Source organism: Lampropedia cohaerens (assembly GCF_001005215.1).
Taxonomy (GTDB): Bacteria; Pseudomonadota; Gammaproteobacteria; order Burkholderiales; family Burkholderiaceae_C; genus Lampropedia; species Lampropedia cohaerens.
The window spans coordinates 1-55,883 of sequence record NZ_LBNQ01000035.1 but is presented as its reverse complement, the minus strand read 5'-3'; the positions used below and the strand labels follow the sequence as shown (position 1 = coordinate 55,883).

Here is a 55,883-nt window from a genome sequence, read left to right as displayed (position 1 = left end):
ATCAGGCGATGATCTTGGCCACCACACCGGCGCCCACCGTGCGGCCGCCTTCGCGGATCGCAAAGCGCAGGCCTTCTTCCATGGCGATCGGCGCAATCAGCTTGACCGTGATGGCCACGTTGTCGCCAGGCATCACCATCTCCTTGCCTTCAGGCAAGGTGATCGAGCCGGTCACGTCGGTCGTGCGGAAGTAGAACTGCGGGCGGTAGTTGCTGAAGAACGGCGTGTGACGGCCCCCTTCGTCCTTGCTCAGCACGTACACCTCGGCGGTGAACTCGGTGTGCGGCTTGATCGAGCCGGGCTTGCACAGCACCTGGCCGCGCTCGACGTCTTCACGCTTGGTGCCGCGCAGCAGCAGACCGACGTTGTCACCAGCCTGGCCCTGGTCGAGCAGCTTGCGGAACATTTCCACGCCTGTGACCGTGGTCTTTTGCGTGTCGCGGATACCGACGATTTCGATTTCCTCGCCCACCTTGATGACACCACGCTCGACGCGGCCAGTCACCACCGTGCCACGCCCGGAGATGGAGAACACGTCTTCCACCGGCATCAGGAAGGCACCGTCCACAGCGCGCTCGGGCGTGGGGATGTAGGTGTCCAGCGCCTCAGCCAGCTTGAGGATGGCAGGCTCGCCAATGTCGCTCTGGTCGCCTTCGAGCGCCAGCTTGGCCGAGCCGCGGATGATGGGGGTGTCGTCGCCGGGGAAGTCGTACTTGGAGAGCAGCTCGCGCACTTCCATTTCGACCAGTTCCAGCAGTTCCTCATCATCGACCATGTCGGCCTTGTTGAGGAAGACGATGATGTAGGGCACGCCCACCTGGCGCGAGAGCAGGATGTGCTCGCGCGTTTGCGGCATGGGGCCGTCGGCAGCGGAGACCACCAGGATGGCGCCGTCCATCTGCGCAGCACCGGTGATCATGTTCTTGACGTAGTCGGCGTGGCCCGGGCAGTCCACGTGGGCGTAGTGGCGGTTGGCGGTCTCGTATTCAACGTGCGAGGTGTTGATGGTGATGCCGCGCGCCTTTTCTTCCGGCGCGTTGTCGATCTGGTCGTAGCCTTTGGCTTCGCCGCCAAACTTCTTGGACAGCACGGTGGCAATGGCCGCCGTCAGCGTCGTCTTGCCATGGTCCACGTGCCCGATCGTGCCCACGTTCACGTGGGGCTTGGTGCGCTCAAACTTACCTTTTGCCATTTCTCAAACCTCAATGGGAAAGACGTACAAGGGATGAATTATAAAAAACCAGCCGACCCACAAGAGGTACGACTGGTGCCCATGGCGGGAATCGGACCCGCGACCTCTCCCTTACCAAGGGAGTGCTCTACCACTGAGCCACATGGGCACTTTTTATCGACCATACAACGCCCAAGCAGAAGCCGGAGCGACTGGAGCGGGAGACGGGAATCGAACCCGCATCATCAGCTTGGAAGGCTGGGGTTCTACCATTGAACTACTCCCGCAAGTCCGCGTTCTCGAAGACACCAAACCAAGCAAAACCCAGTTGGTGGAGGGAGCTGGATTCGAACCAGCGTACTCGTAAGAGGGCAGATTTACAGTCTGCTGCCTTTAACCACTCGGCCATCCCTCCGAAACGTTAGACTGTAGCATAACTTTTTGAGTCTGGATGCGAAAATCGACTGTCCCGGCGGCAAAATCGCACTGCCTTACGTCGCCTCTATAGCAGCCGCGCCTCGCGCCGCCGTATTGCAGCCGGCCGAATCGCCGCCGTCCCGTCATTCGCCCCTTCTTCGCGCCCGCATGCCTTCCATACCCGTGGCAACACCTCACTCCCAGCTGTCGGCCCGTGCGGCCAGACGCCTGGGCGCGCTGCGCACGGCGATGGTCATGAGCATGGCTGGCGCTGTGGCCGCTGGCGGCATGGCATGGCACAGCCATTGGCAAGCGCAGCAAAGCGCGCAGGCGATGGCGGAGCGCCAGCACGCCGTGCTGCAGGTCTGGACAGAGGTCAACGCGGAACTGGAGCGTGCGGTGTTCCTGCCCGAGCCGTCTGCGCAGGCCCTTCAGCATCGGCTCGACGATTTGCGACAGCGCCTGTCTGCGCTGCCCGCAACGAGGCCACCGGTGCTACGCACCGCCCAGCTGCTACAGGCGCTGACTGAAGGTGAGGGTGAGCGCGACGCTGCCGCGAGGCAGCCAGCTGCGCTGTGGCTGCAGCTGGAGCAGGCCTTGCACCAGGACACGCTGGTGCTGGCCAACGCATCGGTGCTCGCCGCCGCACACACCCGCAGGGTTCTGGCTGGATGGTTATCGGGCGCGGCACTGCTGGGCCTGCTTGGCACGCTGCTGCTTGCGCTGCAGCTGTGGGCGCTGCCGCTGGCGCGACTGCGCAGGCAGCTGCACGCGCTGGCGTCACGGCAGCTGCCGATCAGCAGCCACTGGGCGCCCCAGGTGGGAGGCGGCTCCCCACCCTCGGATGCGCCCTCCCCTGAGGCGGACCTGCAGCATATCGCACGCCAGCTGGAGGAAAGCGAGCGCCTGATTGCCGACTTCGCACGGCGGTTTGCCAGCCGATCTGCGTCGACGCAATGGCTGGAGCTGACGCGTGCCATTCCCGGCGTGGTGTTCCAGTACGAGTATCTGCCCGACGGCACATCGGTGTGCCACTTCGTCAGTCCGCAGGTCGATGTGTTCTTTGATCGCCCGCGCCCTGCCAACGCGTGCGCATATGCATCTCAGGCGCCGGACGAAACCGCGACGCTTGCGCACGCCCACGTACCGGTTGCGCTGACACGCAGCCTCAGCAGCCGCATGGCACACATCGCACACACGCAGACCTCGCTGGCGTTCGACACCCAGATCCGCAACGCGCATGACGCGCGCTGGATCCGCACGCTGGCCAACGTCCAGCCCGATGCGAACGGCTCCCTGCTTGTCAGCGGCGTCTGGCTGGATGTAACCGACACCATCGCCCGGGATGAGGCGCTGGCGCAGGCCCGGCTTCTGGCCGAACAGCAGGCCAGTGAGAAATCACGCCTTCTGGCCGTCATGAGCCATGAAATCCGCACGCCACTCAATGGCGTGCTGGGCATGACGCAACTGGCGCTCAAGGGGGAGCTTGATGACCAGACCCGGCAGCGGCTGGAAAAAGCGCAGCAGGCGGGCCTGCAGCTCATGGATATCGTCAACGATGTGCTCGATTACTCCAAGATGGAGAGCGGTCAGGTCCAGCCCGAACAGCTGCCGTTCGATCTGCACGCGCTACTGGCGCAGTCCGCTGAGCTGCTTGCGCCACGCGCAGCGGAAAAAGGCCTGGAACTGTGGCTGGATGTAGCACCGGACGTGCCTGACCAACTTCTGGGCGATGCTTACCGAACCCGCCAGATCCTCACGAACTACCTCTCCAACTCGGTGAAGTTCACGCCCGCAGGCGATGTTTGCCTGCGCGTGTGCCTGGCGCCACCGGACGATCCGGGGGCGACGGCGCACGCCATCCGGTTTGAAGTCCATGACACGGGCATTGGACTTTCGACGCAGCAACAGCGCAACCTGTTTCGCCCGTTCCACCAGGCCGACGATTCCATTACCCGCCGCTATGGCGGCACCGGCCTGGGGCTGTCCATCTCGGCCGAGCTGGCTCGGCTAATGGGTGGCAGGACCGGTGTGCAGAGCACCCTGGGCAAGGGCAGCGTGTTCTGGTTCGAGATGCCGCTGCGGCCCGCACCGCCATCTCCGGCGCCGCCAACCACCTGGTTACAACAAAAGGAGGTGGCCATCATCGAGAGCCATGCTGGCGTTCGCGCCAGCCTCAAGCAGCTGTTGCGCAGCCGTTTTCAATGTACGGTTCTGGAATTTCCCGACGGCGGCAGTTGCATTGCCGCATTGCAGGCGCGAGCCTGGCCGCACCTTCTGATTGCCGCCCAGCGCATGGCCGACATGGACGCCAGGCAGCTGCTCGTGGCGTTGCAACGCCAGGCGCCTTCCCGATACATGGTGCGCTGGATCAGCGCATGGCCGCTGGACTTCGATACTGCCAAGGCACTGACCGACGTGGGCGCTGACCGCCTGCTGGAAAAGCCTCTGGGCCTGATTGCCCTGCAACGCGCTTCGCAACAGCAGGGCGCACTGTCAGCCGACCCCCCACCGCCGCCGCGCGGCGAAGCCGGCGGGCCGATCCGACCTCGCAAACGTCTGCTGATCGTCGACGACAACGCACTCAACCGGGCCGTGGCGGCCGAGCTCATCGACGCCCAGCCGGCACTGCAGGCGGATACGGACCTTGCCGAAAACGGCCATCAGGCACTTGCGGCCATCGCCGCTGCGCCACGGCCCTATGACGCGATCTTCATGGACCTGCAAATGCCGGCCATGGACGGCTACAGCGCCAGCCGCGCTATCCGCAAGATCGCGGGCTACGAGACCGTGCCGATATTCGCGCTGTCCGCCCACCGCGGCGAGGCCGAGCGCGCGGCGGCACTGGATGCCGGCATGACCGACTTCGTCCATAAACCCATCGTCGAGCAGGCGCTGCGCGAAGTGCTCGTGCGGCATCGACTCATCACCGTCGATCAGCAACCCGCAGAAGACTCCCCGGCGACTGCACGTGAAGGCACCCGCGAGGTGCCTGCCGCCGCGACCATGGACATCCACGCATGGCACGAGCTGTGCACCGCCCTGCCAAAGGAGCGCGCACAGGCATTGGCGCACGCGTTCATCCGGCAAAGCCGTGGGCTGCTGACAGACTGCCTGCACGCACTGGAAGCAGGGCAGCGCGATGCGGCCATCGCGGCCCTGCACAAGCTCGCGGGCACCGCCGGAACCTTTGGGCTCGGCACGCTTGGCCATCAGGTGGAGGCGCTGGAGAACGCCCTCAAGGCCGATATTTCATTGGCGGCGCTGCAGCCCGATATGGGCCAACTGCAGTCCGACATGGAAGCAGGCCTACAGGCACTCTCGCGCTTGCTGGAAACCGATGCGCAGTCAGCACCGTCGCAGTGACGCCCGCAGCACCTGTTGTTATCGCGCAACAATGCGTCACCGCGTTTTACGTAGGCGGTCCATCACACGCTGATTCCGAAAAATCGACGCAATGGCGGCGGCCACTGTTTATGCCGCCGCCGCGACGGATTTTTCCTGGGATTTCCAATCTGTCGCGGCCGGAGATGCGACACACGCGTGCTGCGCACCGCCGTGTGTCGGCGAATCCGTGTTAATCGCGACAGTGCAATTTTTCGTCGCCTTGCGGCAAATGAAACAAAAAGTTACAACAAATCAGTTGCGCAGAGTAGACGCCCCAGAACATGCCAATCAGAATGCGCGTTTATGCGGGTTTGCAACATGCCCGGTGCGATTGGGTGACGAAATGGGAACGTGGTCGCGGTCCCGTGCAGTACTCTCGTTCAGCTATTTGCTGCGTCTTGAACTGCTGCGCTGAATGCCCGTTTGGGCTCTGACAGTCGTCATTTCCACGCACCAGGTTCAGGTGTGGCGGCCGTGACCTACACGCAGCCATCGTCGGCGCTGTCTTTGCAGAGACAGCCGGTGCGGCAGTATCGGGTCAGGGAATCGGCTTTCATGCGCATGGTGAGAATGTCCCGCCACTGCAAAATGTTTTCTAGAGGAGTAATAAATGGCTACTGCTAAAAAAACCGCCAAGCCTGCCGCAAAACAATCTACGGCGAAAACCACCGCCAAGGCAGCCCCCGCCAAGAAAGCCGCTGCCACCAAATCGGCTGCAGCCAAATCCGCTCCTGCTGTCAAATCCGTCAAGACGGCCGCCAAGAAGACCGCAGCGGTCAAATCCGCTGGCGCAGCCAAGTCTGCAAAGGCCGTAGCACCTGCTCTTGCAGCGAAAAAGGCTTCTTCGGCTAAAACCGCGGCAACTGCAAAGACTACGGCAGCGGCTACCAAGAAGACTCCTGCAGCTAAGAAGTCCACTGCCGCAACCAGCAAGATTCCGGTAAAAGCGCCTGCCAAGAAGGCGGCGCCTGCTGCCAAAAAAGTAGCGACGCCGGCAAAGAAATCAGCAACTGCAGCGAAAGCACCGGCAACTGCTGCGAAGAAGACGGCAGCTGCGAAGAAGACTTCTGCATCCACCACCAAAACGGCGACCAAGAAGACGGCCGCATCAGGCACCAGCAAGGCCGCCGCACCCGTGAAGGCAGCCGCCAAGAAGTCGGCGGCACCCGCCAAGAAAACCGCCAAGACCAAACTTGCGCCACAGGCTGCCTGGCCGTTTCCGACCAGCAGCAAGCCCTGAGCAGGGCCTTTTGCCACTGCGTCGCAGAACGAAAAAGCCACCTCAGGGTGGCTTTTTCGTTGCAGGGGCTGCCCGATGGCCTGTCAGTTACTGGCCGTCATTTACGCTGCCGCCTTGAATCGCAGGCGCCAGGCGTGCAACAAGGGCTCGGTGTAGCCTGCCGGCTGGGACACGCCTTTGAACACCAGATCCGTGGCGGCGCGATAGGCATAGGATGTTTCGAAATTACCGGCCATCTTGCGATAGTTCGGGTCGCCCGCGTTCTGTGCATCAACCACCGCGGCCATGCGCTCGAACGTCTCGCGCACCTGCTGCTCGGTCACCACGCCGTGCAGCAACCAGTTGGCAATGTGCTGACTGGAAATGCGCAGCGTGGCACGGTCTTCCATCAACCCGATATTGTTGATGTCGGGCACTTTCGAGCAGCCCACGCCTTGGTCGATCCAGCGCACCACATAACCCAGGATACCCTGGATGTTGTTGTCCAGTTCCTGCTGCTTCTCGGCCTCGCTCCACTTGGCTTCGGGCACAACAGGAATCGTCAGCAGATCGGCCACCAGGCTGTCGCGCACGCTCTCGTAATTTGTCTTGGCCAGTTCTTCCTGGACAGCCTTGACGTCCACCTGGTGGTAATGCAGGGCATGCAATGTCGCGGCAGTCGGCGAAGGCACCCACGCGGTGTTGGCACCGGCCTGCGGGTGGGCAATCTTCTGCTTGAGCATTTCTGCCATCAGATCGGGCATGGCCCACATGCCCTTGCCGATCTGCGCACGCCCGCGCAGCCCGCAGGACAGGCCCACCAACACATTGTTCTTCTCGTAGGCAGCAATCCAGGCACTGGTTTTCATGTCGCCCTTGCGGAACACCGGGCCCGCCTGCATGACGGAGTGGATTTCATCGCCGGTGCGATCGAGAAAACCGGTATTGATGAATGCCACGCGCGCCGGTGCCTGGGCAATGCACGCCTTGAGGTTGAGGGAGGTGCGACGCTCCTCGTCCATGATGCCCAACTTGACGGTGTTGAGCGGCAACCCCAGCATCTGCTCGACAGCGCCAAACAGCGCGTTGGCAAATGCCACCTCCGCCGGACCGTGCATTTTCGGCTTGACGATGTAGACCGAACCCTTGCGGGAGTTGCGGATGCCGTTGGCACCATGGCCCTTGAGGTCATGGATAGCAATGGCGGTGGTGATGACCGCATCGAGAATGCCCTCGGGAATTTCCTGGCCGTCGCCCCACAGAATGGCCGGATTGGTCATCAGATGGCCGACATTGCGCAGGAACATCAGCGAGCGCCCGTGCAGCCTCAGCGGCTGGCCGTCTGCACCGATGTATTCGCGATCCGGATTAAGCCGGCGCGTGAAGGTCTTGTCACCCTTGGTCACCTCCTCGGTCAGCGTGCCCTTGAGGATGCCCAGCCAGTTGGCGTATCCGGCCACCTTGTCCTCGGCATCGACGGCCGCGACCGAATCCTCCAGGTCGAGAATGGTCGACAGCGCCGCTTCCAATACCACGTCGCTGATGCCAGCCGCGTCGCTCTGACCGATCGGCGTGCTGCGGTCGATGCGGATGTCGATATGCAGGCCGTTGTTGTCCAGCAGAACCGAAGAAGGCGCAGCCGCATCGCCCTGGTAGCCGGCGAACTGCGCGGCGTTCTTCAGGCCGGTCTTGCTGCCGTTGGCCAGGCTCACCACCAGCTTGCCGCCTTCGATGGCAAAGCCCGTTGCATCCCTGTAGGAGCCTTCGGCCAGCGGTGCGGAGTCATCCAGCACCTGGCGCGCATACGCGATCACCTTGGCGCCCCGCTTGGGGTTGTAGCCTTTGCCGGGCTCAGCGCCATCGTCGCTGGGAATGGCGTCCGTACCATACAGCGCGTCGTACAGCGAGCCCCAGCGGGCATTGGCCGCATTGAGCGCATAACGCGCATTCAGAATCGGCACCACCAGCTGCGGACCAGCCAGCTGCGCCAGCTCATCATCAACGTTGGCCGTGGTTGCCTGCACATCGGCCGGATTGGGAACGATGTAGCCGATGTCCTCCAGAAACTTGCGATAGGCGGCAATGTCCTGCACCGGCCCGGGATGGGCCTTGTGCCAGGTGTCGAGCTCCGCCTGCAGGCGCTCACGCTCGCGCAGCAGCGCGGCGTTCTTCGGTGCATATTCGGCCACCAGGGCGTCAAACCCCTTCCAGAAGGCAGCGCTGTCAACGCCGGTGCCGGGCAGCACCTGCTCGTCCACGAACGTCTTGAGCGCAGCATCCACCTGTAAACCATGAACCTGGATACGTTGGGTCGGCATGAATATCTCCTTGTGGTAATTGGAAAAACGGGGCGCGGGCCGATGCAGGCGCAGTGCACCTGGGGCCACGGGCAAGTCACCGATGATGCCCACTTTATTACATCAATGGATGACAATAAATACCATGATCGTCTTTTGACTATTTACCAAAACGCAAAAGTAACCGATCCGGGCATCGGTTGCGTTGCCACACCCCATGGATCGCTTCAAGGCCATTGAAACCTTCGTACGCGTTGCCACGCAGGGCAGCCTGACTGCGGCCGCGCAGGGCGAAGGCGTGGTACCGGCCATCGTCAGCCGGCGCCTGGACGCACTGGAGAACCACCTCGGCGTCAAGCTGCTGGTGCGCACCACGCGGCGCGTGTCCCTGACCCATGAAGGCGCCGCCTTTCTCGAAAACTGCCAGCGGCTGCTGGCTGACTGGGCCGACGCCGAGGCCAGCGTGGCCGCAGGCAGCGTGCGCGCGACCGGCCATCTGCGGCTGACCGCTCCAGCGGGCTTCGGGCGCCGCCACGTCGCGCCACTGGTGCCGCTGTTCCAGCGCCAGCATCCCGATGTGCGCGTCTCGCTGAATCTGAGCGACCGGTTGGTCGATCTCGGCGGCGAAGGCTTTGACTGCGCCGTGCGCGTGGGCGATCTGCCTGACTCCAGCCTGGTCAGCACCCGCCTGGCCGACAATCGCCGCCTCTGCGTGGCCGCGCCCGCCTACCTGGCCATGCACGGCTGCCCCCAGCATCCCAGCGACCTGCTGCAGCACAACTGCCTGGGCCTGTCCAGCGAAGCCTCGCAAAGCCGTGGCTGGGCCTTCGCCGTGCCGGGCGAGACGCCCGATGGCCCCAGCCGTATCATCCATATCAAGCCACGGGGCCGGCTGGACTGCACCGACGGGCAGGTACTGCACGACTGGTGTCTGGCAGGCCATGGCATTGCCTGGCGCAGCACCTGGGAAGTCGAGGCCGACATCGCCGCAGGCCGCCTGGTGCAGCTGCTGCAGAACTACGCCGCACCGCCCAACGGCATCTATGCGGTCGTGCCGGAACGCCGCCATCTGCCGCTACGTGTGCGCCTGTGGATCGACTTTCTGCGCGAACAGTATGAAAGCCCCTCCTTCTGGCAGCGCCCCGTGCAAGCATGAGAATGTCGCCTGCTCAGCACCTTTTTTCCCTCTCATGGCCCTGAACGCCACCATCCACAAGGTCGAACTGCACATCGCAGACAGCGACCGCCATCGTTACGCCAGCCACGCCCTCACCGTGGCCAAACATCCATCGGAAACCGACGAGCGCATGATGCTGCGTTTGCTCGCCTATGCCCTGGAGGTGGATGCCGATGCGCGCCTGGCCTTCACCAAGGGACTGAGCGACACCGAGCAGCCCGACCTCTGGCGCCACGACCTGACCGGACGCATTGAGGCCTGGATCGAACTGGGCCTGCCCGACGAGCGCCGCATCCTCAAGGCCTGCGGCAAGGCCGATGATGTGCTTGTGCTGGCCTATGGACGCACCGTGCCGATCTGGTGGAAGGGCATTGAAAGCAAGATCGCGCGCGCCCGCAACCTGCGCGTGCAGGCCATCGCCGCCGATGCAGCCGAGGCACTGGCCCGCCTGGCCGCACGCCAGATGACGCTGCACATCCACATCCAGGACGGCACCGCCTACATACAGAGCGATCAGGGCGAGGCCACGGTCACGCCGCAGGCACTGCGCTGACCGATCCGCAGCGCAGGTGAGAACGCTCAGGCGCTACGCAGCCTGCGATCCCAGAGGGTCGCCAGCAGCGAACCAATGGCAAGCGCCGCGCCCAGCATGCACACGCCCATCCAGCCGCCGGCGCGCCATGCCAGCACACCGGCTGCCGAGCCACCCGCGGCGCCCAGGAAATAGGCCGTCATGTACACGGCATTGGCACGCGAGCGCACCTGGCTGGGCAGCCCGAAGATCACGCTCTGATTGCTGATGTGAATGGCGGCAATCGCCACGCTCAGCACCAGCAAGCCCAACGCAAAGGCGGTCACGCTGTATACGCTCAGCCACACCACCGGCCATATCGCCACCAGCGTCAACGCCGCCACCAGTGAAGTGACTGCCTCCCTGCCCTGGTCGGCAAGGCGACCTACGGGCTTGGCCACCAGCGCGCTGACCACCCCCACCAGGCTCAGCAAGCCAATCTGCAGATCGCTCAGGGAATGGGGCGCGGCACCCAGCAGCAGTGCCATCGTCGAGAACAGCACGCTCAGGCTGGCAAAGCTCAGCGCACCCATCCAGGCACGGCTGCGCAGGCGGGGCGTGGCAACAAACAGCTGCAGCATCGACAGCAGCCCCGCCGCATAGCGCGCCACGCCGCCCTGCGCGCCCGCCGTTGCGGCCTGCGCAGGCAACGCAAACCACAGCGCAGCCGCCACCAGCAACATCAGCGCGGCAGTAAAGCCATACACCGATGACCACCCCGCGGTGGCCGAGAACAGCCCGGCCACGCTGCGGGCGGACTGGATGCCGATCAACAGCCCGGTCATCAGCACCCCCACCGCACGGCCTGCGTGCTCGCGCGCCACCAGCAGCGTCACCAGCGGCACCAGCACCTGCGCCGCGACGGAAAACACGCCTGCCACGGCCGAACCCACCCAGAACCAGACGATGTTGTCCGTCAGCGCGCACAACAGCAATCCGGCCGCAGCCAGTCCCATCAGCGTCACGATCAGCCTGCGCCGCTCCAGCAGATCGCCCAACGGCACCAGCAGCAGCAGGCCTGCCGCATAGCTCAGTTGCGAGATGGTCACACTCAGCGCCGCCTGCTCCTCACTCACCCGCAGGCCATGCGCGATGGAGTGCACCAGCGGCTGATTGATGTAGTTGCAACCCGCACACAGACCGCAGGCCACGGCCATGAGAAACAGGAGCTGCGGTGAGGCCGTGCTCTTGGAAGAGGAATGCATTGCAATGGATAGGCAAAGGCCGGCGCCGGTGTACTCCACAAGCACCGCACATGAATGGCAGAACGCGCAAGTGTAGGCGGCGCGCGCAAACGCTGCATGGCGGCGCTGGCACGCGCTTGCAGCACCTGACACCGGCTGACAAAGCAGGTAAGCTGGCCGCATTGCGCCACCAAGAACCTGTTTACACTTTTTACCATGCACGTCACTGCCCTGCACCGCTATCCCGTCAAGTCCATGCGCGGCCTGGCCGTGGACCATGCAGCAGTACGGCTGGAAGGCTTTGCCCACGACCGGCAGTGGCTGATCACCGATACCGAGGGTCACTTCATCACCGCCCGGACAGCGCCGCAGCTGCTGCGCTGGCAGGCCAATGCCGACAACGGTCGACTGCATTTGAAGGCGCCGGATGGCGCCTCTCGCCAGGTGCACGTGGCCGACTACACCACCGCGATGACGGTGACAGTCTGGCGCGATACCTTTCAGGCCTGCGCCGGACCTGCGGCCACCGACGCATGGCTCAGCAACCAACTGGGCATGGCATGCAGGCTGGTCTACCTCGGCACGGCGCCAACGCGAAGGCTGGCAGTCAATGGACAGGCACTGTCCTTTGCAGATGGCGCGCCCTATCTGCTGACCACGCAGGCATCGCTGCACGCGCTGAACCAGCAGTTGCAGCAGCAAGGCCTGCCTCCCGTTGGCATGGCGCGTTTCCGACCCAACATCGTCATCGACGGCTTGCAGGCCTACGCCGAGGACGATTGGCAGACGCTGCGCATAGGCAACCTGATCTTCACCAACTTCAAGCCCTGCGCGCGCTGCAAGATCGTCAACCTGGATCCGGATACGGCCATGCTGTCTCCCGACAAGGAGCCGCTCAGGACGCTCGCGCGCACGCATGCGTTGCCGCTGGGCGCATGCTTTGGCGTCAACCTCTACGCGCACGCGGCAGGCGAGATCCGCGTGGGCGATCCGGTGCAACTGCTGGACTGATCCGCCGCAGTGCGCTCAGACCCTGTTCACAGCACCGGCGGCACCAGCGGCGGCTCGCTCACCGGCGCATCGGCGCCGCGGTCCTGCTGCTCGGCCGTGCCGCGCACTACCAGCACCGGCACCTGCACCGAGCCCAGCACCCTGTCCGTGGTACTGCCCAGCAGGAATTTTTCCAGCCCCGAGCGGCCATGCGAAGCCATGACGATCAGTGACACATGGCGCTCCTGCACGACCTGCGCGATGGTGTTCTGCACGATCGAGCCTTCCAGCGACAACGTCTCGACCGCAATGCCTTCTGCTTCCAGCGCATTGCGCGCCTGCTGCAGTGCCGCCTTGGCCTGCTCGCTCGACTCTGCGACGAACTGGGCCTGGCCATAGGCCAGATCCGTGCCGATGCCGGTAAAGGGATAGGGGTCGACCACGTAGAGCACCAGTACCTGGCTGCCAAACGCCTTGGCCAGCGCCTTGACGTGCTCAATGGCGCACAGCGAGATGTCCGAGCCGTCAATGGGCACCATGATGTGGGAGTAGTCGGGCATGTTCAACCTCCTTTGCAGATGGATGGTGGGGCAGCATGCTTGGCAGGGCAACCGTGCGGACCCTTCACCGTCAATTTTGCACGACGCGACGTGCTCGCCTGGCTACGCGGGCGCGCACCGTGCGCTTTACCAAGCTTTTACGCTGCGCCTACAGGCCCGCACCAGTGTGCAGCGCACAATTGCGCATGCAATCACCGTGCCGAGTTCACGCAATCTGAAAAACCATGCGCAAGAAATTACGAATTGGGTGGAAAACCTTTGCCATCGTGCTGGTACTCGCCGTATTGGCCTATTGGGGCTACCGGCAGTTTTTCGCGACCGCTCCCGCCCCGGCCTACGCCACCGCCCCCGTGGTGCGTGGCAGCATCGAGAAGTCCGTACTGGCTTCGGGCAAGCTGGAAGCCTTTCAGCAGGTCAACGTGGGCGCACAGGTCTCCGGGCAGATCACACGCCTGGCCGTGGAGCTGGGGCAGAACGTCAAGCAGGGCGACCTGATTGCGGAAATCGACTCGCTGCCGCAGCAAAACGCCCTGCGCAATGCCGAGGCGGCGCTGGTGACGGCCCGCGCTGAACTGGCTGCGCAGCAGGCCACGCTGGCCAAGGCCCGCGCCGAGTATGAGCGCCAGCGCCAACTGCGCGCGGCCGACGCCAGCTCGCGCGCCGACTTCGAGGCCGCCGAGCTGGCCTACAAGGTCGCGCAGGCCAACATCGAATCACAGAAGGCACGCATCGCGCAGGCGGAAATCGCCGCCGACACCGCGCGCGTGAATGTGGGCTACACACGCATCGTGGCGCCCATGGACGGGCAGGTCGTGGCCATCGTGACCAAGGAAGGGCAGACCGTCAACGCCAACCAGCAGGCGCCCACCATCGTCATCCTGGCGCAGCTGGACACCATGACCATCAAGGCGGAGATTTCCGAAGCCGACGTGGTGCAGGTCGCACCCGGCCAGCGCGTGTACTTCACGATTCTGGGCGAGCCCGATCGCCGCTACGAGGCCACGCTGCGCAGCATTGAACCTGCCCCCGAATCGATCAGCAGCAGCAGCACCTCGGCCGCTTCCAGCAGCAGTTCATCAACCGCCACCGCCATCTACTACAACGGCCTGTTCGACGTTCCCAATCCGGAGCACCGACTGCGCATTTCCATGACAGCGCAGGTGCACATCGTGCAGGACGCCATCGACGATGCGCTCGTCGTGCCAGCCAGCGCGCTGCGGCGCCAGCCTGACGGCAGCTATCAGGTGCGCGTGCTGGATGCGGACGGCCAGGCCCGGCCGCGTACCGTGCAGGTTGGCCTGAACAACAACCTGCAGGCGCAGATTCTCGATGGCCTGCAGGAGGGCGAGCGCGTGGTGGTGGCCGAAGGCGGCGCAGCCGGCGGCCTGCCCGGCGGTGCGGGGCGCGCGCCTCGCGGCATGCGGCTGTAGGAAGGGATCGCGCCGTGAGCAATCAGCCACTGCTGCAGCTGCGCCAGCTGCGCCGCGAATTTCCCGCCGGCGAGGGCACCATCGCCGTGCTCAAGGACGTCGACCTGGACATCCACGCCGGCGAGATGGTCGCCATCGTCGGCCAGTCTGGCTCGGGCAAGTCGACGCTGATGAACATCCTCGGCTGCCTGGACAAACCCACTGCCGGCTCGTACCGCGTCCAGGGGCGCGAGACAGGCCAACTCGATGCCGATGAGCTAGCGGCGCTGCGCCGTGAGTACTTCGGCTTCATCTTCCAGCGCTACCACCTGCTGTCGGACCTGACCGCACAAGGCAACGTGGAAGTCCCGGCAATCTACGCCGGCATGCCCGGCGAGGCACGTGCGCAGCGCGCCAAGGCACTGCTCGAACGCCTGGGTCTGGCCGGGCGCACCGAGCACACACCGGGCAAGCTCTCGGGCGGCCAGCAGCAGCGCGTCTCGATCGCCCGCGCGCTGATGAACGGCGGCCTGGTCATCCTGGCCGACGAGCCCACCGGCGCGCTGGACTCCGCATCCGGGCGTGAGGTCATGCAAATCCTGGGCGAACTGCACGCCGAGGGCCACACCATCATCCTCGTCACGCACGACATGCAGGTGGCCGAGCATGCCCAGCGCATCATCGAGATCCGCGACGGGCAGATCATCAGCGATCGCCCCAATACCCCGCGCAACCCGCTGGCCACATCCGCCGCCGCGCCCAAGACGCAGGTGGTCAAGCCGAGCCGGCTGGCGTTTTCGGCGGCGCTGGACCGCTTCATGGAAGCGTTCCGAATGGCCTTGCTGGCGATGAATGCGCACCGCCTGCGCACATTCCTGACCATGCTGGGCATCATCATCGGGATTGCCTCGGTGGTATCGGTCGTCGCGCTCGGCACCGGCACCCAACAGGCCGTGCTGCAAAACATTGCCTCCATCGGCACCAACACCATCGAGGTGCGCCCGGGCACCGGATTCGGCGACCGGGGGGCCAATCGCATCCGTACCTTGGTGGCTAGCGATGCCGACGCACTGGCGCAGCAAAGCTACGCCGACAGCGTCACGCCCAGCGTCAACAGCAATGCCACTATCCGCTACGGCAACGTGGAAGCCAGCGGCCAGATCCAGGGCGTAGGCGAGCAGTTCTTCCAGGTGCGCGGGATGAAGCTGGCGATGGGCAGCTTGTTTGGTCGCGAGGCCGTGCATGCGCGCAGCCAGGTTGCGGTCATCGACGACAACGCCCGTACCACGTTCTTTCCCGATGGCAGCGATCCGATTGGCCAGGTGCTGTTTCTCGGCAAGGTGCCGGTGCGCGTGATTGGCGTACTGCAGGCGCAGTCGGCGGCATTTGGCCCCAACTTCGGCACGGTGACGGTGTACCTGCCCTATACCACGGTGATGAGCCGCATCTCCGGCCAGAGCCACCTCAACTCCATTGTCGTGCGCGTGGCCGACAGCGTCTCCACGCAGGCAGCCGAGGCGGGCATCACGCAGTTGCTGGTACAGCGCCATGGCGTGCAGGATTTCTTCCTGATGAACTCCGACACGATCCGCGAAACCATCGAGAACACCACGCAGACCATGACCCTGCTGATCTCCTCGATTGCCGTGATCTCGCTGGTGGTCGGCGGCATCGGCGTCATGAACATCATGCTGGTGTCAGTGACCGAGCGCACCAGCGAGATTGGCGTGCGCATGGCTGTGGGTGCGCGCCAAAGCGACATCCAGCAGCAGTTTCTCATCGAGGCCGTACTGGTGTGCGTGCTGGGCGGCGTCCTCGGAATTGCGCTCGCCCTGCTGTTCGGACAGGTGTTCGCACAGTTCAACAGCGATTTCCAGCTCATCTATTCGATGCAGTCCATGGTGGTGGCGTTTCTCTGCGCATCCGGCATCGGCATCGTGTTCGGCTACTTGCCGGCGCGCAACGCCGCCCAGCTCAACCCCATTGATGCGCTCTCGCGCGACTGAGGCGCACTGCCATGATCACTATGCCAACGCTTTCGCATTTCTCCGCACTGGCCGCTGCCGTGCTGCTGGCGGGCTGCAGCAGCCTGCACACCCCCTTCGAGGCGCCGGCTTCGGCCATCCCCGCGGCCTGGAACGCACCCGTGGCCGAGACCGCCCAGCCCCTGCGCGCAGCCAGCACGCTCGCTGACGCGTGGTGGACGCGCTTTGGTGACGCACAGCTCAACGCACTGATCGAACAGGCCCTGGCTGCCAACCGTGACCTCACCGTCGCAGCGTGGAACATCCGCCAGGCCGAGGCCACACTGGGACTTGCGCAGGACCGGCGCACGCCCACCTTGGGCGCCAGTGCCTCCGCCGGCGCCAACCGCAGCCTGGATGGCGGCCCCACCAGCCGCAGCCACGCCCTCAATCTCAGCCTCAGCTACGAACTGGACTGGTGGGGGCGCCTGTCCGCCCAGCAGGATGCGGCGCAGTGGCGTCTGCAGGCCACCGAGCAGGACCTGCAGACTGCCGCGCTGGCGCTGGTGACCAACGTCGCCACGCTGTACTGGCAGCTGGCCTACCAGAATGAGCAGATCGGCGCTGGCGAACAAAGCCTGGCCTACGTACGCCGCACCCAAGAACTGGTACAGGCGCAGTACGAAGCAGGCAGCGCCTCCGGCCTGGAAGTGCAGGAAGCGCGACGCAGCGTCGCCACCCAGGAAGCCGCCCTGGCGCAGCTGCGCCAGCAGCGCGCCACCACGCGCCACGCGCTGGCGGTGCTGCTTGGAATGCCGCCCACGGATGCCGCGCTGGCAACCGTACTGCCCAATGAGCCCGCGTCGCTGCCGACTTCCGAAGTGCCGGATGTACCGGCCGGGGTGCCCGCGCAGGTACTGGCGCGCCGCCCCGACGTGCAGGCCGCCGAGGCGCGCCTGCGCGCGACGCTCGCCGATGCGGATGCCACGCGGGCGAGCTTTTACCCCACCCTCAGTCTGACGGGTGGGCTGGGCGCATCCAGCAGTGCGCTGGGCAATCTGCTGTCGAATCCAATCGGTTCGCTGAGTGCCAATCTAGCACTGCCATTTCTTCGCCAGACGGAAATGCGCCTGTCCAACGCCGCCAGCCGTGCTACCTACGAGGCGGCGGCGGCAGGTTTTCAACAGACGCTGCTGACTGCGCTGCAGGAAGTCGAGGACACCCTACAAAGCCGCGTGCAGCTGGCCGAACAGCGCCGCTGGCTGGCCGAGCAGCTGCACGCTGCGCAGCAGGTTGAATCCCTCAATGAGGTGCGCTATCGCTCAGGCGCGACGCCACTGCGCAACTGGCTCGACGCCCAGCAATCGCGCCGCAACGCGCAGCTGGCGCTGTCAGGCAACCGCATGGAGCAGCTGCGCACCCAGCTGACGCTCTACCGCGCGCTGGGCGGCGACGCCATGCTGCCCGTACAACCGCTGCCCTCGCTGCAGGAACTGGCCAGCCCGCGCGACTGAACCCCGGCCGCCCGGCCGAGGTTCACAACCCTGTGGGCAAGTGACACAACAACTGCGCAGTTACCCACAGCACGCGCAGCCGGCCCAAGTTGTCCCCAAACGCGCCGCGACCAACGGCCGGTTGCTCCACCGCATCCGCGGCACGTAAAGCATTGATGTGGAATGGGAAAAATGCCTATCCACAGGTTCGAGCGCCACTTACTACTACGATTATTCTTTTCTTTCAAAAAAGAAAACATCGCAGTCGTATAGGAAAACAGACAGACAAGGGGATTTTGCATAAAATAGCACGACCGTTCTATTTTTTTACGCATCCCCACCATGGCTACAAAAAGAACAAACCGCAGCACGGATGCGGACAGAACCACATCGGCCAAGGGCCTACAGACACGCCAGGCCATTTTGGATGCCGCCTTGCGTCTGGTGGCCCAGGTCGGTCTGGAAGGCCTGTCCATCGGCGCACTCGCGGAAGTGGCTGGCATGAGCAAGTCCGGCGTGTTTGCCCACTTTGGCTCGCGCGAGGACCTACAGATCGCGGTGATTGGGCATTACCACCAGAGTTTTGAGCGTGATGTATTCCTGCCTGCGCTGCGGCTGCCACGCGGACTGCCACGGCTGCAGCACATGGTCACGCGCTGGATGCAGCGGATCCTTTCCGATCTCGACTCCGGCATTTTCATCAGCGGCGCAGTGGACTTTGATGACCGTCCAGGGCCCGTGCGCGAAGCCCTGCAACACTCGGTACGCACCTGGATGGCGGCATTGCAACGCGCTGCCGAGATGGCCCAGCAGGAAGGACATCTCTCGCCGCAGGTGTCCGCCCGCCAGCTGGTGTTCGAGATTCATGCGCTGGTACTCGCACTGCACTACGACGCCCGCTTTCTGCAAAACGACGATTCCCTGCGCTGCGCCATAGAAGGCTTGCAGCGGCTGCTGCGTGACCATGCAACGGATGCCACCGTACTGGCCGACCTGGAAGCGCGCGCGCTGTTGGCCGCATCCAATGGCCCCCGCGGCAAAGCTAACGTGCATGCACACTGAAGGCCACGGCAACAGGTGCTGAACCGCGCCATGGTGCACGCGACGGCGGTCTGCCCGCGCGATGCATCGGCAATGAGAGTGACAACCATCACAAGGAGACAAGACCATGCCATTGACCTATAACCCCCCGCTGCGCGACATGCACTTTGCCCTGCACGAGGTGCTCGGTGCGGTGGAAACGCTGCAGAAGCTGCCGCGCTTTGCCGATTTCGACCGCGATACCTGCAACGCCATACTGGAGGAGGCCGGCAAGTTTGCCGCCGAGGTGGTTGCGCCCACCAACAGCATCGGCGATCTGCAGGGCTGCACGCTGGACAAGCAAAGCCACAGCGTCAAGACCCCCGACGGTTTCAGACAGGCCTACCAGCAGTATGTCGAGGCCGGCTGGCCGGCACTGTCCTGCGATCCGGCCTATGGTGGCCAGGGCCTGCCGTTTGTCGTCAACCAATGCCTGTACGAGATGCTCAACAGCGCCAACCAGGCTTGGACGATGTATCCCGGCCTCTCCCATGGCGCCTATGAGGCCCTGCATGCCCACGGCAGTGACGCACTCAAGCAACGCTACCTGCCCAGGCTGACCAGTGGCGAGTGGACTGGCACGATGTGCCTGACCGAGCCGCACTGCGGCACCGATCTCGGCCTGCTGCGCACCAAGGCCGAGCCGCAGGCCGATGGCAGCTATCTGCTCACCGGCAGCAAGATCTTTATCAGCGCGGGCGAGCATGACATGGCCGAGAACATCGTGCACCTGGTGCTGGCGCGCCTGCCCGATGCTCCGGCAGGCAGCAAGGGCATCAGCCTGTTTGTGGTACCCAAGTATCTCGTCAACGACGACGGTTCGCTGGGCGCGCGCAACCCGATCTTCTGCACCGGGCTGGAGCACAAGATGGGCATCCACGGCAACGCCACGGCGCAGCTGAGTCTTGAGGGCGCTGTCGGTCACCTTGTGGGTCAGCCGCATAAAGGGCTGGCGGCGATGTTCGTGATGATGAATGCGGCACGCCTGGGCGTGGGCAACCAGTCGCTGGGGCTGACCGAGATCGCCTACCAGAATGCACTGGCCTACGCCAAGGAGCGCCTGCAGATGCGCGCGCTCTCCGGGCCCAAGGCCCCCGAGCAACCCGCCGACCCGATCATCGTGCATCCGGACGTGCGCCATCAGCTACTGACTGCCAAGGCCTATGCCGAAGGCGGTCGCCTGCTCAGCGCCTATTGCGGTGTGCTGCTGGACAAGGCGCACGCGGCCGAGGACGAGACCGAGCGCGCCGGCGCGCAGGCCGAGCTGGCACTGCTGACGCCCATCGTCAAGGCGTTCTTGACCGACAACGGACTGGCCGCCACGATCGGCTGCCAGCAGGTATTTGGCGGCCATGGCTACATCCGTGAAACCGGCATGGAGCAGCTGGTGCGCGATGCCCGCATCAACTTGATTTACGAAGGCACCAACGCCGTGCAGGCACTGGACTTGCTGGGCCGCAAGGTGCTGGGCGATGGCGGCAAGGCCCTGACGCAGTTCGGCAGGAAGATTGCCGCATGGGGCGCCGAGCACGCAGACAATCCGAAGATGGCCGAGTTTCTGCTGCCGTTGCAGGATCTGGGCGAGCGCCTGACCGAGGTCACGCAGGCCATTGGCGCACGGGCGCAGCGCAATCCCGATGAAGTCGGTGTGGCAGCGGTCGATTACCTGCGCATTGCCGGTCACCTGACCTTTGGCTGGCTGTGGGCCCGCGCAGCCCAGACGGCATTGCAGGCGATCGCCGACGGCCGTGACGATCCGCTCTATCCGGCCAAGATCGAGACGGCGCGCTTTTACTTTGCGCGCCTGCTGCCCGAGGTGGAAACACCGCTCAAGCGCCTGCAGGCCCACGCCAATACCATCCTCAAGACCAGCCACACACTGGCGTGAGCGGGCAAACGGCTTGCGCGGGCGCTATGCTTGGCGTCTGTTTCGCGTTCCCGAGGATGCCGTGTGTTCACAGTTCAGATTCAAGACCAACCCATTCTGTTGACCGATGCGCGGGTGCCGGAGCAGGCCCCCGCGGAGCTGGCCCAGTGTGGTGCGGTGGTACGCTTCGTTGGGCGCGTACGCAATGATGCGCGTGGCGCTGCGCTCAGCCATCTGGTGCTGGAGCACTTCCCGGGGGTGACCGAGGCGGAAATCGGACGCATCGTTGCCCAGGCGCGCCAGCGCTGGCCGCTGCAGGCGGTGCGCGTTGTGCATCGCGTTGGCCACATTGCCGTGGGCGAGCCCATCGTGCTGGTCGAGACGGCCAGTGCGCACCGCCGTGATGCCTATGAGGCCAACGCCTTCGTGATGGACTACCTCAAGACCGAGGCGCCCTTCTGGAAGCAGGAGTGCTTTGCCGATGGCCAGGCGCACTGGGTCGAGGCCAAATCGAGCGACCAGGCGGCCCAGCAGCGTTGGATGGTCGCGCCTGCTGGCGTGGCTGCAGGTGGGCGGCGCATCGGCGCGCTGATTCTCGCTGGCGGCCAGGGTCGTCGCATGGGCGGGCGTAACAAGGGGCTGCTGCCGCTCGATGGGCTGCCGCTAGTGCAGCATGTCGTGCGTGCCATCCAGCCGCAAGTTGGCTACCTGGCCATCAGTGCCAACGATGCGCTGGCGCAATACCAGGCGCTAGGCTGGCCGGTATTTCCGGATGCGCAAGCATGGCAGGGGTTGGGGCCGCTGGCCGGGCTGGCCAGCTGCGCACCACATTTACCGCCGCATCTGGATGCGCTGCTGGTCGTGCCGTGCGACACGCCGCGTCTGCCAGCAGACCTGGTGGCCAGACTGGCGCAGACGCTGTTCACCCCGGATGCGGCGCCTGCGGTCATCGCCGAAACGGCCGACGGCCCGCACCCCAGTGTTCTGCTGTGTCGGCCCGCCATGCTGCTGGGGCTGTTGGCACGAGCGCCTGTGGCGCACCAGTCCGACTTGAGCATTCGCGGTTGGCTGACCCAGCACGGCTATGAACGCGTCTTCTTCGAGGATGCACAGGCTTTCATCAACGTCAATGACCCCGCGACGCTGCAGCGATTGCAGCGCGCGTGACGGGCACTGCGCCCTTTTCCATTTTCCGAACTGCGAACTCCATGTCCAACGCCCTACTCGATTACCACGACGCGCTTGCCACCTTGCTGCAGACGCACCGCCCCATCGACCGCAGCGAGACCGTCGCGCTGGCGCAACTGAACGGCCGCCTGCTTGCCAGCGACGTACCGGTGCGGCTGGACGTGCCGGCCTTTGACAACAGCGCCATGGACGGCTATGCCATCCATGGCGATGCGCTCGGCCAGTGGCAGGTCGTGCAGCGCATTGCCGCAGGTGACGATGCGGCTGGCGTGGCATTGCAGCCGGGCCAGGCCGCGCGCATCTTCACCGGTGCGCCGATTCCCGCGGGAACCACCTCGGTCGTGATGCAGGAGCACGTGCAGCGCGAGGCGGACACCATCACACTGGCCGCCGATGCCCAGATCCAGCCGGGCCAGCATATCCGCCGCCGCGGCGAGGAGCTGCGCACGGGCGATACCTTGCTCAGACAGGGACAGCGGCTGAATCCTGCCACCATTGGTCTGCTGGCCATTCAGGGATATGCCGAAGTGCCCGTAGTGGCGCAGCTGCGCGTGACCGTGTTCTCCAGCGGCAACGAACTGGTGCAGCCCGGCCAGCCGCTGCAGTCCGGCCAGATCTACGACAGCAACCGCGTGATGCTGATCACCTGGCTGCGGGCACTGGGATTTGCCGTCACCGATGGCGGCGCACTGCCCGACCGGCTCGATGCCACCCGCGACGCGCTGCAGCAGGCAGCGCAGCAGGCCGATGCCATCCTGTGCTCCGGCGGTGTCTCGGTCGGCGAGGAGGATCATCTGAAAAACGCCCTGACCGAAGTGGGCACGCTGATCCAGTGGCGCCTGTTCATCAAACCCGGCAAGCCCTTTACCTGGGGGCATATTTCCGGCCCCGCGAAGGATTGCCACGTCTTCATGCTGCCTGGCAACCCGGTTTCCAGCCTGGTGACGTTCCAGCAGCTGGCGTTACCGGCATTGCGGCGCCTGGCTGGCTGGCCAGTGGACCAGGCACGGCCGCTGCAGTTCAAGGCGCGTGCCGGCTTTGGCCGCAGCCGGCCGGAACCGCGCCGCGAATTCGTGCGCGTGGTGCTGACGCAGGATGCGCAAGGCTGGCGGGCCACGCCGGTGGCCAGGCAGGGCTCGAACATGCTCTCGGGAGTGGCGCAAGCCAACGCTCTGGCGGAAACCGCCCCCGGTGCCTGCATCGCGGAAGGCGACTGGCTGACGGTCTATCCGCTGTTTGACCAACTGGCGCCGGTTCACTAGCCAGAATCAGTCAACAAACTGTCGTTTTGTTCTGGAAATTCGACAAGTTCATTCAGCCGCAGACGGTTTATCCGCACGAGGGCCACTTTTAGACTCTGAAGCTTGTTTTCAGACCAGACAGGAGCCCTCTCATGACCGACCATTCATTGCGTGGAAAAGTCGTTCTTATTGCCGGTGGCGCCAAGAATCTCGGCGGCCTGATCGCCCGGGACTTTGCCCAGCAGGGCGCCAAGGCGGTGGTGGTGCACTACAACAGCGACACTACCCGTGCCGATGCCGAGGCGACCGTGCAGGCTGTCAAAGCACAGGGGGCCGATGCGCTGGCCTTTCAGGCAGACCTGACGCATGGCGCGGCTGTTGAACAACTGTTTGCCGATGCCAAAGCGCGTTTCGGCCAGATCGATGTGGCGATCAACACCGTGGGCAAGGTGCTGAAAAAGCCCATCGTCGAGATCAGCGAGGCCGAATTCGACGCGATGGATGCGGTCAACAACAAGAGCGCCTTCCTGTTCCTGCGCGAGGCGGGCCGGCAACTGGCCGACCACGGCAAGATCGTGACCGTTGTCACCTCACTGCTGGGGGCTTTTACGCCGTTTTATGCAGCCTACGCCGGCAATAAGGCGCCTGTGGAGCACTATACCCGTGCAGCCGCCAAGGAATTCGGCGCACGTGGCATTTCCGTCACCGCCGTCGGCCCTGGCCCGATGGACACGCCGTTCTTCTATCCCGCCGAAGGCGAGGATGCCGTGGCCTACCACAAGACCGCAGCGGCCCTGTCGCCGTTCAGCCCCACGGGCCTGACGCACATTGAGGATGTCGTGCCGTTCATCCGGCATCTGGTAACCGATGGCTGGTGGATCACCGGCCAGACAATCCTGATCAACGGCGGTTACACCACCAAGTAGCAGAGCGCGGAAGGTGCGGATGCGCCAGCGCCACGGCAGGCGTCATAATTGGCCCTTTGGACAGTGCTGCGGGCAAGCAGCGGCTCGGCCAGCTCCGGGTCGCGCCACGGCACCCCCCGCAGGAGCAGGCGCGCCATGGACAGGCTGGAGCAGTACCGCATCTTCATGCAGGTGAGCGAATCGCGCAGTTTCACGCGCGCGGCGGCCGCGCTGAACCTGCCGCGAGCCACTGTCTCGACCGCCGTGCAGCAGCTGGAACAGGTGCTGGGCACCCGGCTGCTGCATCGCACCACCCGGCAGGTCAGTCTCAGTGCCGATGGCGTGCGCCTGCTGGAGCGGCTGCGTCCGTTGCTGGAGGAAGCCGAGGCGCTGGAGCAGCTGTTCCAGCCCGAGCAGCGCAGCGTTGCCGGTCACCTGCGCATCGACGTGCCCAGCCGCGTGGCCCGCAAGCTGGTGGCGCCGGCGCTGCCAGAGCTGCTGCGCCGCTACCCGGGGTTGAGCCTGACGCTGGGCTCCAGTGACCGCAGCATCAATCTGGCCGAGGATGGCGTGGACTGCGTAGTCCGCATAGGGCCGGTTGAGGACAGCAGCTTGGTGGCCCGTCCACTGGGCGCCGTCGCCATGGTCAATTGCGCCCATCCGGCCTATCTGCAGCACCACGGCATGCCGCTGGAGCCCAATGATCTGCTGCAGCACTGGGCCATTGGCTACCAGTCCGCCACTGGCAAGACCGCCAGCTGGGATTACCTTGATGCACAGGGTCGTTCACACAGTCTGACGCTGCCCTGCCGCGTCACCGTCAACAATGCCGAAACCTATCTGGCCTGCTGCCGGGCCGGTCTCGGGCTGATTCAGGTCCCCCGCTACGACGTTGCCGCACTGCTGGCCTGCGGGGAACTGAAGGAGGTGCTGCCTGACTGGCTGCCGGCGCCGATGCCCGTCACCGTGCTGTACCCGCACCGGAGGCAGCGTTCGCGGCGTCTGAGCCTGTTCATCGCGTGGATGCAGGAGCTGTTGCGGCCGCATCTGCATGCCCCGGGCTGAACGCATGGCCCTGATCCCCTCCCGCGACTGGCTGGAGCGCAATCAGCTGTTGTGCTATCTGCTGGCAATCGCGCTGGGCTGGCTGCTGGGCGTGGCCCAGCCACAGTGGGTTCCCGTGCTGGATGCCCTGGGGTGGCCATTGCTGGCTGCGTTGCTGTTTGCCACTTTTGCCCAAACGCCGGTGGCGGCACTGCCGCAGGCGCTGCGCAACCGGCCACTGTTACTGACACTGCTGATCGGCAACTTCGTCGCCATTCCACTGGTGGTGGCCATGCTGTTGCCACTGGCCGGCCCCCTGCCGGCGGTGCAGCTGGCTGTCGTGCTCGTACTGTGCGTGCCCTGTACGGATTGGTTCATCACCTTTACCGCCAGCGCCGGAGGTGATGTGCCCAGCGCGGTAGCGTGGACGCCGTTGTCGCTGCTGCTGCAGCTGTTGCTGTTGCCGCTGTACGCGCACTGGCTGCTACAGGCCGATGTGGCGCAGCTGCTGTGGCAGCCGCGCGTGATCGGCGCTGCCGTGCTGCTGATCCTCTTGCCGCTGACACTGGCATGGCTGCTGCAGCGCTGTGCGCGGGGCCGACCCATGCTACAGCGGCGGCTGGCGCAAACGGGCTGGTGGCCGGTGCCGCTGCTGGCCCTGGTGATCGTACTGGCCGCCGCCGGACAGCCGCAGGCCATCATGCAGGCACATGCACGCCTGTGGCAGCCACTGCTCGTGTTTGCGCTCTTTGCTGCGCTGACCGTGCCGCTGGCATGGCTGCTGGCGCGCCTGGCGCGCCTGCCGATGGCGCAGTCACGCACCCTCCTCATCAGTCTTGCCACACGCAACTCCTTTGTGATGCTGCCGCTGGCCTGGGCGCTCGGTGATGCGTTTGCGCTGACGCGCACGACCATCGTATTGCAGTCGGTGGTCGAGCTGCTGGCCATCGTGCTGCTGGCTGCGCTGGCTAGGCGCCTGTTTCCGTAGCGGCCGGCCTCACTACCCCTGACGCATCCTTTGCGCCGCGCGACCCACGCATAATGGGACTTTCGCTGGTAGATCATGAAAGGCACGTATGGCGGCATCCGCATCGCTGTTGGCTCGGCTGGGCATCACCTGGCCATTGATACAGGCGCCCATGGCGGGCGTGAGTACCCCGGCGCTGGCGGCTGCCGTCAGCGAGGCTGGTGCGCTGGGCTCGCTGGGGCTGGGCGCGTGCACCGCAGCGCAGGCTGCAGAGTTGATTGCCCAGACCCGTGAGCGCACCAGTCGGCCCTTCAACGTCAATCTGTTCTGCCACCGCCCGGCCCACCGCGACGCGGCGCGTGAGCGCGCCTGGCTGGAGTTTCTGGCGCCCGAGTTTCGGCGTTTCGGCGCGCAACCGCCGACGGCGCTGCAGGAGGGCTATGCCACCCTGGTCGGCAATGTGGAACTACTGCAGATGCTGCTGGCACTGCGTCCGGCGGTGGTCAGCTTCCATTTCGGATTGCCGGAGCAAAGCGCCATCGACGCGCTGCGCGAGGTCGGCATCGTCACCATGGCCTGTGCCACCAACGTCCAGGAGGCCGCGCAGATCGTGCGCAGCGGCATTGACATTCTGATTGCGCAGGGCGCCGAGGCGGGCGGGCACCGCGGTTGTTTCGATCCCGCGCAGGATCCGATGCTGGGCACCTTCGCACTGGTGCGCATGCTGGCCGCGCGCCTGCCCGTGCCGGTAATCGCGGCAGGTGGCATCATGGACGGCGCCGGCATGGCTGCGGCCCTGCGGCTGGGCGCTGCCGCTGTGCAGCTGGGCACGGCATTCATCCTTTGCCCCGAATCCTCTGCCAGTGCCGCCTACCGCGCGGCGCTGCAGAGCGACCAGGCGCTGCAAACCGCCGTGACCAGTGCCATTTCTGGCAGGCCGGCACGTGGCATTGCAGGCCGCCTGCACGCGCTCGGTGCCCGTGCCGATGCACCGGCGCTGCCGGACTACCCGGTGGCCTACAGCGCTGCCAAGGCCCTGCATCAGGTGGCCGTGCAGCACGGCTGCCACGATTACGCTGCGCATTGGGCCGGGCAGGCTGCGCCATTGGCGCGTGCGCTGCCCGCGGCGCAGCTGGTGGCAACGCTGGTGCAGCAATGGCAGGCGCAAGGGGTGACAGCAACGGCCGGATCCTGAGAACCTGTTTACGATCTTTTCTCGCCCTGCGCCGGTCGCGAGCGCAGCGCACGAGGGGGTGAACGGGCTCCTAGAAATTCGCCGGAGGCGCCACGGAAGTGGCTTGCTGCTGCAGGCGCTGCTGCACCGCCTCGCCCAGCTGCAGCACCGCCAGCGCGTAGTAGCTGGACTGGTTGTAGCGGGTGACAGCGTAGAAGTTTTCCGTGCCGATGACATATTCGGCCGGCTGCGCACCGTTGCGCAGTTCAATCAGCGCCATCTGCCCGTCGTAGCGCTGGCCAGCCGGCAGCAGCTGCGCGCCCAGTGCCACCAGGCCGGGCTGGTCAAAGGTCGGCAGGATACTGGGTGCCAGCAAGGCCGCTTTCTGCGCGTCGTCGGCCTGCAGCGCCACGTCGAAGTACGCGGGTTGGCCGGCGCGCCAGCCGTGCGCGGCAAGGTAGTTGGCTACCGAGCCGATGGCATCTTCCGGGCTGTCGATCAGGTTGACGCGGCCATCGCCGTCGAAATCCTGTCCGTAAAGCATCCAGCTCGAGGGCATGAACTGCGGAATGCCCATGGCACCGGCATAGCTGCCTCTGAGCTGCAGCGGGTCAAGCCCGTTGCTGCGCGCCATGCGCAGAAACTGCACGAGCTCGCGGCGAAAGTAGTCGGCGCGCTCCAGTGCCCGTGGGTGTTCTGAAGGGTAGTCAAAGGCCAGCGTCGCCAGTGCATCGAGCACGCGAATGTTGCCGGTGTTCTGGCCGTAGGAGCTCTCGATTCCGATGATGCCGACGATGACGCTGGCAGGCACGCCCCAGCGCAACTCGGCGTCCTGCAGCGTGCGCTGATGGCGCCGCCAGAACATCACGCCCGATTCGATGCGGGCGCTCGTGAGTAGGCGCGCGCGGTAGGCCTGCCAGTCGCGCACGGTGGTCGTGGTGCCGGGCGCTGGCGTCATCAGACGCTTGACGCGCGCGTTGTACTGGGCCTGGCCCAAAACCTGGGCGACCCACTGCGCTGGCAGTTCCGCATCGTCGGTCAGACTGCCGGCGAAGGTCTGCAGCTGCATGCGCCATTGCCGCTGCTGCGCCTCCTGCGCACTGGCTGCCTGCGGCGCGGGCTGGGCGTTGGCAGTGGGCGCGGCAACCATGGCCAGCGCCAGGGCGGCGCAAGCGGCAACCAAACGGCGCGAGGGAAGGGCAATCAGGTGGCAACGGCGGGCGTGAACAGGCAAAACGACAATCTCAGGCTACTTCGGTGGATGTGCATCGCCTGGCCATTGCAGGTGATGCCAGCGGCGCGCCAGTGCGGCCACGGACGCATCGGCATGCGTGCCGTAGCGCTGAGCATCCAGCGCGATGAGCCATTGTGATACATCCGCTGCGGCGGCGCCAAAAAACCTGTCGGCCGCCTGTGCCATGCGCCGCGGCGGCGTATGCGGCGGCAGCGGCAGACCTGCGGCCTCCAGCCGGGCGCGGGTGTCCTGCAGCAGGCGCTGCCAGGGATCGCGTCGGCGGCTGCGCAGCCAGGGCAGCAGCAGGAAGCCAAGCGTGGTCACGCCCATCACGACCACTGCCGTCAGGGCAATGGCCAACCAGCTGCTGCTGCGCAGGCCCAGCCGTTGCAGCAGCGTGCGCTGGTTGCGCTGGTCGTAGTTGAGCACCCACTGGGTCCAGCGGTAGTCGATGGCGTCGCGCACTGCCTGGTACTGCGCCAGCCAGCTGAAGGCGCTGCTGTAGCCACCAGTGCGTGTGTCACTGCCCTGCTGCGCCAGCGCTTCCGACTGCGTGAGGTTGATGCGCTGCGGCGCAATTGCTGCCGTCGGATCGATGCGCACCCAGCCCTCGCCCGGCAGCCAGATTTCCACCCAAGCGTGCGCATCGGACTGGCGCACCGTCCACACGCCGTCGTAGGGATTGGCCTCGCCGCCCTGGTAGCCGGTGACGATGCGCGCAGGAATGCCGGCAGCGCGCATCAGCACCGCGTAGGCCGAGGCGATGTGTTCGCAAAAGCCTGCACGGTGCACGAACCAGAATGCGTCGGCGGTGTCGTCGCCGTACAGCGGCGGTTGCAGGGTGTAGTGGTAGTCCTGCTCGTGCAGCGTGCGCAGAACGTGTTCAGCCAGGGCACGGTCGCCATGGCCAGGCGCATAGCTGGCGCGCAGCTGCTGCGCCCAGGCGCGCGTGCGGGCGTTGCCCGATTCGGGCAGCTGCAGATAGCGTCGCAGTTGCGCTGGCTGCGCCTGTGCCGCAACCTGGCTCTGCAGATAAGCCTGTGCCTGGTAACGCAAGGCGCTGTTGACCGGACGCACGCTGTGCCAGACCAGCTCCTGGTCGAGGAAGTTCGGCATGCTGTCATCGATGGCTGCGGGCAACAGCTCCAGTGGCAGCAGCCAGCGCTGGCGATGCGGCTCGATGATGGCCTCATAGCGCACAGGCGTGCCAGCAGCAACCACTGGATTCTGGCTGCTGCCGGCAGGGGCCTGCGGCATCAGGGGATAGGCGTCCCCTGCCGTCCAGCGCCTGCCATCGAAGCGCGAAAGCACTGGCCCGCGAAAGTACATCTGTGCCTGACGCGGTCGCGGCGAATCGGCCGCAAACTGCACGCGCAGCGCGATGGCACGGTTCTGTGCCAGATCGGCAATCGTGCCGACCTCCATTGCACCCGACAGCCCGGTCACACCCTGTACCGGCGCGTTCGGAATGCCCCACAGCGGTGGAAAGCGGGGAAAGAACACATACAGCACGGCGATCAGTGGCAGGCCGATGGCCACCAGCCTGGCTGCTGCCAGTGCCGCCTCGCCAATCGGGGGCCGGCCCACGGGCTTTTGCGCATTGATGACGGCCGTCAGCAGACCCCAGAAGACCAGCAGCATCAGCAGTGCCACGGAGATGGTCTGCGCAAACAGGAAGGTGGTGACGATGCAGAAAAACCCCAGAAAGAACAGCACCAGCGCATCCCGGCGGGCATGCAACTCCAGCGTCTTGAGCGCGAGCAGCAGCAGCAGAAACACCAGTGCCGCACCGGATATCGAACGCTGCGCCACCAGCTCCCATGCAGCGCCTGCCATGCCCAGCAACAGCAGGGCTATGACCGTCCAGCGCCGCGGCAGGGCCTGCCTGCGCAGGCTGATCCAGGCACGCCAGCCGAGCAGGGACAGGGCATAGGCACCCGCCCAGAGTGGCAGGGCGCGCGCCATCTGCAGCGTCAGCAATGTCAGTACCGCCAGCAGAAACAGCTCGTCGCGCGTGGTGCGCGAAAGCCGGTTGCAGCGTTGCACAAGGAAGTTCATCGCGCTGGCTCCATCCGCGTCATTGCAGGGCCAATGCCCGCAGGCAGGCATGTCTGTGGGCGGCGCCGGCATCCGGCGCCAGCTGATGGCCCGGCAGCCGCAGCCCGTAGCGCAGGCCGGCTGCATCGGCCTGCAGCACCCATGCGCACAGGCGCGCCAGCACTGCCTCCGGCTGCTGCAGGCCCGTGGCGGCATGGTCCAGCCACAGCTCGGTGGCACCGGTTTGCGCCTGGTCGCGCCGTACCCAGTCGCCATGCCCGGTTGCCAGCGCGGTGGCGGTTTTCTTCCAGAGGATCGTGCGCATCGGGTCGCCGCGCTGGTAGGCGCGAAAGCCGTCGTACTCGAATGCCTCGGCGCGCGTGGACGCCACGCCAGCCAAGCCTGCAGAGCGGCTGTGCGGCAGCGCCGGAGCGTTTGGCTCCGGTGCGGGATAGATCAGCAGTTGCGTGGCAGGCTGCCACAACGACCAGAGCCGGAATGCGCCAAGTGGATAGTGCGTCTGCACGGTGATGACAGGACAGGCGTGCAGGCCACGCGGCAGCGGCGGCAGCGGCAGCTCCACCAAGGCCTGCTCGCCCGGGGCGAGATCGAGCACCTGCCCACACGAGTCTGCCGCATCACGCACCTGTAGCTGCACGGCAAAGCGCTTTCTGGCGGCGGGGCCGCTGTCCACGTGCAGCGTCAGCACCGGGGCCTGGTGCGCGAACGCAGGTGCCGCTGGCTGCGCCCGCAGCGTCAGGCCACGCAGGTTGCCATGCGCCACCAGAATGCTCACGAAGGTCACGCCCGCGAGCATGAAGGTGAACAGGAAGCCGAGGTTGATCTGGTAGTTGACCGAGGCGACCAGCAGCAGCGTGCATGTAACGGCCAGCATCCAGCCGGTGCCGGTGGGCAGCACGTAGAGATTGCGTTGCGTCAGCGTCCAGACGTCGGTGGCCGGCATGCGGCCGCGCAGCCAGGCATCAAGGCGTTGCCGCAGGGCGTGAACAGCCATGACCGGTCCTCAGCGAAGCGGGACGCTTTCAACCATGGCCTGCACCTGGGCGACGGGGCTGCGGCCGGACTGGGCCACCGGCACCAGCCGGTGTGCCACGGTCTGCACGATGGTGTCCTGCACATCGTCGGGCGAGATATGCGCACGTCCCTCAATGAAGGCGCGCGCCTTGGCTACGCGCAGCAGCGCAATGGCCGCACGCGGGCTCAGGCCCTGCACGAACCATTGGCCATTGCGGCTGGCCTCGACCAGATCCAGCACGTAGTCCAGCAGCGGCGCGGACGCATGCACTTCTGTGACGGCCTGCTGGATGCGCAGCAACTCGGTGGCATCCAGCAGCGGCAGCAGCTCCTGCGCCTTGCGGCGATGGCCGTTGCCCGCCAGGATGCGGCGCTCGGCCTCGCGGTCCGGATAGCCCAGTGAGACGCGCATCAGGAAGCGATCCAGCTGCGACTCCGGCAGCGGGTAGGTGCCCAGCTGCTCGCGCGGATTCTGCGTGGCGATGACGAAAAAAGGCTGCGGCAGCGCCCGCGTACTGCCTTCGGCGGTGACCTGGTACTCCTCCATGGCCTCGAGCAGCGCGCTCTGCGACTTCGGGCTGGCACGGTTGATTTCGTCGGCCAGGAGGATCTGCGCAAAGATCGGCCCGGGGTGGAATACGAAGCCTTCCCGCGCACGGTCGTAGACCGACACGCCCGTCAGGTCGCTGGGCATGAGGTCGGCGGTGAACTGCACGCGCGAGAACTGCAGGCCCAAGGTGTGGGCCAGCCCGTGCGCCAGTGTCGTCTTGCCCACGCCAGGCACATCCTCGATCAGCAGATGGCCGCCAGCCAGCAGGCAGGTCACGCAGTCGCGCACCTGGTCGGACTTGCCCACGATGAGGCCGTTGAGCTGCGCCAGTACGGCGTTGATTTGCGCGTGAAAAGCCATTTTTGCGTGTAGAGTATTTGCATGCGCACAGAGCGCCGGGTAGGGGAAACCCGCTCGGCTACGAATACAAGGTGCAGGGCACAACCGTAAGCACCTGTAAATATGGCTTTCAATGGTAAGGCACTTGGGAGACAACGCCATGGCGACAGGATATTTCACGCACCGGGATTGCTGGTTGCACGACATGGGCGCAGGTCACCCTGAATGTGCAGCGCGGCTCGATGCCATTGAGGACCGGTTGCTGATCTCTGGTGTGATGGATGTGCTGCAACGGCACGATGCGCCCAAGGCCTCCATCTACGATCTGGAACTGGCGCACAGCCGCATGCATGTGGCGGCGATGCGCGGGCTGGACCTGCTGATGCAGGAGGAAATTGCCGCTGGCGGCGATGGCTACTCCCAGATCGATACGGACACGCTGCTGTCGCCGCACACCTGGAATGCCGCGCTGCGCGCGGCCGGTGCGGTAGTCGCCGCCACGGACATGGTGATCGAAGGCAGGCTCGACAACGCGTTTTGCGCCGTACGCCCACCCGGACACCATGCCGAGCGCGACAAGGCGATGGGCTTTTGCTTCTTCAACAACATTGCCGTTGGCGCCAAGTACGCGCTGCAGCGGCGCCAGCTCGAGCGTGTGGCGGTGATCGATTTCGACGTGCATCACGGCAATGGCACGGAGGACATTCTGGCCGGCGATGCGCGCACGCTGATGGTCAGTTTTTTTCAAAGTCCATTCTTTCCCAACAGCGGCGAGCAGGCCAAAGGCGAGAACATGTGCAACATCCCCGTGCCGGCTTACACCAAGGGCATGGATGTGCGCGAGATCATCGACATGATGTGGGTGCCTCGCCTGGAGGCCTTCAAGCCGCAGATGATCTTCATCAGTGCGGGCTTTGACGCCCACCGCGACGACGACATGGGCCAGCTGATGCTCAGCGAGAGCGACTACGCTTGGATCACCCAGCTGATCGTCGACATTGCCCGGCGCCATGCCGGCGGGCGCATCGTCTCCAGCCTGGAAGGCGGCTACGTGATGGAGCCACTGGCACGCAGCGTGGAAGCGCACGTGCGTGTGCTGGCCGGGCTGTGACAGGGGCCGCATGCGCGCTGGCCGGGCAGCCGGCAGGGCCGTCGGAATGCGCCGCGTCTTCACGCGGCATTATTGCAACTGACGCACAATCCGGATCTGTTGCACCGACTCGGCTGCGGACCGTCAAGGACGGCACGCAGTGCGTCGCCAGACGGACACCACGGACCTCCAAGCCACCATGCCATTGACTGCGCCTGCCTCCGACTCAGCCGCTGCCATGCCTACCATCGGCGACGAACTCGCCCGCAACTCGCTGATCAGTTGGGCGGGCCAGTTCAGCGGACCCCAGGCCCTGCTGGAGCTGGGCCTGGTCCTGCTCATGCTGTTCGTCCTGTGGGGCGCGCTGCGTGCGCTCAAGCGGGGGTTGGACTACGACAATCCCGACTCCGTCCTGTTTGGTCGGCATATCTATGACGGCGTGCTGCTGCCACTGCTGGCGGTGGGCCTGCTGGCCATCCTCCAGCCGTTGCTGGCGCGTGTGCAGCCGGTACTGGTGCTGCCGCTGGCCTCGGCGCTTCTGACATCGCTGCTGTTGATCCAGCTGGGCGTGAAGGTGCTCAAGGCGGCGTTTCCCGGCAAGGCATGGGTGCAGCCGATCTCGCGCAGCATTTCCTGGCTGATCTGGGGCTGGGTCGCACTGTGGATCGTGGGCCTGGGGCCGACCATCCTGCGTGAGCTCGATGCCATCACGTGGACCATCGGTGGCAGCCCGGTCTCGCTGCGGCGCCTGCTGGAGTCGGCCGTGACTGCGGTCATCTTTCTGCTCGTCAGCCTGTGGGGTTCATCGATCATTGAGAAGAAGCTGATGGCACCGGCCATCGGCGCACGCCCCTCGGTGCGCAAGGCGATTGCCACCACGATTCGCGCGGTGCTGCTGCTGATTGGTCTGCTGGTTGCACTGAACATGGCCGGCATTGACCTGACGGCGCTGTCGGTTTTCGGCGGCGCGCTCGGTGTGGGCATCGGCCTGGGCCTGCAGCGGCTGGCGGCCAACTACGTCAGCGGCTTCGTGCTGCTGACCGAACGCGCAATCCGCGTGGGAGATGTCATCCGCGTCAATGGCTTCGAGGGCACCATCACGGAGATGTCCGGCCGCTATGCCTCCATCATGGCCAGCAGCGGCAGGCAGGCCATCGTGCCACACGAGATGTTGACCAATTCAATGGTGGAGAAGGTCTCCACCGAACAAAGCAACGCGCTGCAGTCGACCTCGCTGCTCATTACCCACGGCAATGACTTGGCGCTGGCGCAGCAGTTGATGGTGCAAGCCGCGCAGGCCTGCCGCCGCGTGCTGGCTAAACCCGCTCCGTTTACGACGCTGGTGAACGTCTCCCCCGATGGCCTGGAGCTGAAGCTGAATTACTACATTGCCGACGTGCATCTGGGCGGACTGGAGAGCCTGCGCTCGGAGATCAACCTGGCCGTGCTGAAGGCTTTCGCCGCCCATGGCGTGACGCTGGCGACCACCAGCCAGAGCATCAACTGGGGCCAGCTGCAGGCCTTGTTTGCGCAGGCCGGTCACGCGCCAGCAGCTTCCGACGGCGCCTCCGATACCTGAGCGATGCCGCACCGCAGGGCGCGGGTTGCCTGCCACGCTGCCCGCGGCTTGCACGCCTGCTGCGCAACCGCGTCTAAAATAGAACGTTCGTGCGATTTTCCAAACCCTCTGACTGCAACCGGCCCGAAGTGGCCCCATTAGGAGAGATATTCCGATGACCAAGGTCCTGGTACCCGTCAAGCGCGTGGTCGACAAAGACATCAAGGTGCGCGTGAAATCCGACAACAGCGGTGTGGACATTGCCAATGTCAAGCACAGCATGAATCCCTTCGATGAGATCGCCGTAGAGGAAGCGGTGCGGTTGAAGGAAAAGGGCGTGGTCAGCGAAATCATTGCCGTCTCCATCGGCCCGACGCAGGCGCAGGAGACGCTGCGCACGGCGCTGGCCATCGGCGCTGACCGTGCCATCCTGGTCGAGGCCGAAGGCGAGATGCAGCCGCTGGCCGTGGCCAAGATCCTCAAGGTGCTGCGCGAGAAGGAAGGCGCCGACCTGGTCATCATGGGCAAGCAGGCGATCGACGACGATGCCGGCCAGACCGGGCAGATGCTGGCCGCGCTGGCCGATCTGCCGCAGGCCACCTTTGCCTCCAAGATCGAGATCGAGGGTGGCACGGCCACGGTCACCCGCGAAGTCGATTCGGGACTTGAGACCATCCGCATGGCGCTGCCTGCGGTCATCACCACTGACCTGCGCCTCAATGAGCCGCGCTACGTCACGCTGCCCAACATCATGAAGGCCAAGAAAAAACCGCTGGAGAATGTCAAACCAGCCGATCTGGGCGTGGATGTCACCCCCCGCCTGAAGACGCTCAAGGTCAGCGAGCCGCCCAAGCGCAGCGCTGGCATCAAGGTGCCCGATGTCGCCACGCTGGTCGACAAGCTCAGGAACGAAGCCAAAGTCATCTGATAGAGGGGAGACACGATCATGACCACACTCGTCATCGCCGAACACGACAACACCGAACTCAAGGGCGCCACGCTCAACACCGTAGCGGCAGCGACTGCCATTGGGGGCGAAATTCACGTTCTGGTAGCAGGCCACAATGCCGCTGCCGTCGCCCAGGCTGCCAGCCAGATCGCCGGTGTCAGCAAAGTGCTGCATGCCGACAGCCCGGCACTGGAACATGCCCTGGCCGAGAACCTGGCGGAGCAGGTTCTGGCTGTTGCCGATGCCTACAGCCACATCCTCTTTCCCGCCACCTCGGTTGGCAAGAACGCAGCGCCCCGGGTAGCAGCCAAGCTGGATGTCGCGCAGATTAGCGAGATCACCAAAGTGGTGAGCGAGGACACCTTCGAGCGTCCGATCTACGCCGGCAGCGCCATTGCCACGGTGCAAAGCCAGGATGCCAAGAAGGTCATCACCGTGCGCGCCACGGGCTTTGATGCCGCTGCTGCCTCGGGCGGCTCGGCGGCGGTGGAAACCGTCGCTGCCGTGGCCGATACCGGCAAGAGCAGCTTCGTGGGGCGGGAAGTCAGCAAGAGCGACCGCCCCGACCTGACTGCAGCGCGCATCATCGTCTCCGGCGGTCGGGCGCTGGGCAGCGAAGAAAAGTTCAAGGAGGTGCTGACACCGCTGGCGGACAAGCTTGGTGCTGCGATCGGTGCCAGCCGTGCGGCCGTGGACGCTGGCTACGCCCCCAACGACCTGCAGGTCGGTCAGACCGGCAAGATCGTTGCGCCGGATCTGTACATTGCGCTGGGCATCAGCGGCGCCATCCAGCATCTGGCCGGGATGAAGGACTCCAAGGTCATCGTCGCCATCAACAAGGACGAGGAAGCGCCGATCTTCTCCGTGGCCGACTATGGCCTGGTCGGTGACCTGTTCACCGCTGTGCCTGAGCTGATCGAAAAGCTCTGATCCATTGATGGGAAAGAAGAAATGGCATCCGTGGCGGTGCCATTTTTTTCCACAAGCCATCCGCAGACCTGATCACGGTCTTTCTGTCTGCCGCATCGCGGCGCCCGTCATGCATCGCCCCAACGAGGACCACCATGAGCTACAAAGCCCCCGTCAAAGACCTGCTGTTCAACATCCAGCATCTGGCAGGCATCGACCAGATCGCCCAGCTACCAGGCTTCGAGGATGCTGGCCTTGATACCGCTCAAGCGGTGCTGGAGGAATGCGCCAGATTCAACGAGGATGTGATTGCACCGCTGAACGCCGTTGGCGACACGCAGCCCTCGAGCTGGAAGGACGGCGAAGTCACCACCACGCCGGGCTTCAAGGAAGCTTACCGTCAGTACGCCGAGGGCGGCTGGCAGGGCCTTCAACACGAGCCCGCCTATGGGGGCCAGGGCCTGCCCAAGACCATTGGCGCGGCCTGCCAGGAAATCCTCAACAGCGCCAATCTGAGCTTCGCGCTGTGTCCGCTGCTGACCGACGGCGCCATCGAGGCGCTGGTGACAGCAGGCAGCGATGACCTGAAGGCCATCTACCTGGAAAAGCTGGTCAGCGGCCAGTGGACGGGCACCATGAACCTGACCGAGCCGCAGGCCGGCTCCGATCTGGCACTGGTGCGCAGCCGCGCCGAGCGCCAGCCTGATGGGACCTACAAGGTCTTCGGCACGAAGATCTTCATCACCTACGGTGAGCACGACATGGCCGAGAACATCGTCCACCTCGTGCTGGCACGGGTGCAAGGCGCACCCGAAGGCGTCAAGGGCATCAGCCTGTTTGTCGTGCCCAAGTTCCTCGTCAATGCCGATGGCGCGCTGGGCGCGCGCAACGACGTGCACTGCGTGAGCATCGAGCACAAGCTGGGTATCAAGGCATCGCCCACCGCCGTGCTGCAGTTCGGGGACGGCACGGCGGCGACGGATGTGAACGGCACCGGACCCGGTGCCGTGGGCTACCTCGTCGGCGAGGAAAACCAAGGCCTCAAGTACATGTTCATCATGATGAATGCCGCCCGCTACGCGGTTGGTGTGCAGGGCGTTGCCGTCTCCGAGCGTGCCTACCAACTTGCCGCGGCCTACGCCAAGGAGCGTGTGCAAAGCCGCCCGGTCGATGGATCCGTCAAGGGCAGCGCCACCATCATTCACCACCCGGATGTGCGCCGCATGCTGATGACCATGCGCGCGCTCATTGAAGGCACGCGCGCCACCGCCATCACCGCTGCGGCCGCCTACGACGCGGCGCACAAGCATCCGGATGCCGAAGTGCGCGCGCAAAACCAGGCCTTCTACGAATTCATGGTGCCGCTGGTCAAGGGCTACAGCACCGAGATCAGCCAGGAAGTCACCGCGCTGGGTGTGCAGGTGCATGGTGGCATGGGTTTCATCGAGGAAACCGGCGCCGCGCAGCACTACCGCGACTGCAAGATCCTGACCATCTACGAAGGCACGACCGCCATCCAGGCCAATGACCTGGTGGGCCGCAAGACCGCGCGTGATGGCGGCAACGTCGCCAAGGCCATCGCTGCACAGATCGAAAAGACCGAAAGCGCACTTAGGGCTGCCGGTGGCGAACCTGCCGAAGCGGTGGCGCGTGAACTGGGCAAGGCACGCCAAGCCTTCCTTGAGGTCGTGGAATTCATGGTGGCCAACAGCGCCGAAAACCCCAACGCTGCCTATGCCGGCAGCGTGCCCTACCTGATGCTGGCGGGCAACCTGGTGGCTGGCTGGAACCTGGGTCGCGCGCTGCTGGTGGCCAAGGAGCAGCTGGCAGCGGGCGAGGACAAGGCCTTCCTCGCAGCAAAGATCACGACTGCGCACTTCTATGCCGAGCACATCCTGCCCCGCACCGCCGCGCTGCGCGACGCAGTGTTGCACGGCGCGCACAGCGTGACGGAATTGCCGCTGGAGGCGTTTTGAGCGTGCCGCAGTTACCTGCTGGCGGAGCGCCGCAGGGCCAGGCCAATTGCCGTCGTCAATCTTCGCCCTGGCAGGTTTACGTGGCTATTGGCATCGCCCTGGGTGCGGGATTTGGCACGGCCATTGGCTTGGCACTCGGCCATTTGGCCCTGGGGGCAGGTTGTGGCACGGCCGCCGGTGCTGCATTGGGTGGCCTGTTGGCCCTGCAGCGCAGCGCGAACGGACGCTAGCCGCCCGTCAGTCGGCCACTCTCGGTCTGACAAGACCTGCCGCCTGTTTGGCGCGCTGGCGGGCCAGTTCCACGTCATCGGCATGGGCCAGTGCCACGCCCATGCGGCGCTTGACAAAGCTCTCGGGTTTGCCGAACAGGCGCAGGTCGGTCTGCGGCACGGCCAGGGCCTGTTCCACCCCTTCAAAAACCAGCGCCTGCGCCTCCACGCCGCCGTAGATCACGGCGCTGGCGCCGGGGGACTTCAGCGCCGTGTCCACCGGCAGGCCGAGAATGGCGCGGGCATGCAGCTCGAACTCGTTCTGCCACTGGGTGGCCATGGTGACCATGCCGGTGTCATGCGGGCGCGGGCTGACCTCGCTGAACCAGACCTGGTCGCCCTTGACGAACAGCTCGACGCCGAAGAGTCCAAGGCCGCCCAGATCATCGGTCACCGCTTTGGCAATGCGCTGGGCCTCGGCTTGCGCGGCAGCGCTCATGGGATGGGGCTGCCAGCTCTCGACGTAGTCGCCACTTTGCTGCAGGTGGCCGATGGGCGCGCAAAAGTGTGTCTCAATGGCACCGTCCGCGCCTCTGGCGCGCACGGTCAGCTGCGTGATCTCGTAGTCGAAGTCAATGAAGCCTTCGACAATGATGCGTCCGCGTGCCACGCGCCCGCCCGCCATGGCGTAGTCCCAGGCCGTGGCAATGTCGGCGGCCGAATCGATGCGGCTCTGGCCCTTGCCGGAGCTGCTCATGACCGGCTTGACGATGCAGGGGTAGCCAATCGCCGTCTGGCCGTCGCTGCCGTCGATGGCAGCTTGCAGTGCTTGCTGCGAATCGCAGAAGCGGTAAGGGCTGGTCGGCAGGCCGAGCGTTTCGGCCGCCAGCCGCCGTATGCCTTCGCGGTCCATCGTCAGGCGTGCGGCGCGCGCGGTGGGGATGACCTGCACGACGCCCTCTGCCTCCAGTTGTTCCAACTCGGCCGTGGCGATGGCTTCGATCTCGGGCACCACCAGCTGCGGCCGCTCCTGCAGGATCAGCGCGCGCAGGGCGGCCGGATCGCTCATGGTGATGGTGCGGGCATGGTGCGCAACCTGCTGGGCGGGCGCGTTGGCGTAGCGGTCGACCGCGATGGTCTCCACGCCAAGGCGCTGCAGGGCGATGACAACTTCCTTGCCCAGTTCGCCGCTGCCCAGCAGCATGACGCGGGTGGCCGTGGAACTGAGCGGGGTGCCGATGGTGCTCATGGTGTATGCGATGATGGGGTTCGGAATGAAAGCGGCGCTGAGCGCAGGGCGCTTTCAGGCGGCCGTCTCGGCCTGCGGGGTATCGAGCTTCAGGCCCTTGGGCAGCGGGAAATGCATGGTTTCCTGCACGCCGTCCATCTTGCGCACGGACACCGCGCCGAGTTCACGCAGGCGCGCAATGACCTGCTGCACCAGCACTTCCGGCGCGGAGGCGCCTGCGGTCAGGCCGACGATCTGCCGGTTGTCGAACCATTCAGGCCTGAGCTCGCTGGCATCGTCGACCATGTAGCCGGGCGTGCCTAGGCGCTCGGCCAGATCGCGCAGGCGGTTGCTGTTGGAGCTCGTCGGGCTGCCCACGACGATGACCACGTCCACCTGGCTGGCCAGATGCTTGACGGCGTCCTGGCGGTTCTGCGTGGCATAGCAGATGTCCTGCTGCTTGGGCTCTCGGACATTGGGAAAACGCGCTCGCACGGCGGCCGCGATCTCGCGCGCGTCGTCCACTGAAAGGGTGGTCTGCGTCACCACCGCCAGCTTTTCGGTCTGGGTGGGCTGCACCTGCGCGACATCGGCCACATCCTCAACGAGATGGATGCCGTCGCTGAGCTGGCCCATGGTGCCTTCGACCTCGGGGTGGCCCTTGTGGCCGATCATGATGAACTCGTAGCCCTCACGGGCCAGCTTGGTCACCTCGACATGCACCTTCGTCACGAGCGGACAGGTGGCGTCAAAGATTCTGAACCCCCGCGCCTTGGCCTCCTGCTGCACGGCCTTGCTTACGCCATGCGCGCTGAACACCAGCGTGGCACCGGGTGGCACCTCGGCCAGATCCTCGATGAAAATGGCGCCCTTGCCCTTGAGCGCGTTGACCACATGGGTGTTGTGCACGATCTCATGGCGCACGTAGATCGGCGCACCGAACTTCTGCAGCGCGCGCTCGACGATGTCGATGGCGCGGTCAACCCCGGCGCAGAAACCACGCGGCTCAGCCAGAATGACTTCGCGGGCACTCATTTCACAACACTCCGATCAGCGCAACCTCGAAGGTCACCGGCTGGCCAGCCAGCGGATGGTTGAAGTCGAACAGCACGGCGCCGTCGGCCGAGACCTCCAGCACGACCCCGGCATAGCTGCCAACGCCGTTGGGTGTGGGGAACTGCACGACGTCACCGATCCGGTACGCCTCGTCCGGATCTCCCAGCTCGGCCAGCAGCTTGCGCGCCACCCACTGGCGCATCTGCGGATTCTTCTCACCAAAGGCCTCACCAGCAGGAATCTCCCAGATGGCGCGCTCGCCCTCGCGCATGCCAATCAGACGATTTTCCATTGCTGGAGACAGCGCTCCCGTGCCCAGCGTCAGCGTCGAGGGCTGTCCACCGAAGGTGTTGATGATGTCCCCCGCCGGCCCGGCCAGACGGTAATGCAGCGTCAAAAACGCGCCGGGTTCGACCTGGCGCGGCGGGGCGGGGGTGAGCACATCGTCAGACATGGGAATTCTCTCTTTGCATACACTGTGCGCATTGTACGTTTGCACCCTGGGCGGCCTGTGCGCCGCCCGGCTGTGACCCGACGCCTGCCATGTCTTTCAAGGATCTTCCCCCCGACAGTCGTCCGCGCGAGAAGTTGCTTGCACGCGGTGCGGCCGCGTTATCGGACACGGAGCTGCTGGCCATCGTGCTGCGCACCGGCACGGCCGGGCGCAGCGTGATGGCGCTGGCGGCCGATCTGCTGCGCATGCCGGGCCGTGCGGCGGCGCAGGCGATAGCAGGACCGCAAGGAACGCGTGAACCACCGCCTGCGCAGAGCGGCTCCGACCCGGCCATACGCGGCTTTGGCGGCCTGGCGGCGCTGCTGCAGGCCAGCAATGCCGACCTGACAGGCATCAAGGGCCTGGGGCCAGCCAAGCGCGCCGAACTGCTGGCGATCATGGAGCTGGCCAAGCGCGCCCTGGCCGAGCAGTTGCAGGTGCAGGATGCGCTGCAGTCGCCAGCCGCAGTGCGCCAGTACATCCAAGCGCAGCTGGGGCATCTGCGCCACGAAGTCTTTGCGGTGCTGTTTCTCGACAGCCAGCTGCGCCTGATCGCCTTCGAGGAGCTGTTTCGCGGCACGCTGACGCAGACCAGCGTCTACCCGCGCGAGATTGCGCTGCGGGCTCTGCAGCTGCACGCGCATGCGGTCATCCTGGCGCACAACCATCCAAGCGGCGCGTTGCAGCCCTCGCAGGCGGATGTGGCCATCACACAGCGCGTGCGCGATGCGCTGGAGCTGCTGGACGTGCGCGTGCTGGACCACATCATCGTCACGCAGGGCGGCAGCCTTTCCCTGGCGGAAAAGGGGCTGTTGTGAGCAGGAGGCGCAGCGTGGCTTCGGGCTTGCGGGTGCATGCGTTGTCGGACCTGCGCCAGATCTCCGCCGCGCTCAGGCGTCAGCGCGAAATGCAGCAGGAGCAGCAACGGCAGCATGAGGCGCGCCGCGCCGCCGCCGAGCGCGAACGCAACCTGTTTCGTCACAGCATCGGGCAGGTGCAGCCCCTCCATCACGCACCGCGCGTGGCAGCGCAGCCTGCGCCCGCAGCGCCCGTGCCGCTGCAGCTGGTGCTGGACGAGCAGCGCGCCCTGCGCGAATCCATCAGCGATGACTTCGATGTCTCCAGCCTGCTGGAAACGGATGAAGGCCTGAGCTACCGGCAGCCCGGCGTAGGACCGGAAGTGGCGCGCAAGCTGCGGCTTGGCCACTGGAGCATTCAGGCCACCCTGGACCTGCATGGCCTGCGGCTGGACGAGGCGCGTGAGGCGCTCGGCGGCTTCATCCGGCTGCAGCATCAGCGCGGTGTGCGCTGCGTGCGCATCGTGCATGGCAAGGGGCTGGGCTCGCCCGGGCGCGTGCCGGTGCTCAAGGTGCGGGTGCAGCGCTGGCTGGTCCAGAAGAAAGAGGTGCTGGCCTTCGTGCAGGCCAAGGCCAGTGACGGGGGCGCAGGCGCGGTCGTCGTGCTGCTCGATCGCGTGCGGCCGCGCGGCTGACACGCTTTTCGCGCTGCTCGCCACATTGCCGGCACGGCACGGCGGGGCATTGCGGCAACGCATGCATGCCTGCATGCTTATCATGCGGCAGAACGACGGCACCGGCCACCGCGGCGTCCTGCATGCGGGCCTTGCTGAAAAAGCGCGGACACAGCGCAATGAGGAGACAACACATGGCAGACCATCTGGATGTGCACGGGGTGTCCGAAACCATGCTGTGGACGCTCTACAACCGCGCCAGCGAGTCGCTGCGCGACGACGCCTTCTTCCACGACCGTGATGCCGAACGCATCTTTGAAGCGCTGGACTACCCGTTCGAGCGGCACTTCGGCGCGGCGGACTCTTCGCATGCAGCACGGGCGCTGGCGTTTGACGCGGTCCTGAGTGCCTGGCTGGCCAAGCATCCAGATGGCACGGTGGTCGAGCTCGGCTGCGGGCTGGAGACGCAGTGCCTGCGGCTGGACAATGGCCAGGTGCGCTGGCTGGCCGTCGACATGCCACAGGCCATGGCGCTGCGCGAGCGCTTCATCACGCCCCATGCGCGTCTGCACCACTGGCGCGGCGACGCCTGCGCGCTGCAGTGGATGGACGCGGTGGACGCCGCTGGCCCGGTGTTTGTCTCCGCGCAGGGGCTGCTGATGTACCTACACCCCGATCAGGTCAGGGCCTTGCTGCAGGGCGTAGCCGCGCGATTTGCGCAGCTGGAGGTGATGTTCGATGTGGTGCCGCCGTGGGTGGCGCTGCTCACGCAAAGTCCGGCAGGGCTCTGGAAGACTGCGCACTACCGGGTGCCGCCGATGCACTGGGGCATCAACGCCAGTGCCTTGCCCGGCCGGCTGCGCCAGTGGCTGGGGCCGCAGTGGGAGGTGCACTGGATCGACTATCCGCCCTGTCGCGGTCTGCCTGCGTGGTATTCCCAGTGGGCCATGGCCTGGCCGTGGTCGCGTGAACTGCTGCCGGGCATGGCCCATCTGCAGCGCAGGCTGCGCTGAACGGCTTCTGCACGCGCTGCAAGGTCGTGGCCCTGGCTCGATAATGGCGCCATGACTAGCAAGCATCGCATCGTGGTGGGGTTGAGCGGCGGCGTGGATTCGGCCGTCAGCGCCTGGCTGCTCAAGCAGGCCGGACATGAAGTCGTGGGTATCTTCATGAAGAACTGGGAAGATGACGACGACAGCGAGTACTGCTCCAGTCGGCAGGATTTTCTCGACGCAGCCGCTGTGGCCGACGTGATCGGCATCGACATCGAGCACGTCAATTTCGCCGCCGACTACAAGGACCGCGTGTTCGCGGAGTTCCTGCGCGAGTACCAGGCCGGCCGGACACCCAACCCCGATGTGCTGTGCAACGCCGAGATCAAGTTCAAAGCGTTTCTCGACCATGCCATGCGGCTCGGGGCCGAGCGCATCGCCACCGGCCATTACGCGCGCGCGCGCCTGGATGTGCAAAGCGGCCTGCACCAGTTGCTCAAGGGAGTGGATCCGGGCAAGGACCAGAGCTACTTTCTGCATCGGCTATCCCAGGCACAGCTGAGCAAGACCTTGTTTCCAGTTGGAGAAATCCATAAGTCCGAGGTCCGCCGCATTGCCGAGGAAATCGGCCTGCCCAACGCGAAGAAAAAGGATTCGACCGGCATCTGCTTCATCGGCGAGCGGCCCTTCCGGGAGTTTCTCAGCCGCTACATCGCCCATCAGCCCGGCGACATCGTCGATGAGGCGGGCCGCACCGTCGGCCGCCACGTCGGCCTGTCGTTCTACACCCTCGGCCAGCGCCAGGGCCTGGGCATCGGAGGCATCAAGGACAAGGGAGCGGCGCGCGGCGCTGGCGCGCACCAGCCATGGTTTGTTGCGCGCAAGGACCTGCAGCGCAACACCCTGCACGTGGTGCAGGGCCATGACCATCCGGCACTGCTTTCGCCGGCCCTGGAAGCAGGGCAGGCCAGCTGGATCGCCGGCACAGCACCCACGCCCGGGCGCTATGCCGCCAAGACGCGCTACCGCCAGAGCGATGCGGCCTGTGCGCTGCAGGTCGGCATCGCCCAGGAGCGGTTTCATCTGCAGTTTGACACGCCCCAGTGGGCTGTCACGCCGGGCCAGTCGGCCGTGCTCTACGACGGGGAAGTCTGCCTGGGTGGCGGCATCATCGAGGCCGCACCGACGCTGTAGCTGCGCGCAGTCCGGCGGCTGTCAGGCCGCGGGCCAGATCGTTATGATGGCGGGTTTGCATGTGCGTGCCCGATGCGGGCCGCGCACAGGGCGTTTTCCTCCAGCGCCGGTGCTGTTTTCCTGCCTTCTGCCGTGACCTCTGAACGATCCGATCTTCCCGCGCCCAGTGCCCACACGCCCAAAGACGTGAACGCAGACCCGCGCGCCGGCGCCTACCTTGGCCAGCGGCTGGACAGCGGCGTCATCAGCATCCGCGGCGCACGCACGCACAACCTCAAGAACATCGATCTGGACATTCCGCGCCACCGGCTGGTGGTGATTACGGGCATGTCCGGCTCGGGCAAGTCTTCGCTGGCCTTCGACACGCTGTATGCCGAGGGCCAGCGCCGCTATGTCGAGAGTCTGTCAGCCTATGCGCGGCAGTTTCTCGGGCGGCTGGACAAGCCCGATGTGGATCTGATCGAAGGCCTCTCGCCCGCCATCAGCATCGAGCAGAAGGCCACCAGCCACAACCCGCGCTCGACGGTTGGCACCGTCACCGAGATCAACGACTACCTGCGCCTGTTGTATGCACGCGCGGGCACGCCTTACTGCCCGCAGCACAGCGTGCCGCTGGCCTCGCAGACCGTCAGCCAGATGGTCGATGCCGTACTGGCGCTGCCCGAGGAGACGCGGCTGATGCTGCTGGCACCGGTTGCGCGCGGCAAGAAGGGCGAGTTCGGCGACCTGTTCGAGGCCATGCGCGCGCGCGGCTACGTGCGCTTTCGCATTGACGGCCAGGTGGTCACCGACGACGCGCTGCCGGTGCTGAAGAAGAACGAGCGGCACGACATCGATGTGGTGGTCGACCGCCTGCGGGTGCGCGCGGACATGCGCCAGCGCCTGGCCGAGAGCATGGAGGCGGCGCTGGCCATTGGCGGTGCCAATGCCAGTGGCCGCGTGGTGGCGCTGGAGATGGACAGTGGCATCGAGCACAGCTATTCGGCCAAGTTCGCCTGCCCGCACTGCGACTACACGCTGGCGGAGCTGGAGCCGCGGCTGTTTTCCTTCAACTCGCCGATGGGCGCCTGCCCAGGCTGTGACGGGCTGGGCCAGCAGGAGGTGTTCGATGCCGCGCGCATTGTCGCCTTTCCCACACTGAGCCTGGCTGCCGGCGCCATCAAAGGCTGGGACCGGCGCAACGCCTACTACTTCGGCCAGTTGCGCAGCGTCGCGGCGCATTACGGCTTCGATGCCGAGCAGACGCCGTTCGAGGAACTGCCCGAGCGCATCCGTCAGATCGTGCTCTATGGCTCGGGCGACGAGGCCATCGCCTTCACCCACACCACCGAGAGCGGTCCGAACAAGGGCCAGTCGGTGGTGCGCACCCACCCGTTTGAAGGCGTCGTGCCCAACATGGAGCGGCGCTGGCGCGAGACCGACTCGACCGTGGTGCGCGACGAGCTGGCCAAGTTGCGCAGCACCCAGGTCTGCCCCGAATGCGGCGGTGCACGCCTGCGTACCGAGGCGCGCTGGGTCATGATCGGCGAGGGCGCCGACGCGCGGCCTATCCACGCTGTCAGCCACGACACCTTGAGCCAGGCGCAGCGCTGGTTCGAACAGCTGCAGCTGCCCGGCGCCAAGGGAGAGATTGCCGCCAAGGTGGTGCGCGAGATCGCCACGCGACTGCGCTTTCTCAACGACGTGGGACTCAACTACCTGAGCCTGGATCGCAGTGCCGAGACACTCTCGGGCGGCGAGGCCCAGCGCATCCGCCTAGCCAGCCAGATCGGCTCCGGGCTGACCGGCGTGATGTACGTGCTCGACGAGCCCAGCATCGGCCTGCACCAGCGCGACAATGACCGGCTCATCGCCACCCTCAAGCATCTGCGCGATATCGGCAACAGCGTCATCGTGGTTGAGCACGACGAGGACATGATGCGTGCGGCCGACCAGATCATCGACATGGGCCCGGGTGCAGGGGCGCATGGCGGCCAGGTGGTGGCGCAGGGCGACTATGCAGCCATTGCCGCCGATCCCCACTCCCTGACCGGTCAATACCTCAGCGGAAGGCGGCGCATCGCGGTGCCGCAGCGACGCACGCCATGGCAGCCCGTGCGCGCGGCGGATGCCGCAGCACTGGTGGCACCGCGCCACGGCTTTACGCCCGGGTCGGCCACCACGAATGGCACCAAGGCTGAAGCGCAGCTGCAGGCGCTGCGCATCGTCGGCGCCAGCGGCAACAACCTGCGCCATGTCACCGTGGACTTTCCCGTCGGGCTGCTGACCTGCGTGACCGGCGTGTCGGGATCGGGCAAGAGCACGCTGGTCAACGACACGTTGTATGCGGCCGTGGCGCAGAGGCTCTACCGTGCACACGCCGAGCCGGCTCCGTATGAGGACATCCTCGGCATCGAACAGTTCGACAAGGTCATCAATGTCGACCAGGCGCCCATCGGGCGCACGCCGCGCTCGAACCCCGCCACTTACACCGGCCTGATGACGCCGATCCGCGAGCTGTTTGCCGAGGTCAACACCGCCAAGGAACGGGGCTACGGGCCGGGGCGCTTTTCGTTCAACGTCGCCGGCGGCCGCTGCGAGGCCTGCCAGGGTGATGGCGTGGTGAAGGTGGAAATGCACTTTCTGCCCGACGTCTACGTGCCGTGCGACGTCTGCCAGGGCCGCCGCTACAACCGCGAGACGCTGGAAGTGCTCTGGAAGGGCCGCAACATCGCCGATGTGCTGCAGATGACGGTGGAGGATGCGCTGGCCTTCTTCCAGGATGTGCCGGGCATTGCCCGCAAGCTGCAGACGCTGATGGACGTGGGCCTGTCGTACATCCGCCTGGGCCAAAGCGCCACCACGCTCTCAGGCGGCGAGGCGCAGCGCGTCAAGCTGGCGCTGGAGCTGTCCAAGCGCGACACCGGGCGCACGCTCTACATCCTCGATGAGCCCACCACCGGCCTGCACTTTGCCGACATTGCGCTGCTGGTGCAGGTGCTGCAGCAGCTGCGCGATGCGGGCAACACCATCGTCGTCATCGAGCACAACCTCGATGTCATCAAGACCGCTGACTGGATCATCGACATGGGCCCCGAAGGCGGGCAGGGCGGCGGCACGGTGGTGGCACAGGGCACGCCCGAGCAGGTCGCGGCCAACTCGGCCAGCCACACCGGGCGCTATCTGAAACCGTATCTGGAGTGAGAAACGGCCGCATGCGCCGCCGGTCGGTGATGCCATGGACAGATCCATGGCGCGAATCGCACCGCCGCGCGTGCAAGAATTGCAACCATGCACACACTGCGGGTTGAACCTCTGACTTGCGAAGCCTTTGCGCCGTTCGGGGCGGTGCTGCAGCTGCCGCAATCGCCGGGACGGGTGTACTACAACGACGCGCTGGCCAATCTGCGCGCCCATGCGGGGCCGTCGCTGTCGCTGGCCCGCTACGCACCATCTGCCGGTCTGCCGATGCAGATCCACCAGATGGAGCGACATCCCTATTCCTCGCAGACTTTCATTCCCATCCAGGTGGCGCGCTATCTGGTGCTCGTGGCGCCACACGGTGCAAGCGGCAGACCCGACATGGCGCAGGCGCGTGCCTTCCTGGTCCACGGCCAGCAGGGCGTCACCTACTTTGCCGATACCTGGCACCACGGCATGACGGTGTTCGATGATGCTGCGACTTTCGCCATCTGCATGTGGCAGGCCGGGGATGCGGGCGATGAAACCTTTGCCGACATCGATCCCGTCCTGCTGCAGGAGTAGGGCGCGGGCGCACAAAAAAGCGCTGCGTTGCGACGCCTTGCACGCGTTCTGGGGCATCAGGGTGCTGGCAGCTTGAAAGCACGCGCGCCGGGCCCTACATGCTTTGCGCCTGCACCTGACAGCGGAGGGACTTCGATGGAAAAACGCACCGAGTACAACATCTGGTACTGGATCATGGCCTTTCTGGCGGTGATCTACATTCAAAGCCTGATCTCCGGCTGGAGTTCGGTCGCCCCCATCAGCTACAGCCAGTTCGAGACCTACCTCGACGAAGGCCGCGTGGCATCGATCACGGTGCGCGCCGACCGCATCAGCGGCACTTTCACCGATCCCATCGGCGGCAAGACGCAGTTCGTGACCACGGTGGTCGATCCGGCACTGCTTGAGCGCATCGACCGCTCGGGCGTGGAAATCACCGGCATGCCGGAAAACACCTTCCTGGGCACGCTGCTGTCATGGGTCGTGCCGGCGCTGGTGTTCTTTGCCGTGTGGATGCTGCTGTTTCGGCGCTTTGCCGAGCGGCAGGGCTTTGGCGGCTTCATGCAGGTGGGCCGCAGCAAGGCCAAGGTCTACATGGAGAAGCAGACGGGCGTGACATTCGACGACGTGGCGGGTGTCGACGAGGCCAAGGCCGAGCTGCAAGAGGTCGTGGAGTTTCTCAAGAACCCGGCCGAGTATGGCCGACTGGGCGCGCACATCCCCAAGGGCGTGCTGCTGGTTGGCCCGCCCGGCACCGGCAAGACGCTGCTGGCACGCGCGGTGGCAGGCGAGGCGGGCGTGACCTTCTTCTCGATCTCCGGCTCCGAGTTCGTCGAGATGTTCGTAGGCGTGGGCGCGGCGCGCGTGCGTGACCTGTTCGAGCAGGCCCGCAAGAGTGCACCTGCCATCATCTTCATCGACGAGCTTGATGCGCTGGGCCGCGCGCGCGCGTCGGGCCAGCTCTCCGGTGGCCACGATGAGCGCGAGCAGACGCTCAACCAATTGCTGACCGAACTCGACGGGTTTGATCCCTCTTCTGGCATCGTGCTGCTGGCGGCGACCAACCGCCCGGAAATTCTTGATCCGGCGCTGCTGCGCGCCGGGCGCTTCGACCGCCAGGTGCTGGTCGATCGCCCCGACAAGAAAGGGCGCATCCAGATCCTGGGCGTGCACATGAAGAAGGTCAAGCTGGCGGATGACGTCAATGCCGAGACCATCGCGGCGCTGACGCCGGGCTTTTCCGGCGCCGATCTGGCCAATCTGGTCAACGAGGCGGCGCTGCTGGCCACGCGCCGCAAGGCCGATGCCATCACGATGGCGGACTTCAACAACGCCATTGAACGCATCGTGGCGGGGCTGGAAAAACGCAACCGCGTGCTCAACAAGCGCGAACGCGAGGTCGTCGCCCACCACGAGATGGGCCATGCGTTGGTAGCAATGGCGCTGCCAGGCGTCGATCCGGTGCACAAGGTCTCGATCATTCCGCGCGGCATCGGCGCGCTGGGCTACACCATCCAGCGCCCGACCGAGGACCGCTTTCTGATGACGCAAAGCGAGCTGGAAAACAAGATCGCCGTGCTGTTGGGCGGGCGCGCGGCCGAGAAGATCATCTTTGGCCATCTCTCCACCGGCGCAGCGGACGACCTCGTCAAGGCCACCGACATTGCCCGCGCCATGGTGGCCAAATACGGCATGGACGGCGAGCTTGGCAACGTCAGCTACGACACCGAGCGCGCAGGTTTTCTGGGCACGGGCGACCAGGCCTCGTGGCTGAACCGCCGCTACAGCGAGGCCACGGCCGAACGCATCGACCGCAAGGTGCGCGACGTGATCGACCGCGTGTTCCAGCGCACGCTGGCACTGCTTGAGGCCAACCGTGCACTGCTGGAGTCCTCCGCGCAGGAACTGCTGCAGCGCGAAACGCTGGATGAGGCGGACCTGGCCGCCATCCGCGAGAAGGTCGTGCCCGCCGAACAGGCACTACCTGCTGCCGCATCCAGCAGCCCGTCGCCAGCGCACTGACGGTGCAGGGGCCGCAGCAGGCTCAGGCCTGCTCCAGCATCAATACCTTGGCCTCGCCGCGCGCGATCTTCTCGCGCCACTGCGCCGGTCCCGTCACGTGGGCGCTGGTGCCACCGGCATCCACGGCCACGGTCACGGGCATGTCCACGACGTCAAACTCGTAAATGGCTTCCATGCCCAGGTCCTCGAAGCCGACGACCCTGGCGGTCTTGATCGCCTTGCTGACCAGGTAGGCCGCACCACCCACGGCCATGAGGTAGGCGCTCTTGTGCTTCTGGATGGCCTCGATGGCAACCGGGCCGCGCTCGGCCTTGCCGACCATGGCAATCAGGCCAGTCTGGGCCAGCATCATCTCGGTGAACTTGTCCATGCGCGTGGCGGTGGTCGGGCCGGCCGGGCCGACCGCCTCGCCGGCGACCGGATCGACCGGGCCAACGTAATAGATCACGCGGTTGGTGAAGTCCACCGGCAATGGCTCGCCCTTGGCCAGCATGTCCTGAATGCGCTTGTGCGCAGCGTCACGGCCGGTGAGCATCTTGCCGTTGAGCAGCAGCGTGTCGCCAGGCTTCCAGCTGGCCACTTCTTCCCTGGTCAGGGTATCGAGGTTGACCTTCTTGCTCTTGTTGTAATCAGGGGCCCAGTCGATCTTGGGCCACAGATCCAGCGATGGCGCCTCCAGATACACCGGCCCCTCGCCCTTGAGCACGAAGTGCGCATGGCGCGTGGCAGCGCAGTTGGGAATCATGGCCACCGGCTTGCTGGCCGCGTGCGTGGGGTACAGGGCGATCTTCACGTCCAGCACCGTGGTCAGGCCGCCCAAGCCTTGCGCGCCAATACCCAGGGCGTTGACCTTCTCGTAGATCTCCAGGCGCAACTCCTCGACCTGCGTGAGCGGCTCGCCCCGGGCGGACTTCTGCTGCAGCTCGTACATGTTCAGGTCTTCCATCAGGCTCTGCTTGGCCAGCAGCACGGCCTTTTCGGCCGTGCCGCCAATGCCGATGCCGAGCATGCCGGGCGGGCACCAGCCTGCACCCATCGTCGGCACTGTCTTGAGCACCCAGTCGACCACCGAATCGCTGGGGTTGAGCATGACCATCTTGGACTTGTTCTCCGAGCCACCGCCCTTGGCCGCAACGGTGATGTCCACCGTATTGCCGGGCACGATCTCGGTGACGATCACCGCCGGGGTGTTGTCGCGCGTGTTCTTGCGCGCAAACTGCGGGTCGGCCACGACCGAGGCGCGCAGCGTGTTGTCCGGATGGTTGTAGCCACGACGCACGCCCTCGTTGATGGCGTCCTCCAGGCTGCCGGTAAAGCCTTCCCAGCGCACGTCCATGCCGACCTTGAGGAAGACGTTGACGATGCCGGTGTCCTGGCAGATCGGCCGGTGGCCGATGGCACTCATCTTCGAATTGGTCAGGATCTGCGCCATCGCATCCTTGGCAGCGGGCGACTGCTCATGCGCATAGGCACGCGCCAGATGCTGGATGTAGTCGGCAGGGTGGTAGTAGCTGATGTACTGCAGGGCGGCCGCGATCGACTCGATCAGGTCGTCCTGACGAATGGCAGTGGTTGTCATGGCGTGGGTTGGTTGCGAAGGCGGTCATGGCCGTCTTCTGGTTTTCAAACATCGCGTACCGATTATCCCTTGCCATCAGGCCGACGACGGGGCATGGGCCGCATGGTGCCGCCAAGGCACATCTGGAACCCATGCGCGTCGCAAGCAGAGCGCACCCGTGCAGGTTGTTCAGCCGCACATTCAGAACCTTGGGACAACTCTGTGGGCAAGTGCAGGAACAAGCAGCGAGTTATCCACAAAATTCCTTGCGCGCCGGTTTTGTCCCCATTCCGCGCCGCTACAAAACAGCATCGGCCCACCGGGTTTAGCAATCGCAAGTCATTGATTGAAAACGCGAAAGCACGTTATCCACAGGCACGTGGCAGGCCTACTACTACGATTACCTTTTTTTCAAAAAAAAAAGTAATCACGGTAGTCGGGGTGTGAACAACAGGCAGAACTGACCGAATTTCCGGAAAGTAGCGGTGTTCCCACCCCGACTTTGTTTATCCCGCAAGAATTGCCATGGTCAGGCGTGAAACACATACCAGCCGCCCTGCATCGTCGCGGATGTCGATCTGCCAGACATGCGTGGTACGGCCGATGTGGATAGGACGTGCCATCCCCGTCACAAAGCCCTTGGTGACGGCGCGCAAATGGTTGGCATTGATGTCCAGCCCCACCGCATGATGGCCCTCAGGCGCCGCGTAGTACGCGCCCATGGATCCGAGCGTTTCTGCCAGCACCACGCTGCAACCGCCGTGCAGCAAACCGAATGGTTGCTTGGTGCGGGCATCAACTGGCATGCGGCCGGTCAGGCTGTCCTCGCCAACGTCGGTAATCTCGATGCCTAGATGGGACACGGCCGTGTTGGTCAGGGTTGCTGCAATGGCTTGAAGTGAAACGGATTTTTTCCAGATGGTCATGTAATGGTTTCCTTGGAATGCGACACCTTGATGGCAACGTGGTGGGGGGCATGCACGTGGCGATGCGACCCTACGTCGCAAGGCTACGCGAGAATGGAAACAAGGTTTGTCACTAATTTGGCGACAGCCATTGGACGCTGTGCAATCATCACGCCGCGGACTGGCGCGAAAGGCTACTGAATTTCCCGCACAGGTGGCGGGTTAGCGGGCAATGGCAGGCCAGACCAAGGATAGGTCATATGAGACCAGATCAAATAGAAGCCCAACGCCTGAATTAAGCCGCGCTGCGAAGCGGCGTCGGCTTGAATGAATTGTTAGGGCGCATCACTTGTCTGCAAGACGCGACGATAAGCATAGATGGCAAGAGCAATGCCAGCGAGGAGCGGTCCTGAACCGAAAACACCACCCAATCCGCAGAGGTTGCCCATCTTCTCGGACGTGCAGAATACCGCTATTCCCGACCCCGCACCGACAAACATCGCGACTAACCCGACCATCGTCAGTCCCAGAACATATCGGCCAAGCCATTTCGCCTTGTCGGCACTGCGGCGTGCGAATCCGAGTATCGCCAGTGCAACCGAAACGGTCACCCCCAACGACAAGGCGATGGGTCCGATTTTGATCAACAGGTTAAACAGGTCGGCCACGGCCAGGCTCCGGAGATCGGGGCGGGTCAGCGAAGTGGCAGCGGTTCGGCTTGCCCGACGAGAAGCCGCAAGGCAAGCACCAGCAGCCAGAGTCCGCCAGCGCCATAGAGCACAAACATCAACCAGAACCCCACAGGCTGCTCATCCTTCCGGTGACCTGCCCCCAGTTTTAGTACCGTTTCCTAGTTAGTAGGCCCTGGGGTTGATGTTAGTTTTTCATGTCGGGGTTGCTGTTGGCTTGCCCTCCAATGCGCAGCGAATTCTGCCGGGGTGTGATTCCCGATAGCGCTGTGCGGTCGGTGTTCGTTGTAGTCCCTTCGCCAGGCCGCGATGCGGATTCTGGCCTCGGCCAGTGAGCAGAACCAGTGCTCATTCAGGCATTCATCCCGAAACTTGCCATTGAATGATTCGATGAACGCATTCTGTGTCGGCTTGCCAGGCTGAATCAGCTTCAGCTTGATGCCGCGCTGATAGGCCCATTGATCAAGAGCCTTGCCGGTGAATTCGGGGCCCTGGTCGGTGCGGATTGCCTTGGGGTAACCGCGGAATCGGGCCATTTCATCTAATGCGCGAGTAACACGAAAGCCGCTGATGCCGTGATCCACAAGAATACCCACCACCTCCTTGGTGAAATCATCGACCACCGTCAGACATTTGATCCTACGTCCCGTACTGAGTGCATCGAAGACGAAGTCCATCGACCATACCTGATTCGGCGCGCTCGGCAGACTCAGCCGCTCGCGCTCTACGGCGACACCGTGGCGGCGCCTCCGGCGCTTCACCATCAACCCGGCAGCCCGGTACAGGCGATAGATCCGTTTAGGGTTGACCTGCATGCCAGCCCGCCGCAGCAGGATATGCAGGCGCCGATAGCCAAAGCGCCGACGCTCCTGTGCCAGCTCCATAAGTTGGGATTGCAGCCTGGTGTTTTGCTCGCTGGAACGGGGTTGATAGCGCAGCACCGAGCGAGACAGCCCGATCAGCTGACAGGCACGGCGCTCGGAGATACCGGTTCTGGCCTGCATCTCCTGCACCGCCTCCCGCCGTGCTGTCGGGCTTACCCTTTTCCCCGGGCGACCACCTTAAGTGCCTCGATATCCAGATGGGCTTCGGCTAGCAGCTTCTTTAGCCGGCTGTTCTCCAGCTCGAGATCCTTGAGCCGCTTGGCGTCCGGCACGGTCATGCCACCGAACTTGGCACGCCAAGTGTAGAAGGATGCATCACTGAAGCCATGCCGCCGGCACAGCTCCTTCACCGGCACGCCGGCCTCTGCCTGCTTAAGAAAGTCGAGAATCTGTTCTTCTGTAAAACGCTTTTTCACTACCGTCTCCTGCTCGGAAAACGGACTCTACTAAGTTCGGCGTGGTACTGAAATCGGGGGG

The 55,883-nt window shown here is 65.0% G+C and carries 44 protein-coding genes, 3 tRNA genes and 1 pseudogene; 30 read left to right on the top strand and 18 right to left on the bottom strand.

Going from position 1 to position 55,883, the window contains the following annotated elements:
• Nucleotide 1: 1 nt before the first annotated feature.
• The 4 genes from tuf to AAV94_RS11950 all read right to left on the bottom strand — a co-directional run bounded on the left by tuf (nt 2) and on the right by AAV94_RS11950 (nt 1,586).
• Nucleotides 2-1,192 (bottom strand): elongation factor Tu, encoded by a 1,191-nt coding sequence (gene tuf / locus AAV94_RS11965; protein ID WP_046741049.1) that lies wholly within the window; start codon nt 1,190-1,192, stop codon nt 2-4.
• 73 nt (nt 1,193-1,265) lie between these two features.
• Nucleotides 1,266-1,340, bottom strand: a tRNA-Thr gene (locus AAV94_RS11960).
• A 44-nt stretch (nt 1,341-1,384) separates the two neighbouring features.
• Nucleotides 1,385-1,458, bottom strand: a tRNA-Gly gene (locus AAV94_RS11955).
• Between the two features lie 42 nt (nt 1,459-1,500).
• Nucleotides 1,501-1,586, bottom strand: a tRNA-Tyr gene (locus tag AAV94_RS11950).
• Between the two features lie 170 nt (nt 1,587-1,756).
• On the opposite strand from AAV94_RS11950, the gene AAV94_RS14450 reads away from it, so the two are divergent.
• From AAV94_RS14450 to AAV94_RS14720, 3 genes are all read left to right on the top strand, one after another.
• Nucleotides 1,757-4,954 (top strand): hybrid sensor histidine kinase/response regulator, encoded by a 3,198-nt coding sequence (locus AAV94_RS14450; protein WP_052755040.1) that lies wholly within the window; start codon nt 1,757-1,759, stop codon nt 4,952-4,954.
• A gap of 91 nt (nt 4,955-5,045) precedes the next feature.
• Nucleotides 5,046-5,390 carry a hypothetical protein gene (locus AAV94_RS14940; RefSeq protein ID WP_156454426.1) on the top strand — a complete coding sequence of 115 codons (345 nt, stop codon included), beginning with the start codon at nt 5,046-5,048 and terminating at the stop codon, nt 5,388-5,390.
• Between the two features lie 195 nt (nt 5,391-5,585).
• Entirely contained in the window at nt 5,586-6,215 is a 630-nt protein-coding gene (locus AAV94_RS14720; RefSeq protein ID WP_084824904.1) for a hypothetical protein, read from the top strand.
• Between the two features lie 101 nt (nt 6,216-6,316).
• Here the strand turns inward: AAV94_RS14720 and AAV94_RS11935 are convergent, their stop codons facing one another.
• Entirely contained in the window at nt 6,317-8,512 is a 2,196-nt protein-coding gene (locus AAV94_RS11935; protein WP_046742464.1) for a malate synthase G, read from the bottom strand.
• Here AAV94_RS11935 and AAV94_RS14935 point away from each other — a divergent pair.
• From AAV94_RS14935 to AAV94_RS11925, 3 genes are read left to right on the top strand one after another with little or no spacing between them, the layout of a single operon-like run.
• Complete coding sequence (locus tag AAV94_RS14935) at nt 8,486-8,731, top strand: hypothetical protein (protein ID WP_156454425.1); 246 nt, start codon at nt 8,486-8,488, stop codon at nt 8,729-8,731. The genes AAV94_RS11935 and AAV94_RS14935 overlap by 27 nt on opposite strands.
• Entirely contained in the window at nt 8,709-9,647 is a 939-nt protein-coding gene (locus AAV94_RS11930) for a LysR family transcriptional regulator (RefSeq protein WP_046742455.1), read from the top strand. The genes AAV94_RS14935 and AAV94_RS11930 overlap by 23 nt, the downstream gene beginning before the upstream one ends.
• Nucleotides 9,648-9,681: 34 nt before the next feature.
• The gene (locus AAV94_RS11925; RefSeq protein ID WP_046742454.1) at nt 9,682-10,221 is read left to right on the top strand and encodes a YaeQ family protein; all 540 of its coding nucleotides are present in this window, start codon (nt 9,682-9,684) and stop codon (nt 10,219-10,221) included.
• Nucleotides 10,222-10,247: 26 nt separating this feature from the next.
• Here the strand turns inward: AAV94_RS11925 and AAV94_RS11920 are convergent, their stop codons facing one another.
• A complete protein-coding gene (locus tag AAV94_RS11920; RefSeq protein WP_046742453.1) occupies nt 10,248-11,444 on the bottom strand; it encodes an MFS transporter in 1,197 nt (398 codons plus the stop codon).
• A gap of 195 nt (nt 11,445-11,639) precedes the next feature.
• Here AAV94_RS11920 and AAV94_RS11915 point away from each other — a divergent pair, with 195 nt between their 5' ends.
• Nucleotides 11,640-12,434, top strand: coding sequence for an MOSC domain-containing protein (locus AAV94_RS11915; protein ID WP_046742452.1), 795 nt, complete (start codon nt 11,640-11,642; stop codon nt 12,432-12,434).
• A gap of 101 nt (nt 12,435-12,535) precedes the next feature.
• On the opposite strand, the pseudogene AAV94_RS11910 reads toward AAV94_RS11915, so the two are convergent.
• A pseudogene (locus tag AAV94_RS11910) lies at nt 12,536-12,973 on the bottom strand (universal stress protein); the annotation flags it as partial.
• 224 nt (nt 12,974-13,197) lie between these two features.
• Here AAV94_RS11910 and AAV94_RS11905 point away from each other — a divergent pair.
• The 11 genes from AAV94_RS11905 (at nt 13,198) to AAV94_RS11850 (ending at nt 27,326) form a co-directional block, all read left to right on the top strand.
• Complete coding sequence (locus tag AAV94_RS11905) at nt 13,198-14,403, top strand: efflux RND transporter periplasmic adaptor subunit (protein WP_052755038.1); 1,206 nt, start codon at nt 13,198-13,200, stop codon at nt 14,401-14,403.
• Nucleotides 14,404-14,417: 14 nt separating this feature from the next.
• Nucleotides 14,418-16,388 carry a MacB family efflux pump subunit gene (locus AAV94_RS11900; RefSeq protein ID WP_046742450.1) on the top strand — a complete coding sequence of 657 codons (1,971 nt, stop codon included), beginning with the start codon at nt 14,418-14,420 and terminating at the stop codon, nt 16,386-16,388.
• Nucleotides 16,389-16,399: 11 nt separating this feature from the next.
• Entirely contained in the window at nt 16,400-17,860 is a 1,461-nt protein-coding gene (locus tag AAV94_RS11895) for an efflux transporter outer membrane subunit (protein ID WP_046742449.1), read from the top strand.
• A 321-nt stretch (nt 17,861-18,181) separates the two neighbouring features.
• Nucleotides 18,182-18,901 (top strand): TetR/AcrR family transcriptional regulator, encoded by a 720-nt coding sequence (locus tag AAV94_RS11890; protein ID WP_046742448.1) that lies wholly within the window; start codon nt 18,182-18,184, stop codon nt 18,899-18,901.
• Between the two features lie 106 nt (nt 18,902-19,007).
• Nucleotides 19,008-20,807 carry an acyl-CoA dehydrogenase C-terminal domain-containing protein gene (locus tag AAV94_RS11885; protein ID WP_046742447.1) on the top strand — a complete coding sequence of 600 codons (1,800 nt, stop codon included), beginning with the start codon at nt 19,008-19,010 and terminating at the stop codon, nt 20,805-20,807.
• Between the two features lie 63 nt (nt 20,808-20,870).
• Nucleotides 20,871-21,953: a molybdenum cofactor guanylyltransferase MobA gene (gene mobA / locus AAV94_RS15375; RefSeq protein ID WP_197408068.1), complete on the top strand. Its 1,083-nt coding sequence runs from the start codon at nt 20,871-20,873 to the stop codon at nt 21,951-21,953.
• 41 nt (nt 21,954-21,994) lie between these two features.
• Nucleotides 21,995-23,236: a molybdopterin molybdotransferase MoeA gene (locus tag AAV94_RS11870; RefSeq protein WP_046742446.1), complete on the top strand. Its 1,242-nt coding sequence runs from the start codon at nt 21,995-21,997 to the stop codon at nt 23,234-23,236.
• Nucleotides 23,237-23,367: 131 nt separating this feature from the next.
• A complete protein-coding gene (locus tag AAV94_RS11865; protein ID WP_046742445.1) occupies nt 23,368-24,141 on the top strand; it encodes an SDR family oxidoreductase in 774 nt (257 codons plus the stop codon).
• Between the two features lie 135 nt (nt 24,142-24,276).
• A complete protein-coding gene (locus AAV94_RS11860) occupies nt 24,277-25,185 on the top strand; it encodes a LysR family transcriptional regulator (RefSeq protein ID WP_046742444.1) in 909 nt (302 codons plus the stop codon).
• A gap of 4 nt (nt 25,186-25,189) precedes the next feature.
• On the top strand, nt 25,190-26,152 hold the full coding sequence (locus AAV94_RS11855; RefSeq protein ID WP_046742460.1) for a hypothetical protein: 963 nt from the start codon (nt 25,190-25,192) through the stop codon (nt 26,150-26,152).
• Nucleotides 26,153-26,240: 88 nt separating this feature from the next.
• Nucleotides 26,241-27,326 carry an NAD(P)H-dependent flavin oxidoreductase gene (locus AAV94_RS11850; protein ID WP_046742443.1) on the top strand — a complete coding sequence of 362 codons (1,086 nt, stop codon included), beginning with the start codon at nt 26,241-26,243 and terminating at the stop codon, nt 27,324-27,326.
• Nucleotides 27,327-27,396: 70 nt separating this feature from the next.
• On the opposite strand, the gene mltB is transcribed toward AAV94_RS11850, so the two are convergent.
• Genes mltB through AAV94_RS11830 form a run of 4 tightly spaced genes read right to left on the bottom strand, consistent with a single transcriptional unit; the run spans nt 27,397 to nt 32,521 of the window.
• Complete coding sequence (mltB, locus tag AAV94_RS11845) at nt 27,397-28,539, bottom strand: lytic murein transglycosylase B (RefSeq protein WP_231731382.1); 1,143 nt, start codon at nt 28,537-28,539, stop codon at nt 27,397-27,399.
• A 15-nt stretch (nt 28,540-28,554) separates the two neighbouring features.
• Nucleotides 28,555-30,597 (bottom strand): transglutaminase family protein, encoded by a 2,043-nt coding sequence (locus AAV94_RS11840; protein WP_046742442.1) that lies wholly within the window; start codon nt 30,595-30,597, stop codon nt 28,555-28,557.
• A 19-nt stretch (nt 30,598-30,616) separates the two neighbouring features.
• Nucleotides 30,617-31,591: a DUF58 domain-containing protein gene (locus AAV94_RS11835; RefSeq protein ID WP_046742441.1), complete on the bottom strand. Its 975-nt coding sequence runs from the start codon at nt 31,589-31,591 to the stop codon at nt 30,617-30,619.
• Nucleotides 31,592-31,600: 9 nt separating this feature from the next.
• On the bottom strand, nt 31,601-32,521 hold the full coding sequence (locus AAV94_RS11830; RefSeq protein WP_046742440.1) for an AAA family ATPase: 921 nt from the start codon (nt 32,519-32,521) through the stop codon (nt 31,601-31,603).
• Nucleotides 32,522-32,660: 139 nt separating this feature from the next.
• Here AAV94_RS11830 and AAV94_RS11825 point away from each other — a divergent pair, with 139 nt between their 5' ends.
• The 5 genes from AAV94_RS11825 (at nt 32,661) to AAV94_RS11805 (ending at nt 38,982) form a co-directional block, all read left to right on the top strand.
• The gene (locus tag AAV94_RS11825; protein WP_084824900.1) at nt 32,661-33,611 is read left to right on the top strand and encodes a histone deacetylase family protein; all 951 of its coding nucleotides are present in this window, start codon (nt 32,661-32,663) and stop codon (nt 33,609-33,611) included.
• 217 nt (nt 33,612-33,828) lie between these two features.
• Complete coding sequence (locus AAV94_RS11820; protein ID WP_156454424.1) at nt 33,829-35,169, top strand: mechanosensitive ion channel family protein; 1,341 nt, start codon at nt 33,829-33,831, stop codon at nt 35,167-35,169.
• A 154-nt stretch (nt 35,170-35,323) separates the two neighbouring features.
• A complete protein-coding gene (locus tag AAV94_RS11815; RefSeq protein ID WP_046742438.1) occupies nt 35,324-36,076 on the top strand; it encodes an electron transfer flavoprotein subunit beta/FixA family protein in 753 nt (250 codons plus the stop codon).
• 18 nt (nt 36,077-36,094) lie between these two features.
• Nucleotides 36,095-37,027 (top strand): electron transfer flavoprotein subunit alpha/FixB family protein, encoded by a 933-nt coding sequence (locus AAV94_RS11810; RefSeq protein WP_046742437.1) that lies wholly within the window; start codon nt 36,095-36,097, stop codon nt 37,025-37,027.
• Nucleotides 37,028-37,161: 134 nt separating this feature from the next.
• Nucleotides 37,162-38,982 carry an acyl-CoA dehydrogenase C-terminal domain-containing protein gene (locus tag AAV94_RS11805; RefSeq protein ID WP_046742436.1) on the top strand — a complete coding sequence of 607 codons (1,821 nt, stop codon included), beginning with the start codon at nt 37,162-37,164 and terminating at the stop codon, nt 38,980-38,982.
• Nucleotides 38,983-39,219: 237 nt separating this feature from the next.
• On the opposite strand, the gene purT is transcribed toward AAV94_RS11805, so the two are convergent.
• The 3 genes from purT to AAV94_RS11785 are packed head-to-tail and all read right to left on the bottom strand — an operon-like array spanning nt 39,220 to nt 41,929.
• Nucleotides 39,220-40,440 (bottom strand): formate-dependent phosphoribosylglycinamide formyltransferase, encoded by a 1,221-nt coding sequence (gene purT / locus AAV94_RS11795; protein WP_046742434.1) that lies wholly within the window; start codon nt 40,438-40,440, stop codon nt 39,220-39,222.
• Nucleotides 40,441-40,494: 54 nt separating this feature from the next.
• The gene (gene ispH / locus AAV94_RS11790) at nt 40,495-41,454 is read right to left on the bottom strand and encodes a 4-hydroxy-3-methylbut-2-enyl diphosphate reductase (protein ID WP_046742433.1); all 960 of its coding nucleotides are present in this window, start codon (nt 41,452-41,454) and stop codon (nt 40,495-40,497) included.
• Between the two features lies 1 nt (nt 41,455).
• Nucleotides 41,456-41,929, bottom strand: a complete 474-nt coding sequence (locus AAV94_RS11785; protein ID WP_046742432.1) for an FKBP-type peptidyl-prolyl cis-trans isomerase — start codon at nt 41,927-41,929, stop codon at nt 41,456-41,458.
• A gap of 89 nt (nt 41,930-42,018) precedes the next feature.
• Here AAV94_RS11785 and radC point away from each other — a divergent pair, with 89 nt between their 5' ends.
• The 7 genes from radC (at nt 42,019) to ftsH (ending at nt 51,370) form a co-directional block, all read left to right on the top strand.
• Complete coding sequence (gene radC / locus AAV94_RS11780) at nt 42,019-42,786, top strand: RadC family protein (protein ID WP_046742431.1); 768 nt, start codon at nt 42,019-42,021, stop codon at nt 42,784-42,786.
• 14 nt (nt 42,787-42,800) lie between these two features.
• The gene (locus tag AAV94_RS11775; RefSeq protein WP_231731380.1) at nt 42,801-43,460 is read left to right on the top strand and encodes a Smr/MutS family protein; all 660 of its coding nucleotides are present in this window, start codon (nt 42,801-42,803) and stop codon (nt 43,458-43,460) included.
• Nucleotides 43,461-43,633: 173 nt separating this feature from the next.
• Nucleotides 43,634-44,452, top strand: coding sequence for a class I SAM-dependent methyltransferase (locus tag AAV94_RS11770; protein ID WP_052755036.1), 819 nt, complete (start codon nt 43,634-43,636; stop codon nt 44,450-44,452).
• Between the two features lie 51 nt (nt 44,453-44,503).
• Nucleotides 44,504-45,625 carry a tRNA 2-thiouridine(34) synthase MnmA gene (gene mnmA, locus AAV94_RS11765; RefSeq protein WP_046742429.1) on the top strand — a complete coding sequence of 374 codons (1,122 nt, stop codon included), beginning with the start codon at nt 44,504-44,506 and terminating at the stop codon, nt 45,623-45,625.
• A gap of 186 nt (nt 45,626-45,811) precedes the next feature.
• Nucleotides 45,812-48,808, top strand: coding sequence for an excinuclease ABC subunit UvrA (gene uvrA, locus AAV94_RS11760; RefSeq protein WP_231731383.1), 2,997 nt, complete (start codon nt 45,812-45,814; stop codon nt 48,806-48,808).
• An 87-nt stretch (nt 48,809-48,895) separates the two neighbouring features.
• Nucleotides 48,896-49,369 carry an ureidoglycolate lyase gene (locus AAV94_RS11755; protein WP_046742428.1) on the top strand — a complete coding sequence of 158 codons (474 nt, stop codon included), beginning with the start codon at nt 48,896-48,898 and terminating at the stop codon, nt 49,367-49,369.
• A gap of 135 nt (nt 49,370-49,504) precedes the next feature.
• Nucleotides 49,505-51,370, top strand: coding sequence for an ATP-dependent zinc metalloprotease FtsH (gene ftsH, locus AAV94_RS11750; RefSeq protein ID WP_046742427.1), 1,866 nt, complete (start codon nt 49,505-49,507; stop codon nt 51,368-51,370).
• Between the two features lie 22 nt (nt 51,371-51,392).
• On the opposite strand, the gene AAV94_RS11745 is transcribed toward ftsH, so the two are convergent.
• The 4 genes from AAV94_RS11745 to AAV94_RS11730 all read right to left on the bottom strand — a co-directional run bounded on the left by AAV94_RS11745 (nt 51,393) and on the right by AAV94_RS11730 (nt 55,822).
• Nucleotides 51,393-52,949, bottom strand: coding sequence for a fumarate hydratase (locus AAV94_RS11745; protein WP_046742426.1), 1,557 nt, complete (start codon nt 52,947-52,949; stop codon nt 51,393-51,395).
• 485 nt (nt 52,950-53,434) lie between these two features.
• Nucleotides 53,435-53,854: a hotdog fold thioesterase gene (locus tag AAV94_RS11740; RefSeq protein ID WP_046742425.1), complete on the bottom strand. Its 420-nt coding sequence runs from the start codon at nt 53,852-53,854 to the stop codon at nt 53,435-53,437.
• A 314-nt stretch (nt 53,855-54,168) separates the two neighbouring features.
• Nucleotides 54,169-54,501 (bottom strand): hypothetical protein, encoded by a 333-nt coding sequence (locus tag AAV94_RS11735; protein WP_046742424.1) that lies wholly within the window; start codon nt 54,499-54,501, stop codon nt 54,169-54,171.
• A gap of 182 nt (nt 54,502-54,683) precedes the next feature.
• Nucleotides 54,684-55,822, bottom strand: a protein-coding gene (locus AAV94_RS11730) for an IS3 family transposase (RefSeq protein WP_156167861.1) whose coding sequence is annotated in 2 segments (ribosomal slippage) — nt 54,684-55,573 and nt 55,573-55,822 — 1,140 coding nt in all. Because the reading frame shifts where the segments join, the coding sequence is not laid out codon by codon here.
• Nucleotides 55,823-55,883: the final 61 nt, after the last annotated feature.

Excerpts from the sequence above, each read along its gene's own strand:
- AAV94_RS11865 (WP_046742445.1), top strand. The coding sequence starts at position 23,368 with ATGACCGACCATTCATTGCGTGGAAAAGTCGTTCTTATTGCCGGTGGC.
- AAV94_RS11820 (WP_156454424.1), top strand. The coding sequence starts at position 33,829 with ATGCCTACCATCGGCGACGAACTCGCCCGCAACTCGCTGATCAGTTGG.
- AAV94_RS14720 (WP_084824904.1), top strand. The coding sequence starts at position 5,586 with ATGGCTACTGCTAAAAAAACCGCCAAGCCTGCCGCAAAACAATCTACG.
- mnmA (WP_046742429.1), top strand. The coding sequence starts at position 44,504 with ATGACTAGCAAGCATCGCATCGTGGTGGGGTTGAGCGGCGGCGTGGAT.
- AAV94_RS11755 (WP_046742428.1), top strand. The coding sequence starts at position 48,896 with ATGCACACACTGCGGGTTGAACCTCTGACTTGCGAAGCCTTTGCGCCG.
- AAV94_RS11825 (WP_084824900.1), top strand. The coding sequence starts at position 32,661 with ATGGCGACAGGATATTTCACGCACCGGGATTGCTGGTTGCACGACATG.
- AAV94_RS11915 (WP_046742452.1), top strand. The coding sequence starts at position 11,640 with ATGCACGTCACTGCCCTGCACCGCTATCCCGTCAAGTCCATGCGCGGC.
- AAV94_RS11805 (WP_046742436.1), top strand. The coding sequence starts at position 37,162 with ATGAGCTACAAAGCCCCCGTCAAAGACCTGCTGTTCAACATCCAGCAT.
- radC (WP_046742431.1), top strand. The coding sequence starts at position 42,019 with ATGTCTTTCAAGGATCTTCCCCCCGACAGTCGTCCGCGCGAGAAGTTG.
- AAV94_RS14450 (WP_052755040.1), top strand. The coding sequence starts at position 1,757 with ATGCCTTCCATACCCGTGGCAACACCTCACTCCCAGCTGTCGGCCCGT.
- tuf (WP_046741049.1), bottom strand. The coding sequence starts at position 1,192 with ATGGCAAAAGGTAAGTTTGAGCGCACCAAGCCCCACGTGAACGTGGGC.
- AAV94_RS11810 (WP_046742437.1), top strand. The coding sequence starts at position 36,095 with ATGACCACACTCGTCATCGCCGAACACGACAACACCGAACTCAAGGGC.
- AAV94_RS11740 (WP_046742425.1), bottom strand. The coding sequence starts at position 53,854 with ATGACCATCTGGAAAAAATCCGTTTCACTTCAAGCCATTGCAGCAACC.
- AAV94_RS11920 (WP_046742453.1), bottom strand. The coding sequence starts at position 11,444 with ATGCATTCCTCTTCCAAGAGCACGGCCTCACCGCAGCTCCTGTTTCTC.
- AAV94_RS11855 (WP_046742460.1), top strand. The coding sequence starts at position 25,190 with ATGGCCCTGATCCCCTCCCGCGACTGGCTGGAGCGCAATCAGCTGTTG.
- AAV94_RS11895 (WP_046742449.1), top strand. The coding sequence starts at position 16,400 with ATGATCACTATGCCAACGCTTTCGCATTTCTCCGCACTGGCCGCTGCC.
- AAV94_RS11905 (WP_052755038.1), top strand. The coding sequence starts at position 13,198 with ATGCGCAAGAAATTACGAATTGGGTGGAAAACCTTTGCCATCGTGCTG.
- AAV94_RS11890 (WP_046742448.1), top strand. The coding sequence starts at position 18,182 with ATGGCTACAAAAAGAACAAACCGCAGCACGGATGCGGACAGAACCACA.
- AAV94_RS14940 (WP_156454426.1), top strand. The coding sequence starts at position 5,046 with ATGGCGGCGGCCACTGTTTATGCCGCCGCCGCGACGGATTTTTCCTGG.
- AAV94_RS11770 (WP_052755036.1), top strand. The coding sequence starts at position 43,634 with ATGGCAGACCATCTGGATGTGCACGGGGTGTCCGAAACCATGCTGTGG.
- AAV94_RS11830 (WP_046742440.1), bottom strand. The coding sequence starts at position 32,521 with ATGGCTTTTCACGCGCAAATCAACGCCGTACTGGCGCAGCTCAACGGC.
- AAV94_RS14935 (WP_156454425.1), top strand. The coding sequence starts at position 8,486 with ATGAACCTGGATACGTTGGGTCGGCATGAATATCTCCTTGTGGTAATT.
- AAV94_RS11850 (WP_046742443.1), top strand. The coding sequence starts at position 26,241 with ATGGCGGCATCCGCATCGCTGTTGGCTCGGCTGGGCATCACCTGGCCA.
- AAV94_RS11930 (WP_046742455.1), top strand. The coding sequence starts at position 8,709 with ATGGATCGCTTCAAGGCCATTGAAACCTTCGTACGCGTTGCCACGCAG.
- AAV94_RS11785 (WP_046742432.1), bottom strand. The coding sequence starts at position 41,929 with ATGTCTGACGATGTGCTCACCCCCGCCCCGCCGCGCCAGGTCGAACCC.
- AAV94_RS11835 (WP_046742441.1), bottom strand. The coding sequence starts at position 31,591 with ATGGCTGTTCACGCCCTGCGGCAACGCCTTGATGCCTGGCTGCGCGGC.
- ftsH (WP_046742427.1), top strand. The coding sequence starts at position 49,505 with ATGGAAAAACGCACCGAGTACAACATCTGGTACTGGATCATGGCCTTT.
- ispH (WP_046742433.1), bottom strand. The coding sequence starts at position 41,454 with ATGAGTGCCCGCGAAGTCATTCTGGCTGAGCCGCGTGGTTTCTGCGCC.
- purT (WP_046742434.1), bottom strand. The coding sequence starts at position 40,440 with ATGAGCACCATCGGCACCCCGCTCAGTTCCACGGCCACCCGCGTCATG.
- AAV94_RS11815 (WP_046742438.1), top strand. The coding sequence starts at position 35,324 with ATGACCAAGGTCCTGGTACCCGTCAAGCGCGTGGTCGACAAAGACATC.
- AAV94_RS11935 (WP_046742464.1), bottom strand. The coding sequence starts at position 8,512 with ATGCCGACCCAACGTATCCAGGTTCATGGTTTACAGGTGGATGCTGCG.
- AAV94_RS11745 (WP_046742426.1), bottom strand. The coding sequence starts at position 52,949 with ATGACAACCACTGCCATTCGTCAGGACGACCTGATCGAGTCGATCGCG.
- AAV94_RS11925 (WP_046742454.1), top strand. The coding sequence starts at position 9,682 with ATGGCCCTGAACGCCACCATCCACAAGGTCGAACTGCACATCGCAGAC.
- AAV94_RS11885 (WP_046742447.1), top strand. The coding sequence starts at position 19,008 with ATGCCATTGACCTATAACCCCCCGCTGCGCGACATGCACTTTGCCCTG.
- AAV94_RS11840 (WP_046742442.1), bottom strand. The coding sequence starts at position 30,597 with ATGAACTTCCTTGTGCAACGCTGCAACCGGCTTTCGCGCACCACGCGC.
- AAV94_RS11860 (WP_046742444.1), top strand. The coding sequence starts at position 24,277 with ATGGACAGGCTGGAGCAGTACCGCATCTTCATGCAGGTGAGCGAATCG.
- AAV94_RS11870 (WP_046742446.1), top strand. The coding sequence starts at position 21,995 with ATGTCCAACGCCCTACTCGATTACCACGACGCGCTTGCCACCTTGCTG.